This is a genomic window from Carnobacterium sp. 1290_CSPC (assembly GCF_001053265.1).
Lineage (GTDB): Bacteria > Bacillota > Bacilli > Lactobacillales > Aerococcaceae > Aerococcus > Aerococcus urinaeequi.
Window position 1 is genome coordinate 1 of the sequence record NZ_JVVG01000004.1, and the last position, 57,671, is coordinate 57,671.

The 57,671-nt window shown below is 39.0% G+C and carries 46 protein-coding genes, 1 pseudogene and 1 other annotated feature (1 of these 48 running past the window's edge); of the genes and pseudogenes, 29 read left to right on the forward strand and 18 right to left on the reverse strand.

Going from position 1 to position 57,671, the window contains the following annotated elements:
* Positions 1-225: 225 nt before the first annotated feature.
* The 3 genes from liaF to AC973_RS00285 are packed head-to-tail and all read left to right on the forward strand — an operon-like array spanning position 226 to position 2,667.
* Positions 226-984 carry a cell wall-active antibiotics response protein LiaF gene (gene liaF, locus AC973_RS00275; protein ID WP_082148201.1) on the forward strand — a complete coding sequence of 253 codons (759 nt, stop codon included), beginning with the start codon at positions 226-228 and terminating at the stop codon, positions 982-984.
* Complete coding sequence (locus tag AC973_RS00280) at positions 981-2,042, forward strand: sensor histidine kinase (protein WP_048725718.1); 1,062 nt, start codon at positions 981-983, stop codon at positions 2,040-2,042. The genes liaF and AC973_RS00280 overlap by 4 nt, the downstream gene beginning before the upstream one ends.
* Positions 2,035-2,667 (forward strand): response regulator, encoded by a 633-nt coding sequence (locus AC973_RS00285; protein ID WP_048725721.1) that lies wholly within the window; start codon positions 2,035-2,037, stop codon positions 2,665-2,667. Before AC973_RS00280 ends, AC973_RS00285 begins: the two co-directional genes overlap by 8 nt.
* Positions 2,668-2,756: 89 nt before the next feature.
* Here the strand turns inward: AC973_RS00285 and rnjA are convergent, their stop codons facing one another.
* Positions 2,757-4,430: a ribonuclease J1 gene (gene rnjA / locus AC973_RS00290; protein WP_003142521.1), complete on the reverse strand. Its 1,674-nt coding sequence runs from the start codon at positions 4,428-4,430 to the stop codon at positions 2,757-2,759.
* Positions 4,430-4,648, reverse strand: coding sequence for a DNA-directed RNA polymerase subunit epsilon (locus tag AC973_RS00295; RefSeq protein ID WP_003142522.1), 219 nt, complete (start codon positions 4,646-4,648; stop codon positions 4,430-4,432). The genes rnjA and AC973_RS00295 overlap by 1 nt, the downstream gene beginning before the upstream one ends.
* 176 nt (positions 4,649-4,824) lie before the next feature.
* Between AC973_RS00295 and AC973_RS00300 the strand changes: the two genes are divergently transcribed.
* On the forward strand, positions 4,825-5,808 hold the full coding sequence (locus tag AC973_RS00300; protein ID WP_048725728.1) for an aromatic acid exporter family protein: 984 nt from the start codon (positions 4,825-4,827) through the stop codon (positions 5,806-5,808).
* Positions 5,809-5,888: 80 nt separating this feature from the next.
* Here AC973_RS00300 and trhA read toward each other — a convergent pair whose 3' ends face one another.
* A complete protein-coding gene (gene trhA / locus AC973_RS00305; RefSeq protein ID WP_048725731.1) occupies positions 5,889-6,560 on the reverse strand; it encodes a PAQR family membrane homeostasis protein TrhA in 672 nt (223 codons plus the stop codon).
* Positions 6,561-6,709: 149 nt separating this feature from the next.
* Between trhA and AC973_RS00310 the strand changes: the two genes are divergently transcribed.
* The 3 genes from AC973_RS00310 to AC973_RS00320 all read left to right on the forward strand — a co-directional run bounded on the left by AC973_RS00310 (position 6,710) and on the right by AC973_RS00320 (position 9,588).
* Complete coding sequence (locus tag AC973_RS00310; RefSeq protein WP_048725733.1) at positions 6,710-7,996, forward strand: GTPase; 1,287 nt, start codon at positions 6,710-6,712, stop codon at positions 7,994-7,996.
* Positions 7,997-8,113: 117 nt separating this feature from the next.
* Positions 8,114-8,689 carry a DUF1836 domain-containing protein gene (locus tag AC973_RS00315; protein WP_048725735.1) on the forward strand — a complete coding sequence of 192 codons (576 nt, stop codon included), beginning with the start codon at positions 8,114-8,116 and terminating at the stop codon, positions 8,687-8,689.
* A 23-nt stretch (positions 8,690-8,712) separates the two neighbouring features.
* Positions 8,713-9,588: a DegV family protein gene (locus AC973_RS00320; RefSeq protein WP_048725738.1), complete on the forward strand. Its 876-nt coding sequence runs from the start codon at positions 8,713-8,715 to the stop codon at positions 9,586-9,588.
* Positions 9,589-9,717: 129 nt separating this feature from the next.
* On the opposite strand, the gene AC973_RS00325 is transcribed toward AC973_RS00320, so the two are convergent.
* From AC973_RS00325 to AC973_RS00335, 3 genes are all read right to left on the reverse strand, one after another.
* Complete coding sequence (locus AC973_RS00325) at positions 9,718-11,310, reverse strand: ABC1 kinase family protein (RefSeq protein ID WP_048725741.1); 1,593 nt, start codon at positions 11,308-11,310, stop codon at positions 9,718-9,720.
* Between the two features lie 106 nt (positions 11,311-11,416).
* Complete coding sequence (locus tag AC973_RS00330; protein ID WP_048725746.1) at positions 11,417-11,740, reverse strand: hypothetical protein; 324 nt, start codon at positions 11,738-11,740, stop codon at positions 11,417-11,419.
* A 98-nt stretch (positions 11,741-11,838) separates the two neighbouring features.
* Entirely contained in the window at positions 11,839-12,135 is a 297-nt protein-coding gene (locus AC973_RS00335; RefSeq protein ID WP_048725749.1) for a HesB/YadR/YfhF family protein, read from the reverse strand.
* A 194-nt stretch (positions 12,136-12,329) separates the two neighbouring features.
* Here AC973_RS00335 and AC973_RS00340 point away from each other — a divergent pair, with 194 nt between their 5' ends.
* The 5 genes from AC973_RS00340 to AC973_RS00360 all read left to right on the forward strand — a co-directional run bounded on the left by AC973_RS00340 (position 12,330) and on the right by AC973_RS00360 (position 16,781).
* Positions 12,330-12,995, forward strand: a complete 666-nt coding sequence (locus tag AC973_RS00340; RefSeq protein ID WP_065419834.1) for an ABC transporter ATP-binding protein — start codon at positions 12,330-12,332, stop codon at positions 12,993-12,995.
* On the forward strand, positions 12,988-13,758 hold the full coding sequence (locus tag AC973_RS00345; RefSeq protein ID WP_048725756.1) for an ABC transporter permease: 771 nt from the start codon (positions 12,988-12,990) through the stop codon (positions 13,756-13,758). Before AC973_RS00340 ends, AC973_RS00345 begins: the two co-directional genes overlap by 8 nt.
* A gap of 136 nt (positions 13,759-13,894) precedes the next feature.
* On the forward strand, positions 13,895-14,656 hold the full coding sequence (locus AC973_RS00350) for an acyl-[acyl-carrier-protein] thioesterase (protein WP_225968891.1): 762 nt from the start codon (positions 13,895-13,897) through the stop codon (positions 14,654-14,656).
* A 20-nt stretch (positions 14,657-14,676) separates the two neighbouring features.
* Positions 14,677-15,612: a type I pantothenate kinase gene (gene coaA, locus AC973_RS00355; protein ID WP_016897526.1), complete on the forward strand. Its 936-nt coding sequence runs from the start codon at positions 14,677-14,679 to the stop codon at positions 15,610-15,612.
* Between the two features lie 14 nt (positions 15,613-15,626).
* The gene (locus AC973_RS00360; protein ID WP_048725768.1) at positions 15,627-16,781 is read left to right on the forward strand and encodes an AI-2E family transporter; all 1,155 of its coding nucleotides are present in this window, start codon (positions 15,627-15,629) and stop codon (positions 16,779-16,781) included.
* Positions 16,782-16,991: 210 nt separating this feature from the next.
* Here the strand turns inward: AC973_RS00360 and AC973_RS00365 are convergent, their stop codons facing one another.
* The 6 genes and pseudogenes from AC973_RS00365 to AC973_RS00390 form a co-directional block, all read right to left on the reverse strand.
* Positions 16,992-18,821 carry an ABC transporter ATP-binding protein gene (locus tag AC973_RS00365; RefSeq protein WP_082148202.1) on the reverse strand — a complete coding sequence of 610 codons (1,830 nt, stop codon included), beginning with the start codon at positions 18,819-18,821 and terminating at the stop codon, positions 16,992-16,994.
* Positions 18,814-20,553, reverse strand: coding sequence for an ABC transporter ATP-binding protein (locus tag AC973_RS00370; protein ID WP_048725772.1), 1,740 nt, complete (start codon positions 20,551-20,553; stop codon positions 18,814-18,816). The genes AC973_RS00365 and AC973_RS00370 overlap by 8 nt, the downstream gene beginning before the upstream one ends.
* A 131-nt stretch (positions 20,554-20,684) precedes the next feature.
* Entirely contained in the window at positions 20,685-22,316 is a 1,632-nt protein-coding gene (locus AC973_RS00375; protein WP_016897522.1) for an ABC-F family ATP-binding cassette domain-containing protein, read from the reverse strand.
* A 137-nt stretch (positions 22,317-22,453) separates the two neighbouring features.
* Positions 22,454-24,610: pseudogene (locus AC973_RS00380) on the reverse strand (RNA degradosome polyphosphate kinase); the annotation flags it as partial.
* Between the two features lie 42 nt (positions 24,611-24,652).
* Positions 24,653-26,206 (reverse strand): Ppx/GppA family phosphatase, encoded by a 1,554-nt coding sequence (locus AC973_RS00385; RefSeq protein WP_048725780.1) that lies wholly within the window; start codon positions 26,204-26,206, stop codon positions 24,653-24,655.
* Positions 26,207-26,597: 391 nt separating this feature from the next.
* The gene (locus AC973_RS00390) at positions 26,598-27,476 is read right to left on the reverse strand and encodes a Cof-type HAD-IIB family hydrolase (RefSeq protein WP_048725783.1); all 879 of its coding nucleotides are present in this window, start codon (positions 27,474-27,476) and stop codon (positions 26,598-26,600) included.
* A gap of 190 nt (positions 27,477-27,666) precedes the next feature.
* Here AC973_RS00390 and AC973_RS00395 point away from each other — a divergent pair, with 190 nt between their 5' ends.
* Positions 27,667-28,347 carry a uracil-DNA glycosylase gene (locus tag AC973_RS00395; protein WP_048725789.1) on the forward strand — a complete coding sequence of 227 codons (681 nt, stop codon included), beginning with the start codon at positions 27,667-27,669 and terminating at the stop codon, positions 28,345-28,347.
* A 4-nt stretch (positions 28,348-28,351) separates the two neighbouring features.
* Here the strand turns inward: AC973_RS00395 and AC973_RS00400 are convergent, their stop codons facing one another.
* Entirely contained in the window at positions 28,352-28,813 is a 462-nt protein-coding gene (locus AC973_RS00400; RefSeq protein ID WP_048725792.1) for a CopY/TcrY family copper transport repressor, read from the reverse strand.
* 433 nt (positions 28,814-29,246) lie between these two features.
* On the opposite strand from AC973_RS00400, the gene nrdI reads away from it, so the two are divergent.
* From nrdI to nrdF, 3 genes are read left to right on the forward strand one after another with little or no spacing between them, the layout of a single operon-like run.
* Positions 29,247-29,618, forward strand: coding sequence for a class Ib ribonucleoside-diphosphate reductase assembly flavoprotein NrdI (gene nrdI, locus AC973_RS00405; protein WP_048725797.1), 372 nt, complete (start codon positions 29,247-29,249; stop codon positions 29,616-29,618).
* The gene (nrdE, locus tag AC973_RS00410) at positions 29,599-31,782 is read left to right on the forward strand and encodes a class 1b ribonucleoside-diphosphate reductase subunit alpha (RefSeq protein WP_048725801.1); all 2,184 of its coding nucleotides are present in this window, start codon (positions 29,599-29,601) and stop codon (positions 31,780-31,782) included. The genes nrdI and nrdE overlap by 20 nt, the downstream gene beginning before the upstream one ends.
* A 32-nt stretch (positions 31,783-31,814) precedes the next feature.
* On the forward strand, positions 31,815-32,786 hold the full coding sequence (gene nrdF, locus AC973_RS00415) for a class 1b ribonucleoside-diphosphate reductase subunit beta (RefSeq protein ID WP_048725804.1): 972 nt from the start codon (positions 31,815-31,817) through the stop codon (positions 32,784-32,786).
* Positions 32,787-32,864: 78 nt separating this feature from the next.
* Here nrdF and AC973_RS00420 read toward each other — a convergent pair whose 3' ends face one another.
* The 3 genes from AC973_RS00420 to recU form a co-directional block, all read right to left on the reverse strand.
* Complete coding sequence (locus AC973_RS00420; protein ID WP_048725807.1) at positions 32,865-33,812, reverse strand: alpha/beta fold hydrolase; 948 nt, start codon at positions 33,810-33,812, stop codon at positions 32,865-32,867.
* Between the two features lie 161 nt (positions 33,813-33,973).
* The gene (locus AC973_RS00425) at positions 33,974-36,442 is read right to left on the reverse strand and encodes a transglycosylase domain-containing protein (protein ID WP_048725810.1); all 2,469 of its coding nucleotides are present in this window, start codon (positions 36,440-36,442) and stop codon (positions 33,974-33,976) included.
* Between the two features lie 24 nt (positions 36,443-36,466).
* Entirely contained in the window at positions 36,467-37,081 is a 615-nt protein-coding gene (gene recU, locus AC973_RS00430) for a Holliday junction resolvase RecU (protein ID WP_026465913.1), read from the reverse strand.
* Between the two features lie 259 nt (positions 37,082-37,340).
* On the opposite strand from recU, the gene tig reads away from it, so the two are divergent.
* A complete protein-coding gene (gene tig / locus AC973_RS00435; protein WP_048725813.1) occupies positions 37,341-38,621 on the forward strand; it encodes a trigger factor in 1,281 nt (426 codons plus the stop codon).
* A gap of 125 nt (positions 38,622-38,746) precedes the next feature.
* Here the strand turns inward: tig and AC973_RS00440 are convergent, their stop codons facing one another.
* Together AC973_RS00440 and AC973_RS00445 are read right to left on the reverse strand one after the other, a co-directional pair.
* A complete protein-coding gene (locus AC973_RS00440) occupies positions 38,747-39,685 on the reverse strand; it encodes a nucleoside hydrolase (RefSeq protein ID WP_048725816.1) in 939 nt (312 codons plus the stop codon).
* A gap of 139 nt (positions 39,686-39,824) precedes the next feature.
* Complete coding sequence (locus AC973_RS00445; RefSeq protein ID WP_048725819.1) at positions 39,825-41,024, reverse strand: NupC/NupG family nucleoside CNT transporter; 1,200 nt, start codon at positions 41,022-41,024, stop codon at positions 39,825-39,827.
* Between the two features lie 239 nt (positions 41,025-41,263).
* Between AC973_RS00445 and clpX the strand changes: the two genes are divergently transcribed.
* From clpX to AC973_RS00505, 12 genes are all read left to right on the forward strand, one after another.
* On the forward strand, positions 41,264-42,520 hold the full coding sequence (gene clpX / locus AC973_RS00450) for an ATP-dependent Clp protease ATP-binding subunit ClpX (protein WP_048725822.1): 1,257 nt from the start codon (positions 41,264-41,266) through the stop codon (positions 42,518-42,520).
* 85 nt (positions 42,521-42,605) lie between these two features.
* On the forward strand, positions 42,606-43,211 hold the full coding sequence (yihA, locus tag AC973_RS00455) for a ribosome biogenesis GTP-binding protein YihA/YsxC (protein ID WP_048725826.1): 606 nt from the start codon (positions 42,606-42,608) through the stop codon (positions 43,209-43,211).
* A gap of 100 nt (positions 43,212-43,311) precedes the next feature.
* On the forward strand, positions 43,312-45,207 hold the full coding sequence (gene dnaG / locus AC973_RS00460; protein WP_225968892.1) for a DNA primase: 1,896 nt from the start codon (positions 43,312-43,314) through the stop codon (positions 45,205-45,207).
* Positions 45,208-45,244: 37 nt separating this feature from the next.
* Complete coding sequence (gene rpoD, locus AC973_RS00465; RefSeq protein WP_048725833.1) at positions 45,245-46,369, forward strand: RNA polymerase sigma factor RpoD; 1,125 nt, start codon at positions 45,245-45,247, stop codon at positions 46,367-46,369.
* Between the two features lie 718 nt (positions 46,370-47,087).
* Positions 47,088-47,333 (forward strand): hypothetical protein, encoded by a 246-nt coding sequence (locus AC973_RS09920; protein WP_182045091.1) that lies wholly within the window; start codon positions 47,088-47,090, stop codon positions 47,331-47,333.
* Between the two features lie 75 nt (positions 47,334-47,408).
* Complete coding sequence (gene carB / locus AC973_RS00475; RefSeq protein WP_048725839.1) at positions 47,409-50,588, forward strand: carbamoyl-phosphate synthase large subunit; 3,180 nt, start codon at positions 47,409-47,411, stop codon at positions 50,586-50,588.
* Positions 50,589-50,694: 106 nt separating this feature from the next.
* Positions 50,695-50,916: a binding site (T-box leader), on the forward strand.
* 317 nt (positions 50,917-51,233) lie between these two features.
* Positions 51,234-52,097, forward strand: coding sequence for an acetylglutamate kinase (gene argB, locus AC973_RS00480; protein ID WP_016897500.1), 864 nt, complete (start codon positions 51,234-51,236; stop codon positions 52,095-52,097).
* A 15-nt stretch (positions 52,098-52,112) separates the two neighbouring features.
* Entirely contained in the window at positions 52,113-53,138 is a 1,026-nt protein-coding gene (argF, locus tag AC973_RS00485) for an ornithine carbamoyltransferase (protein ID WP_048725842.1), read from the forward strand.
* A complete protein-coding gene (gene argC, locus AC973_RS00490; RefSeq protein WP_048725845.1) occupies positions 53,139-54,179 on the forward strand; it encodes an N-acetyl-gamma-glutamyl-phosphate reductase in 1,041 nt (346 codons plus the stop codon).
* A 25-nt stretch (positions 54,180-54,204) separates the two neighbouring features.
* The gene (argJ, locus tag AC973_RS00495; RefSeq protein ID WP_048725847.1) at positions 54,205-55,476 is read left to right on the forward strand and encodes a bifunctional glutamate N-acetyltransferase/amino-acid acetyltransferase ArgJ; all 1,272 of its coding nucleotides are present in this window, start codon (positions 54,205-54,207) and stop codon (positions 55,474-55,476) included.
* Positions 55,477-55,485: 9 nt separating this feature from the next.
* Positions 55,486-56,685, forward strand: a complete 1,200-nt coding sequence (locus AC973_RS00500; RefSeq protein ID WP_048725851.1) for an acetylornithine transaminase — start codon at positions 55,486-55,488, stop codon at positions 56,683-56,685.
* Between the two features lie 438 nt (positions 56,686-57,123).
* A protein-coding gene (locus AC973_RS00505; RefSeq protein WP_048725854.1) for an ATP-binding cassette domain-containing protein crosses the window boundary here: on the forward strand, positions 57,124-57,671 show its 5' end (the start). The gene runs 994 nt beyond the window's last position; 548 of the gene's 1,542 nt are visible here — the first part of the coding sequence; its start codon is at positions 57,124-57,126; its stop codon lies beyond the right edge, outside the window.

The window sequence follows — 57,671 nt, forward strand, 5'->3', positions numbered from 1 at the left end:
CAAAAATAGTGCCGATGAGACTCAATTGAATCTCACCAACACTATTTATTATAGAACCGACATATTCCTACCATTCGCGTGGTTGGGGTATGTCTTTTTTGCTATAAATGAAAATCTTTAAGGCTTAGGACCAATGTAAAAGTGATTCAGTTCTCATAAAATGGTCATATATAGTAAAATGTAGAAGTGGTATGATTAGAGTATAAAAATAGGATGGAGGGCAATATGAGAAATCTATGGATGATTTTAACTTGTTTTGCCGGATTGATTGTTTTTACAGGTTTATTGGTTAGACCAGAAAATTTGATTTCCATTGTTGTCGGTTGCGGACTTTTAGCCGTATCTAACCGGGTAAAAATAAAAATGAATACAAAGAAACAGCAACAAAGTTGGCTGAACTTGATACTAGTTGCCATTGGTTGTTTTCTAATTTTTATTGGGATTGTGACCTTGCCTTATGTTTCAAGTATTTTATTGGCGCTAATGATTGTTGGTTTGGTTTATTATGCGATTGTGAAAGATAAATCTGATAACGTAAAACATGACCTAACCTTGCGACAAACAAAAATTGTGGATGCAGAAGATGGTATTTTTAAGGATCAAGAAAAGGAAGCCTTCTTAGAATTTGACCATTTATTTAATATTGGTCCTTACAAGGAAGAAGTATATGCCTGGGAAGATGTTGAGATGTACCATCTCTATGCCAATACCTTTATTGATTTCGGGTCAACGATTGTGCCAATAGGGACCAATGTGGTCGTGATTAATCAATTGGTTGGGCAAACCAAACTTGTGGTGCCTGAAGGGGTGGGTCTTGAACTACACGCCAATGGTTTTCGGACCGAAGTAAATTGGAACGGGGAAAAAGTGGCCCTAAACAATGAGCGTAAAACCTTTGAAAGTGCGTCTTATCAGCAAAGTAACCGGAAAATTTACCTACAAATTTCTCAAGGTTGGGGAACAGTTGAGGTGGTCTTCTTATGAGAGGACGTCGGTTTTTAACAATATTTATCGTTTTATGGTTGTCACTTTTGACGGTATCTCTTGGAACTTATATCTTTTTGATTTTGGCACCTAATACCATGGATGTCGACGGGTCATATCTTGAATTTGCCCGTTTAATCCTACCATTTATGTATTTATTGGTCATTGATATAGTCATCTCATTGATTGCAACATTTATCTTGTATTTCTTTTTATACAAGGACGAAAATAAATTAACGGCTAAGCTAACTGCCTTGGCTGCCAGAAAATATGATTCACCCATTTTTCAAGAGACAGAAATGGGCGTTTATGCTGGCCAGCAAATAGGTGAGAAAATTGAACGGTTGCGGGCCATGTTACAGAACATGGAAATGACCTTGCAGGCAAAAACGGTGGCGGATGAAGCGAACTCAGAGATGAACAGAAACGAACTAGTCAAAGAGGAACGACAACGGATTGCGCGTGAATTGCATGATTCAGTCAGCCAGCAATTGTTTGCCATGACCATGATTTTGTCAGCTATCCAAGAGCAGGCGGACAATATGGACCCTGTCAACCGGCAATTGATCGGTAAGGTGGCGGCTATGGTGGACCAGGCGCAAGCTGAAATGCGTTCCTTACTACTCCATCTACGGCCAATTTCCTTGACCAATCAAAGTTTGGCAGAGGGAATTGAACAGCTCTTTAGGGAGTTAGAAACGAAGGTTAAGATTAATTTTGAAGCCACTGTGACGGACGTTCAATTGCTGCCCGAAGTGGAGAACCACCTATTCCGAATTGTGCAGGAATTATTATCCAATTCCCTGCGACATGCTAATGCACAAATTATCGAATGCCATCTGTATGAGAAAGACCGAAATATTTATCTGCGATTTTCAGATGATGGCGTGGGCTTTGATACCGACAAAGAATTACTGCAGAACGGTGGGTACGGCTTGAAAAATATCCAAGAGCGCGTGGCCCAGCTAGGTGGTTCAGTCAACATTATTTCATTTGAAAACCAGGGCACATTGATCCAAATCGTAATACCAAGAAAAATGGAGGGCATATATGATTAAAGTATTGTTAGTAGATGACCATGAAATGGTCAGATTAGGCGTTTCTACCTACCTATCTACCCAATCAGACCTAGAGATAGTAGGGGAAGCTAAGGACGGATTAGAGGGTAAGAAAATGGCCTTATCACTGCAACCAGATATCATTTTAATGGATTTAGTCATGGATAATATGGACGGGATCCAAGCAACACAAGAAATATTAGCTGACTGGCCAAAAGCCAATATTTTAATTGTCACTTCTTTTATCGATGATGAAAAGGTATATCCAGCCATGCAAGCTGGGGCTAAGGGCTACATTTTAAAAACATCTTCTGCAAACGAAATTGCGTCAGCAATTCGCCGGACCTATGCAGGGGAATCAGTCATTGCACCAACAGTCAATGAAAAGCTGATTGCCCATCAAGTAGAAGCTAACCGCCATCACCTACATGATGATTTAACTACTCGTGAACGGGAAGTCTTGCAGTTGATTGCTGCTGGTAAATCCAACCAGGAAATTGCCGATGACTTATTTATCACCTTAAAAACGGTAAAAACCCATGTATCGAATATATTATCTAAATTAGGGGTCGAAGACCGGACACAAGCAACGATTTATGCCTTCCAAAATCAATTAGTTAAATAGTCGTTTTATTGCAAAAGGAAAAACCTGCGATGCAAGCTAGTTCAGCTTTACATCGCAGGTTTATTTTTGTTTATTAGTAATCGTTGTGATTAGACAGGCATTACGACTGCCATAATCATTGGATTACGTTTTGTACGTTTATACAAGAATGGTTGTAAGGCATTTTGCATAGCGTCACGTAAGATTTTTTCATTTACTTTCTTACCTGAATTTAGATGACCGATAACAGTAGTACGGATTACTTTTTGTGCATCTTGGATTAAACCAACAGATTCACGCATGTAAATGAAACCACGAGAAACGATATCAGGACCAGCGAGTAATTCATTCTTAGTAAAGTCAACAGATACAACTGCTAGGACTAAACCATCTTCAGAAAGGTTATGACGGTCACGTAAGACAATATTGCCGATATCCCCGATACCCTTACCATCTACGTAGACCGCTTCACCTGGGAAGCTACCTGCGCGACGCGCTGAGTCTTGCGTTAAGGCTAAGACTTCACCGTTTTGCATGATAAAGATGTTTTCGTGTGGAATACCAACTAATTCAGCTTGTTCAGCCTGAATAGATAGCATACGGTATTCACCGTGGACTGGCATAAAGTACTTCGGTTTCATTAATGACAGCATTAGTTTTTGCTCTTGCTGACCACCGTGCCCTGAAGTATGGACATTGTTGACCTTACCGTGGATAACTTCTGCACCTGCAGCAAGTAATTGGTTAATTACATGGTTTACAGATAGGGTGTTACCTGGAATTGGACTAGATGAGAAGATCACAGTATCATCAGGTTGGATTGATATTTGACGGTGGGTACCGTTTGCAATCCGAGATAGGGCAGCCATTGGCTCACCTTGAGAACCTGTACACATGATTAAGATTTCGTTTGCTGGGTATTGGTTGATTTCGTTACTTTGGATGAAGGCATCTTCACCCACGTTGAAATAGCCGAGTTCGATAGCGTTTCGAATGGCAGCTTCCATAGATCGACCAAAGACAGCTATTTTTCTACCTTGGGCTACAGCCACATCGATGGCTTGGGATAGACGGGAAATATTTGAAGCGAAAGATGCGAAGATAATTCGACCTTCAATATTTGACATGATATCCGCTAATGATTCACCAACGACACGTTCTGATTGGGTAAAACCTGGAATCTCAGCGTTTGTTGAGTCACCAAGTAACAATAGAACGCCTTCTTCACCGATTTTTGCCATTTTATGGATATCAGCAGGTTTACCTACTGGGGTAAAGTCGAACTTGTAGTCACCGGTAAATACCACGTTTCCTGGTGGAGTCTTTACAACAATCCCCATTGCGTCAGGAATAGAGTGGGTAGTACGGTAGAAAGAAACGGATGTCTTTCTAAACTTGATGACAGAATCTTCATCAATAATATGTAATTCTGCATCACGTAATAATCCGTGTTCTTCTAATTTATTCTTGATTAGAGCCATGGCCAATTTGCCAGCATAAATCGGAATGTTAATTTGTTTCAGTAAGAAAGGAATCCCCCCAATATGGTCTTCGTGACCGTGGGTGATGAATAAACCTTTCACTTTTTGTTCGTTTTGAATTAGGTATTGGTAGTTAGCGATAACGTAATCAATACCTAACAAATCGTCTTCTGGGAATTTAACCCCAGCGTCTAATAATAAAATTTCGTCTTGAAATTGGACTCCATAAGAGTTTTTACCGATTTCGTCTAATCCCCCGAAAGCGAAAACGCCAACTTCATTATTTTTTATATCAACTTTCATTAATTAGAAAGCTCCACAACTTTAAAGTCTGGATTTTGTTGTTCGTATTCTAAATGCGCACCTTCAAGTGGTTGGATAAACTCGACTAGATAGGGGGTTTCATTCTCTAGGTGGGCACGAACCTCACGTTTAGTTTCAGCTTGGACATACATAGTGTGTGTTGATTCACGACGTGGTACTTCAGTCAATGAATCTTGATAAGTTACTTTAAAAATCATTTTTTGCTCCTTTTATAAATTTATTAAAAATGTGATCTTACTCGCTAACACTATTCTACCATATTTCATTATCTTTGCGCACATTTTTAGAAATTTGTTGATTTGGTATGTTTTCATAAATTGACTTTCAGATAATATGCTAAAATATCTTTGAATGAAGTTAAAGGAGCGATCAAATGCGAGTAGCGATTAAGAGTGCAAAATATGCAGTGGCCACATTTATTGCCATATTTTTGGCTCAGTGGTTAGGTCTAGATTATGCGGTATCAGCAGGGGTTATTGCCATCCTATCCCTAGCAGAAACCAGTAAGAAAACTGTGCAATACATCGGCAACTTGACCCTTACCATGATTTTGAGTTTGTTAATTGCCACCATATTATTCAATCTTTATGGTTATGAAATTTGGGTATTTTCACTTTATCTATTAATTACCTATCCTGTTTCTGTCTACCTAAAGAGCGATAACGCCATTGCGCCCTGTGCGGTATTTATTTCCCATTTGTTGCTTGAACAAGCGTCAGATTTTAATTGGTGGGTCAACGAAATGCTTCTACTTGTGATTGGTGTTGGGATTGCAGTAATTGTCAATTTGTATCAGACATCAGCCAGTGGCGAGATGGACAAGTTGAAAGGGGAAATTGAAGGGGAAATGCAGATCATTTTAAACCATTTAGCTGACAAAATGGATACCCCTGACCACCCGGGTCACCTCTTATATGAACATATCGACCAGGCTTACGAGTTGGCGAAACATGGAGAATTCCTGGCATTGAAGGAGGCTGAAAATAATATCACGGGTGATGTGCAAAATTACTATCTAAATTATTTTTCAATGCGGTCTTCCCAATTGATTATTCTCTATGATATCAACAATTCTTTGGATAATATTTATGAATCAACCGATCAGACTTATGACTTGAGTGGCTTTTTCCGTCACGTTAGTCAACAATTATCGGAATCAAATACAGCAGCTAAACTTCGTAATGAATTAAATCAATTAAAAACACGGTTTAGACAGCAACCCTTACCGCAAACTCGAAATGAATTTGAAACCCGGTCTATGCTCTTTGATATTTTATTAGACTGCGAGAAATTCTTGAATCTGAAATACGAGTTTTATAAATCTGGGCAGCGTTTAAAATATCTCCAAAGCAAATAAAAGATACCAAGCAAAGGCGAGTAGCAGGACTACTAAACTATGCTTGGTATCTTATTTTTCATATTAAAAGCATTTCATTCCTATACATATAATAAGACGGCGAAGTACATCGCGATTGAACCACCGAGTACAAATAAGTGCCAAATGACATGCCAGAATTTCAAGTTATCATGGGCGTAGAAGATAGTGCCGACTGTATAAGTTACCCCGCCGGCGATTAGCCAAGCGATACCACCAGAACCGATGGCTGTGGCCATCTGCGGGATAGCGATAACCCCGAACCAGCCCATCAAAATATATAAAAGGGTAGAAAATTTCTTCATCTTATTTAGGAAGAGGATTTTACCGATAATTCCAAATAGGGCGATGGCCCATTGTGCAATGAAGATAAACCAGCCAAAGACACCACCGATAGCGACTAGGGCAAAGGGTGTGTATGATCCAGCAATTAAAATAAAAATCGATGAATGGTCGATAATTTTTAGGATACCCGCAGCTTTGGTAAATGAAAAGCTGTGGTATAAGGTTGAAGCCAAGTAAAGGGCACACATAGAGATGCCGTACACCACGTATGAAAAAATTTCGATACTATTTTGGTTTTCAACACCTTTAAGGATTAGGAAAACGGTGGCAACAATTGAAAGGACAAACCCAATGCCATGTGTCACTGAATTCAGGATCTCATTCGTGATATAATAAGCTTTCGTATAAGGTAATTTGATTTTTTCTTGACTACGTGAATTAGCAGACATTATTTTCCTCCTTTAGTAGGATGCGTTTTTTACACATGTAGTATAGCATATTCTATTAGGTAATTATGGAAATTCGATGCAATTAATACTAATTTAAAATTTATCTGATAAAATATATATAAGCAGAAAAACAGTTGAGGTGAGCGGAAATGGCGAGAAAAATGGATTGGTCTCTTGCTGAAGAATTAACCAAGAAAACGCAAGAAGAAATTGAAAAAATCGAAAAAGTACATATTCTAGTAGTAGGTAAAACGGGTGTTGGGAAATCGACTTTAATCAACAATATTTTCCGGGAGAGATTAGCGGAAACAGGGATTGGGCAACCCATCACCAAACATTTGCATAAAATCGAAAAAGAAGGTGTGCCAATGGTCCTTTATGATACAAGAGGGTTGGAGCTGGATGCAGAAACCCAAAACCAAGTGACGAGTGAAATCGACCAAACGCTAGAAGGCATGGCCAAAATGCAACAACATATGCACGTGGCATATTATTGTATCAATGCATCTTCATCGCGGATTGAAGATATGGAGATTCGTTTGATTGAATATTTAGCTAATAAGATGCCGGTTATCTTAGTGCTGACTCAATCTATCGGGGATCAAGCCTTGAAATTTGAACAATACCTAGTCAATCAAAATCTATCCGTCCAAGCAATTATTCGGTTAATGGCCCAGGATTATAAGATTACTGACGAATTTACCATTCCTGCCTTCGGTCTAAAAGAGCTTGTTGAAAGAACAATTGGCTTATTGCCACATCAGGTCCACACAGCTTTTAACAATGCCCAACAGATTGATATTGAACGGAAGAGCCGAGCAGCGCGACGTTGGGCGCGTAGATATACTGTCACTACCTTTGGTGTTGGATTCACCCCCATCCCTTTTTCCGATGCAACCGTCCTAGTGCCCATGCAAATAGGTATGATGGCCCATATTACAGCTATATTTGGCATTTCCATGGACCGAGCGACTGCCTTAGGCATCTTAGGGGCTATTGGTGGAACAGGATCAGCAACCTATTTAGGACGACTAATCGTTTCGAACGTGGTGAAATTTATCCCAGGTATCGGGTCTGTGGCAGGTGGGATGATTTCAGGAACAACTGCCTCAATCATTACCACAGCCCTAGCCATGTCCTACATCGAAGTCCTGACTTTCATCGCCACAGCAGAAGCTAAAGGTGAAGAGGTCAGTCCACGAACAGTCCGTAAATTGATGAAAGATTTATACGGACAAAGGCTGCAACGCGGGCAAAATGACCCCGATTTCCAAGCTGCTATGGCGGAAATCGAAGCGAAAAAGGGTCAAGATGCTGAGGGGACCAAAGGAAAGGACACTAGCCAAGGCGTTTCTCTAGATGATGAAGTAGAAGAAGGTGGTCAAAAGACGCGTATTAACTGGCCAAAATGGTCATTTAGAAACCGAAAGCGCTAGTGGTTTTCCTTTATTTTTCGAATACGAAATAAAATAGCTCGTTTTAAAAACTATTGTTCATAGTGATGATAACTTTGTGGTATAATATAATCATAATGAAATAGTGGGTGAGTATAAGTGGAAAAACAATTAGAATTTGAAAACTGGGTCAAAAGTTTAGACGACGTCAACATGCCAAGATGGGAAGAAATTACAGATATTCCTTTATACATGGACCAACTCATTGCAGTTGTAACCCAGTATTTAGAACCATTCCAAATTTTTTCTTCAGATAAGAAACCTGTGACATCTTCAATGGTCAATAACTATGTTAAACTAGGATTAATTCCAAAGCCCATCAAGAGGCATTACAATAAACGTCATATCGCGTATTTAATCGTCATTACCTTATTTAAAGAAGTCATTTCAATTCAAGACATCCGTCGTGTATTGATCTTTCTAGCGCAGTCACAAGGCAATTCAAACGCCTACAATCAATTCTGTGCCTTATTAGAAATTACCATCAAACGAAAAGGGCATGTATATTTAAATGTAGCCGTGGATGACGAAATTGAAACAGACTATTCAGATCCAGAGGATTTTGATAAGTATATTATCTATTTGGCTTGCGAAACAATCACTAATTTATTGTTTGCGAAAAAATTTATTTCCTTTGTAGATCAAGATACCACAGAGATAGAAACAGAAGCATAACCCTTATAGTCGGAGGTAGTCAATTGGAAAAAATAGGTTTTATTGTGGACTCTGGTTCAGATGTTCCAAAAGAGTTTGTCGACAAATTTGAAATCGAAGTATTACCTTTAAATGTAGCCTTTAAAGATGGCGATTACTTGGATGGGGTAACCATTCAACCACAAGAAGTATTTGAGCGTATGGCATCGGAAATCCCGAAAACATCCCTACCAAGTGGTGAATTGATTTCTCAAGCCTTTGAAAACTTAATAGAAAAAGGCTGTACGCATATTATCGCCATTACCATTTCATCAAATCTTTCTGGTACTAACAACTCAGTTCGTTTAATTGCGGAAGATTTTCCTCAAGTGGAGTTTTTCCTTTTAGATACGAAAAACATTGGTATCGGTTCAGGTCTATTCATGATCGCTGCAACAAAATACTTCGAAATGAAGAATGACTTTAAAATGATTACCAAGAAATTACAGGATTCAGTTGAAAAAGGTCATGTATTTTTCCATATCCCTAACTTAAAATATCTAATTGCTGGTGGTCGAATTGGCCGGGTGACTGGTGCAGTAGGTACCTTGTTAAATATTCAACCAATTATCACTTGTGATGAAGAGGGAATTTATACAACAATCGCTAAAATCCGCGCTTCAAAAACCATTAATGAAGCCAAAACCATTAAAAAGATGGTTGATTTAGTGAAGGGCGTTGTTCCTGAAAGCCAAGAATTTTTATTGGCTACTTGTGGCGGTAATCCGGCTGCTAGAGTGACATCAGCCAAGCTTTTGGAAGGACTTAAAGACGCTTTACCGGAATTTGAGGAAGCCTACGATGTCCAACTGGGATCAGCTTTAGCGGTACATACGGGACCTGAATTAACAGGTTGTGCGATCTTACCTTTGTATAAATAAAATATGAGGAGTGCCTATTTTATAGAATAAGCCAAGCTAAATAAAGAAACAGGCGGTGTTCCGGACGAAATCTCATCTGGCATACCGCCTATTTTTGTGGCTATTTCAATCGTGGCAAATTCAGGGTCGCTATTTCCTTCGGGCCCGCAGCATGGATATTAGTAGGATTAACCCGATAAGCGCTGTGATGACGAAAAAGAAAATACCCAGCAATTCTGCATAATAGGTTTGTGCTGAGGTAATGATCAAAGTGGAAGCCAAGATAAGGGCGGATAGAATTACTCCAAAAATAATGCGGTTAATCATTGAGTTAATGTCCCGTATCCGGTCATCCACATTTTCAAAGGTTAGTCGTACATTCAAACGACCGTTATTGATGTTGTCCACTAAATTTTCTATCTTAGTTGGCATTCTTCTAGTGGTATTCAAGGTCCTAAAGGCTTCTCGTGCAACAGCATTCGGGTCCAAGAATTTCTCCCAGGGAATGGTGCCGCTAGACAAGAAGAAAGATTGAAAGATCGCCATAAAATCTAGATGTGGGTCTAAACTTTGGGCAACGCCTTGAACCATGGCAATGGTTTTCTCCAGTAAAATATATTCAGATGGGAAAATCAGCCCGTGTTTATGACCAAATTTTAGTAGGTCCTGGAAGATATCGTCAATTTCCAAGGCTTCCATCCCGGTGGTTAGATAGCGGTTAAACAAGGTTTCAATGTCCCGGTATAAAACGACCTTGTCGACAGTTTTATTCTGTTTACAGATTTGCAGCAAGACATTGACTAAACCATCGATATCTTTACTGACTAAGGAAGTCAATATTTGAACCAGTAGCTGTTTTTGGCCGGGGGAAATTTTCCCCATCGCCCCAAAGTCAATAAAGACAATTTTCCCATCTTTAATCAGGATATTGCCGGCATGGGGGTCAGCGTGATAAAAGCCATCGTCAAATACCTGGTATAAATAGGACAAGACGAATTTGCTTGCTAAATCATTGAGGTCATAACCTTCTTCTTTTAAGGCAAAATGGCGTCCGATTGAAATACCATCAATATATTCTTGAATCAACACTTGTCTGGTCGACAGACTTAAATAAGGGATCGGGTTCAAAATGGTTGTCCGCTGTCTGTGATTTTCTGCAAACAGCAACATATTATGTGCTTCATTGAGGAAATCAATCTCTTCTAAAATCTGAATCTTAATGTCTTTTAAAATTTCTACCGGGTTGATAATGACATCAATAAAAATCGATGGGATGGCTTCAACAACCCGAATAAAAATATTTAAATCGCGAATCAATTGGTCTTCAATTTCAGGTCGCTGGACCTTTACTACTACCTGCTCACCAGATTTCATCTGGGCCCGATGGACTTGGGCAATTGAAGCTGAAGCCATAGGTTTCTTGGTGATGGTGGCAAAATCATCCTCAATATGCCGGCCTACAGACTCAAAATACTCTTGTTGAATAATGTCATAGGGGATGGGCAGGGTATCTTCTTGCAACTTCTCTAATTCCACTAAATATTCTGTCGACAAGAGGTCACTTCTAGTCGATAAAATTTGCCCAATCTTAATAAAACTAGGGCCTAATTCTTCAAAAGCTTGTTTTAGGGCTCTAGGTCGATCGTCTTCTTCATTCTTTTTCAGTCGATATCGTATTTCACCAAATCCGTAACGTCCTAATATGGAGACGATTTCACGGAAACGACTACCATCTCTTTGCATGTTATCACCGTCAATTCAAAGCAATTCCTATTAAAAAACTGTATATGGCAGATGAGGCTGGGACAAAAATGCCTCAGCCTCAACTTATCGTTATATGATCTAAAAATTATTGAATGACGTCTTCTATGGCATCTTCATCCGCAGATTCGGTGTTCATACCTTTTAATGATTGGACTTCTTGAGTTAAATTTTCGACTTGTGTTTGTAGTGCTAAGATGCGTTCAGATAAAGTTTGGTCTAAAGGATCTGAAGCGTTTGAACCTTTTGCATGGCCCTTAGCTACCCGTTGAATATCTTCACTTAATGACTTGCCTTCAGCTACAGAAATTTGTCCTTTTTCAATGAGACTTTTTAACACTTCATCGGCTTTCTCATAAGTTAGTCGTGTACCACCTACTGCTGCTAGAAATAAATTTTTAATCGGATTCATGTAGAAACACTCCTTTTTCTGCTTTAGGGTCATGTGCTTAGATATGATAGGTGTATGAATATTTGTCATTTACCACTTATATAGTATAAGAAAATCGTTTATTGTTCAATAAAACGGTAAATGAAATTTTCTTCTTCGGGAGAAAAGTCGACTTCAAAGTCGTAGCCATTGAAGAACCAATCATCATTTTCCGTAATATAGTATTGGATACCGTCAATTGTTTCATCAATTAAGAGGGCACCATCTGGCGATTCTACGGATAAGCCAACTGAAAATCCTTCATGGACAGCTGTTTTACCGTAAACGCGGCTATGAAATCCGACTTGGCTTCCCGAGGACAATCCCATGTCATTTTTGAAGTATGCTTGTGCTGCTGGTGTTATCGTTAGTTTCATCTAAAGTCGCCTCCATTAATCTTGAAACCTAATACTGTCATTATAACGCATTGTTTCTTGAAAGCAATTTTTGTTGCTTTGAAGGAGATATCAGCATTTTTTTAGATGATTAAAAGATTAACCGTGGAATCGTAGCACACTACTTATGAAACTATGATAGAATGTTCATGCAAGCCAAAGGGAGGATTATCAACATGCAAGCTATCGTAAAATTTAATCAAGTGACCTTTCAACCAGGCGACACAGCCCTCTTAAAAGACATTTCTTTTTCTATATATGCAAATGAAATGATCCGTGTCGAAGGACCGTCTGGAAGCGGAAAAAGTACCTTGCTGCGTTTAATTGCAGCCCTTATTCCGAGAAATTCAGGTGAAATTAACTACTTAGACCAACCACTAGAAGAAGTAGCTTATCAAACATACCGGCAAAATATTTCATATGTGGCCCAAAATCCACTATTATTCGGCGAAACCATCCGTGATAATTTTGAATTGGTTTATGAAGCCCACGATAAAGACTTTGATGAAAATCTTGTATTGTCTTATATGAAGGCTTTCGGTTTAAGCCATATTGCACTCGACAAATCGATTCGTAAAATTTCTGGCGGGGAAAAACAGCGGATTGGTTTAATCAGACACCTGCTTTTTCCACCTAAAGTCCTCTTATTAGATGAAATTACTTCATCATTAGATGAGGACAATCGCGAATTGGTATGGCAGATTTTACTGGACTATAAAGAAAAACACGGAGTCACCATCCTATGGATTAGCCATATTCAAGATGGGTCTCTCCAACCAAACCGGGTCTTCCATATTGCCAACCAAGAAATGATAATTGAGGAGCGTGGTCTAAATGACTAATGCATTAACAACAACCCCAACAACGTTAGCTTTTTCATTTATTCTAGTGATTATCGCGGTCTTGATTTCTTATAAAGAGAAATTGGGGCTTGAAAAGGATATTTTATGGGCAATGCTTCGAATGGTCGTTCAATTGGTCATCATCGGTTACGTGCTAACATACATTTTCCAGATCGATTCAATTATCGTAACGGCCATCATTATGATTTTTATGATTGTAAACGCGGCTTATAATGCAGCAAAACGAGCCAATAAGATTCCCAATGCCTTCAAAATTTCTTTAATTTCTATTATTGGGGGGGTAGTGACGTCAATCCTCGTTTTAGTGGCTTCAGGCTCTATTCAATTCGTACCAGCTCAAATCATCCCAATCACAGGGATGTTAGTGGGAAATGCCATGTCAGTTATCGGATTGGCTTTCAGAAATTTGAATAACGAATTCGCCAAATCACAACAAGAAGTCAATGAACAGTTGGCCCTAGGTGCCTCTATTAAATTAGCTTCTACAGGTATTGTCAGAGAAGCGATTAGAGGGGCACTGCAACCTACTATTGATACAGCGAGAACTGTCGGTTTGGTCTTGTTGCCAGGTATGATGACCGGGATGATGCTAGCAGGTGCGGTACCCTTGAGTGCAATTATGTATCAGATTTTGATTTATTTTATGATGATTGCGACTTCTGCAATCACATCCATGATCGCCGTATACTTAGCTTATAAGCATTTCTACAGTAGTTATGGGCAATTACAAATCCCTTCATAAGCGTGTGGGTCAAGGAAGCCTGGTGAAGGCTTTTTTGCTATCTAAAAGTATCAAATATCCGTATAATGAGTAATATATTATTAAGACGATAGTCCATTGAATGATCAACATTCGACACTATCAAGGAGGTAAAAGAATGGGTTTATTATATCAAGAATCAGTCAAAGTGCGTCACTACCATTGTAATGCATTAGGGGAGATGACACTTCCTGCTATCTTGGATATCATGTTGATTGCATCCAATAATCAAGAAGCGACGATTCCAGAAGCGAAAGAAGGTTTCCGCCAAGAGGGTTGGGCTTGGATCATCACACAAAATCAAATAGACATCAATCGTTTACCACGTTACAACGAGGATATCATTGCAGAAACCGAGGCAACAACTTACAACAAGTTTTTCAGCAAGCGTCATTACGCCTTGAAAACAAGTGACGGTCTAGTTTTGGCCCAAGCAGAGACAACATTCGCCTTAATCGACTTGAATCAACGGTCAATCGTCCGAATTCCAGAAATCGTTGCTGAATGGTATCAAGTTGAAAAAGAAGAAAGACCAAGTCGCCGTAAACGATTAAGTAAAGAAGTAGCACATGAATCAAAAGTTGACCGCTTTGAAGTAAAGTTCTTAGATATCGATCTCAATAACCACGTAAACAACACTATCTACTTAAGGTGGATTACCAATTCACTAGGCATGGAATGGTTTGAAAAATATACACCAACCACCTTCACCATTGCCTATGAAAAGGAAATGTACTTGCATCAAGAAGGTGCCGTGCATTCTGACTTATCGACATTATCTGAAGGCCTGAAATCGGATGGTACTTTCAACACGCAGCATGTCATCGATAGTGAAGATAACGCCCACTGTTTAGCAGAAATCACATGGCAGGTAAAATAACCGGCTAGTTTGGAGTAAGTATGCAAGTAAATAGAGACTATTATATTATTGAACGAATGGAATGGAATCAATACTTAAAAGACTTAAAGGAAGAATTTGAGATCAAGCTGACCAATGAACAATTGGACCGGCTAACATCTTTAAATGATTCCCTATCTTTGAAAGATGCAAACGAAGTATACAAACCTTTAACCCAGTTGATTGCCATTTACCGTGAAAACTATAAGAACCTTGAAAGAAAGCGGGCCAATTTCTTCGGCATCACTGGAGAAATACCGCCCTTTATTATTGGCATTGCCGGTGGGGTAGCAGTTGGTAAAAGTACAACAGCTCGATTGCTGAAACTCTTTTTAGCGCAAGCCTATCCTGATTTAAACGTCGAATTAGTGACTACAGACGGGTTCTTATACCCAAATGCAGTACTTGAAGAAAAAGGGTTAATGGACCGGAAAGGGTTCCCAGAATCTTATAATATGGAGGCCTTGGAAACTTTCTTAACAGATGTGAAAAGCAATAAAAGTGAAATCTATTATCCAAAGTATTCCCACTCCGTTTATGATATTGTAGAGGACGAGGAGAATGTATTGCGTAACCCTCAAATTCTAATAGTTGAAGGGATTAATGTCCTACAAACATCAGAGAATAATACGGTTTATATGAGTGACTTCTGGGATCTGTCCGTCTACGTCGATGCAGATGAAAAGCAGATCGAGGAATGGTTCTACCAACGATTCAACCTCTTAGTTGACCATGCCGTTGACCACCCGGATGACTTCTACTATCAATTTACCCAAGTGCCCCATGAAAAGGCCATGGAGAGAGCAGAGCATACTTGGAATAATATCAACCTGATTAACTTGCAGGAGTATATCTTACCAACACGCAATAGAGCCAATATTGTCATACATAAAGAAAAAGACCACTATATCAATGAGTTGTGGATCAAGAAATATTAGAAAGAAGGCGGATAGTGAAGAAGAAGTTTACTTGGCGAAGAATCGTCAGTTTGTTATTTGTAGTGATTGTCGGTTATTGGGCAATCAATAATTTCGGGTCAATCAAAGGGATATTTGATTCAATTATTGCTGTCACATTACCATTCATACTAGGTGCAGCTTTGGCCTTTATCCTGAATTTACCTTTGAAATTTTTTGAAAGGCATATGACTAAGCTAGTTGGGAAATATTACACTTGGTACAGGATCGTGGGGATTTTATTTGGTTACCTGATCATCGCTGGGGTGATTGCCTTTATTATCTTCCTAGTAGTACCGGATTTACAGGAAACATTAGGATCATTTATTAGCCAAGTACCATCGGAAATCAATTTGCTCTATAACAAAATTAATCAGTATATTGTAGATAATCCGCAAATACTAGAAACTGTTAACCAATTGGATGTGGACACCAATCAATTGAGAGACCAATTATTCTCAATCGTCCAATCCTTTACATCAGGTATTTTGGATACTACATTTAGTCTTGTTGGTAACCTTGTGAACGGCATCTTTAATGCATTTGTAGCCATTATCTTTGGTACGTCAATCCTATTTAAAAAGGAAACCTTAACCAGACAATTTAAAAAGATTATTTACGGTACTATGCCTAAGCACTGGGCCAACTTTACCGTCAACTTAGGCGCTGAAGCCAATCAAACCTTTGGCCAATATGTGTCTGGACAGGTAACTGAAGCCGTTATTTTACTGGTACTCGTCTTTATCGGAATGACCATTTTCAACTTCCCGTTCACCTTATCGATCTCGGTCCTAACTGGTGCAATGGCTTTGGTCCCTATCTACGGGGCCATCATGGGTGGGGTTGTCGGCTTCTTCCTAATCGCTGTTGTTGATGTTGTCCAAGCTATTTGGTTTATCATTTTCATTATTGTAGTCCAGCAAGTGGAAGGGAATATCATATACCCACGAGTTGTCGGTGGGTCAGTCGGTCTACCAGGCATTTGGGTTTTATTCTCAGTAACCGTTTCAGGTGCCTTCTTCGGCCTAGCCGGAATGTTACTATCAGTGCCGATTTTTGCCCTATGCTACAAACTGGCATCCGCAACCATCAATTACAATTTAGACCAAGACAATATCAAAGTAACCACAGAAACCAATAATCTTAAATAGGATCAAGTGAATAGTGATTTTGGCAAAAGGGCGATAACCAATTTGTTATCGCCCTTTTTTGGTGGCTGCTGGTAATTCTTTTCCCAAATTCGTCTTAGAAAGGTCATATCAAAATGGTTTTCTTGTACACAAAAAATAGTGTTGGTGGAAATGATTGTGCATTTTCCACCAACACTATTTTCTTTTGCACGATTGTATGCGTATCGTTTATTAAGAATATCCCATTGAAACGTCCATTGGTGTTTCTTCTGAGAATTGACTATTGTATAAATCAGCGTAGAAGCCGTCTGCTGCCATTAATTCATCATGGGTACCATGTTCAGTGATATTCCCTTGTTGCATAACTAGAATCAAGTCAGCGTCACGAATCGTTGATAAACGGTGGGCAATTACGAAGCTCGTTCTGCCTTCCATAATTTTATTCATAGCCTCTTGAATCAATTTTTCAAGACGTGTATCTACTGATGAGGTAGCTTCATCCAAGATTAAGATATCTGGATCCGCAATCACGGCACGAGCGATGGTCATCAATTGTTTTTGTCCTAATGAAATATTGTTGGCTTCTTCATTGATTTCCATTTCATAACCGCCAGGTAGGGTGTTGATGAAATGGTCAACGTTGGCAACTTCTGCTGCTTCTTGGACTTCATAGTCATTAGCATCTAACTTACCGAAACGAATATTTTCTAAGACAGTATCAGTGTATAACCAAGCATCTTGTAATACCATACCAAAGTGCTTGCGTAATTCTCCGCGTGTCATTGATTTAGTAGGTACACCATCAATTTTAATCGCACCATCATCCACGTCATAGAAACGCATCAACAAGTTGATTAAAGTCGTTTTACCTGCACCAGTTGGTCCTACAATGGCCACTGTTTGACCAGGCTCAACTTTGAATGAGATATCTTGCATCAAGGGTTTCTCTGGGTCATAACCGAAACGTACGTGGTCGAATTCAACAGCACCAGTAACTTTCGCTGGTAGGTGTCCGGTAACTTCTTCTTGGATTTCATTTTCCTCGTCTAAGAAATCAAAGACACGGTGGGCGGCAGCTAGGGCTGATTGTAAGACACCAGATAGTTGGGTCAACATTTGAATCGGTTGGGTAATTTGCATCACATATTGGACCAAGGCTTGTAGATTACCAACTGTCAACTTCCCAGCAAGGGTATATAAACCACCAGCAATCGCAGTGGCCACGTAACCCAAGTTACTTACCGTATTCAGTAACGGCATCATTAGGGACGATAGGAAGCTGGCTCTAAAACCGTAATCCCGCAATTGTTGGTTTCGGCGTTCGAATTCTGCCACCGATTCCTCTTGACGACTATAAACCTTGATTTCAGTGAAACCTGACAATTGTTCTTGCGTATAACCAAATAAGTTCCCCAAGGCATTCGCTTGATTTTGGAAGGCTGATTGCGATTGGTTAATAATCAGCTTAGCAAAAAGGAATGACAATGGAATTGTGGTCACAATAATTAAGGCGAGGTGCCATTGAATAATGAACATGGAAATAACCGCAAAGGAAATCCCAAGAATCGCATTCACGAACTGGATAAAGGACTGTTGCAAAGCATTGGTAATTGAATCAATATCATTGGTCATTCGGGATAAGACATCACCCGTTGGATGGCTGTCAAAATAAGAAACAGGCATGTTGTTGGCTTTCTTAGCCACATCGTTACGAAGGTCGTAAATAGCATTTTGTACCACGTTTGTTAGCCAATACTGACCTAAGTATTGACCCGACCAGAAGAAGCAACCACGGATAAAGTAAAGTAGGGCAATGTAACCAACGTAATCATAGTTGATACCTGCACCAGGTACTTGGTTCATCAAATCCACTACATTACTGGTTAATTCAGTGATAGCTAAACCAAGTACGATAGGTTCTAAAACACCGGCAATATTCATCCAAACAGTGGCAAACATGGCCAAGAAGAATTGGCCTTTATAGGGTTTGATATACCGCCATAGGTTGCCTAAGATTTCCTTAGTTGGAATTTCTCGTTTTTCAATTTCTGTATTAGCCACGATTTAATTCCTCCTCACTTAATTGAGATGATGCAATTTCATAGTAAAGTTCAGACGTTTTAAGCAATTCTTTATGAGTACCGCGCGCTGCCACTTCACCCTCATCTAGGACGATGATTTGATCAGCATGGATAATGGAACTTACACGTTGGGCAACGATGATAGTTGTTGCATTCTGTGTTTCGTCTTTTAAGGCTTGGCGAACAGCAGCATCAGTCTTGTAGTCTAGTGCTGAAAACGAGTCATCAAAGATGTAAATTTCTCGGTCCGCGATAATGGAACGGGCAATAGACAAACGTTGTTTTTGTCCACCAGATAGGTTGGCCCCACCTTCATCTAAATGAGTCGCATATTTGGTCTCCAAACGGTTAATAAATTCAGAAGCCTGCGCCACGTTAGTCGCTCGGTCCAGGTCCATATCATCCGCATTGAATTTACCATAACGTAAGTTTTCCGCGATATCCCCAGTAAATAGTAGGGCTTTTTGCGGTGTATACCCAATTTTTGATCGTAAAGCATTCAATTCATAGTTTCGAACGTCAATCCCGTCAATTAAAATCTGACCCTTACTCACGTCGTAGAAACGTGGGATTAACTTAACAATCGTTGATTTACCAGATCCAGTTGACCCAATAAAAGCCACCGTTTCACCAGGATTTGTTTTAAAGGAAATGTTCCGTAGAACGGGCTTAGAGGCATCTGGATAAGCAAAGTCAACGTCACGGAATTCTAGGGTACCAAATTCATCAGATTCAGTAATAGCCACTTGTGGATCAGGTGAAGCAACTGTAATTGGCATATCCATCACTTCTTGTAATCGACCAGCTGAAACCGCCGCACGTGGGTACATCATAAAAATGTTGGCAAACATTAATAATGAGAATAATGCGTGGAAAACGTACTCGATAAAGGCAACCATGATACCGACTTGCATAGAACCAGTCTCAATCAAGCCAGCCCCAAACCAAAGGATCGCAATAATCACGGTATTCAATAATAGAGAGAATAGGGCCGGTGTAACCGCGATGGTTTTGAATAATTTACCAGATTGTTTCTTGTAAGATTGGTTAACGTCTTTAAACCGGCCTTCTTGGAAGTTCTCATTATTGAAGGCACGGATTACACGTAAACCAGTAATGTTTTCCCGTAGAATCCGGTTGATATTATCTAAACTTGCCTGTTGTTTTTCGGAAATCGGCAAAGTGTATTTGGCAATAAAAATCACAGATAAGATGATAATAATAGAAACGGGAATCACGTAGATTCCTAATGCTGGTGAAATGGAGAAGATCATAATGATCGAGAAAATTAGCATCATAGGCGATACTAGGCCTTGTTTTAAAGTCATCTCCATAAATTGTAAAATCACAAATGCATCGGTTGAAATACGGGTCGTTAAAGATGCCACACCCAACTCTTGAAACTCATGGTGAGATAGGTTTTGCATTTTTTTGTAGGCGTCATTTCGGATGTTCATGACCATGTCATTGACGATATTAGAAACCGTATAAGCGGTAATCGTCCGTGAAACGAGGGATAGTACCACTAATCCCATCATTATCCATGTATAGCGCCATAATAAAGGGATATTCTGGGTAATAATGGCATTATCAATCATTTGCGCTAATAGGGTAGGTAAGCCAATCATTACTGCTGCGGTCCCAAAGGTGGCAATGAATGTGATCAGCAATTTACCAGGGTATTTTTTAACGTATTTCCAGATAAAATTCAAATGTTTTCCTCCTTAAACTTATTTTGCCTAGTAGTCATTGAAAAATATAAAACATAAATTATCGCCAAAGTGAATAAAAGGCAGACCGAAATCGGTCTGCTTTTATCAGTTTGTGTTTTAACAACACTATTTTATTCAGCGTATAATTTTTGGATGCGGTCTTGCACATCTTTATTGTCTAAAAATTCTTCGTAAGTAGTATCCATACGGTCAACCACACCATTTGGTGTTACATGGATGATACGGTTAGCGATTGTTTGGATAAACTCACGGTCATGAGAAGTAAATAATTCGACTTCTTTAAATTTGATTAAGCCCTCATTCAGACTAGAAATAGATTCCAAGTCCAAGTGATTTGTAGGATCATCCATAACCAATACATTGGCTTTAGATAACATCATCTTAGATAACATACAACGAACACGTTCCCCACCTGATAATACATCTAGGTTTTTATTTACTTCGTCACCAGAGAATAACATACGACCTAAGAATGAACGTAAGAATGTGTTATCTTCTTCCTCTGGACCATTGGCGAATTGACGTAACCAATCAAGGATACTTTGTTGGCTATTTTCAAATTCATCTGAGTTATCTCGTGCCAGGTAAGTTTGACTTGTAGTGACACCCCATTTGTATGAACCTGAGTCTGGTTCCATATTCCCTGTGATGATTTCCATTAAAGCAGTAGTTGAGATATCGTTACGAGATACAAAAGCTACTTTATCTTTTGGACGGATAATGAATGATACATTATCTAATACTTTCACGCCATCAATTGTTTTAGAAAGGTTTTCTACTGTTAGTACATCATTACCAATTTCACGTTCTGGCTCGAATCCAACAAATGGGTATTTACGGCTTGAAGGACGGATGTCATCCAATTCAATTTTCTCCAATGTTTTCTTACGAGAAGTCGCTTGTTTTGATTTAGATGCGTTGGCAGAGAAGCGGGCGATAAAGTCTTGTAACTCTTTCACTTTCTCTTCTTTTTTCGCATTTGCATCAGCTTGTAATTTAGCAGCTAATTCTGAAGATTGTTTCCAGAAGTCGTAGTTACCAACGTAAAGTTGAATTTTACCGTAGTCTACGTCACAGATGTGGGTACATACCTTGTTTAGGAAGTAACGGTCATGGGAAACAACTAATACAGTGTTCGGGAAGTTGATGATATATTCAGCTAACCATTCGATGGTGTCTGAATCCAAACCGTTTGTCGGCTCATCTAGTAGTAAGACGTCAGGTTCACCGAATAGAGCTTGTGCAAGTAAGACTTTTACTTTTTCTTGCTCAGCTAATTCGCTCATTGTTTGGTAGTGCATGCCTTCGCCAATACCTAAACCACGTAATAATTGTGATGCTTCATTTTCAGCATCCCAACCATTCATTTCAGCAAATTCAGCTTCTAATTCACCAGCGCGAATACCGTCTTCTTCAGAGAAGTCAGCTTTAGCATATAGGGCATCTTTTTCTTCACGAACTGTGTAAAGACGTTTGTTACCCATGATAACAGTGTCTAAAACTGTGTATTCTTCAAAACCAAAGTGATTTTGGCTTAAAACTGATAGGCGTTCGTCGTCACCCATTGATACGTTACCAGTTGTTGGGCTTAATTCGCCAGATAATACTTTTAAGAAGGTAGATTTACCCGCTCCGTTGGCACCGATAATGCCGTAGCAGTTCTCAGGTGTGAATTTTAAGTTTACTTCATCATACAATTTACGACTTGCAAATTGTACACTTACATTATTTACAGTTAACATCTTGATCCTCTTTCTTCCATAAGATTCGTGGCGTAAAACGCCTGACCATACTCATGGTACATGATTAGCACCCTTGAATCAAATACATTTAATCCAAAGGTGCTATTTTTATTGCGACCGATTATTAAAATCCGTCACTATTTTTTATTTAGTCTATTTTGCAAACGTTCAAACCAAGTCATTTTACTGCGCGGGGCAGATGTTCTGGCTTGTTCGCCTTCGTTTAAAGCCTTTTGCATGAAGATTTGTTGTGAGTCTACTGGCGCTAAATCATTTTGTACATATTGGTAGGTACAGTCAGGTAATTTGTAACGCGCTTTGGTATTATCTTCTAAGTATACTTTCAAGATTTCCATGATTTCTTCATGAATATGTTCATCTAAAATAGGGAACTCGATTTCTACACGGCGGATCATGTTACGGGTCATCATATCAGCAGATGATAAGAATAATTTCTCATCACCGTTGTTGTTGAACCAGTAGATACGGCTATGTTCTAAGAAACGGCCAACAACTGAAATGACATTGATATTTTCTGATACGCCAGGAATACCCGGTACTAGACAGCAAATACCACGGATAATCAGATCTACTTTTACCCCAGCTTGACTCGCTTCGTATAATTTTCTGATGACATCTTTTGACGTTAGTGAATTCATTTTGGCAATAATATGACCATTACCATTTGCTTTGTGGGCTTGAATTTCGTCTTCGATATCTTCAATGTAGTTATCTCGAATCGCAAAAGGTGATACGTGCAGGTAGTGGTAGTCTGGTTGGTTAGAGTAACCACTTAGGTAGTTGAAGAAGTCTGTTGCATCTTCCGCGATCCCTTCGTTAGTTGTGATGATCCCCATATCAGTATAGAAACGGGCAGTCTTATCATTGTAGTTACCAGTTCCAAGATGGACGTAACGGTGAACGCGACCATTCTTTTGTTTCACAACCATGGCAATTTTAGAGTGGGTTTTAAGGTGGGTTTTACCATAGATTACATGACAACCAGCTTCTTCTAAGATTTTTGCCCATTGGACATTATTTTCTTCATCGAAACGTGCTTTCAATTCCACTAAAACTGTTACTTGTTTACCACGTTCAGCAGCTGTTTTTAAGGCTGAAATAATTGGTGAATTCGCCGATACTCGGTATAAAGTTTGCTTGATTGCAAGGGTATGCGGGTCATTGGCTGCATCTTGGATAAATTCGACCACTGGTTTGAATGAATCATAAGGGTGGTGTAGGAAGATATCACGTTTTTCAGCTAATTTGAATAAATTAGTGGTTTGTAATTCGCTAGGGTAAACCGGTTTAAATGGTTCATAGCGTAAGTTAGGGAAGTAGTTTTCCAAAACATCGATGGCATCCCCAAGGCCGGTTAAGTCTAGTGGACCGTTAACAAAGTATAGGTCCCGTTCTAATAGACCCAATTCTTCCAGCAGGTATTCAAGGTCAGCATGGATATATTCTTGATCATAATTTTCTTCTTGTTGAATTTCGATACGAACGGCCATACCGTTACGTCGTTCTACTAAGTAGTCTTCAATGACTGTTAATAAATCGTCCGCGCCATCTTCTTGAATGTCTAGATCGGCATTACGGGTCACACGGAACAAGAAGCTGGATTCGATAGTGTAGCCAGTAAATAAGGTTTCAATAAAGTTTGTCACAATATCTTCTAGATTAATGAAGTAGTAGTGACCATTTTCTTCGTAATGGAAGTAACGGTTCACCAATTGTGGAATGGGGACAATTGCTACCTGCTGCTCGCCTTCACGGCTTAAATTCACAAAAATATGAATTAATTTGTTATTTAAGCTTGGAAAAGGACGATAAGCATCAATACCAAGTGGCGTAAGCGTTGGGTAAATTTCATTGAAGAAGAATGTTTTCATTTTCTCTTGGCGACGAGTAGGCGCTTCGTTGAAACGGATAAAGTGGATATTATGTTTTGCCACTTCTTTCTTCAATTCTTGGTATAGGGCATATTGATATTCGTTATTTTCATGGTTCTTATCCGCAATGGCGATTAATTGCTGTTCAGGTGTCCATTGCTTTTTACTATCCAGTTCATTCACATTTAAGTGGAATTGATCTTGTAAACCAGCAACCCGGACCATCATAAATTCATCTAGGTTAGACGTCCCAATACTTAGAAAGCTTAATCGTTCTAATAAAGGGTTTCTGTCATCAGCAGCTTCTTGCAATACACGGTAGTTAAAATTTAACCAAGAGACTTCTCGGTTTTCATAGTAATCAGGATTATCAAGATCGTATTTGATTTGTTCAGTCATTTTTGTATTCTCCTTTTCATTAAGCTACGGAGAGATTAGTAACTGTTATAAAATGGCCCGATATGAATTTGCATTTATAAACTCTAGGGTAATGTCTTTGCCGATTGCACGTTCTACATGTTTCTTTTGGTCCTCAGAACGGTAGACTTCGGATAATAATTCTCCTTGGTAGAAGATACGTAGAATCAGGTTATTACCTTTCATCACGGTATCCATACTTTTCACAATATTGTTATGAGAATCATTTAGACATTCAGCAAACTTGATCAGTCCTCCAATGTGTTGAAGGGTTTCCACTTGTTTATCGTCTAGCATTTCTCCATAGGTTGTTAAATATTGGTCAAATAAAGTTTTATTTTTATATGAAGCTAAAATAGAAAGGGCTAATCTTTCAGGATGCGAGAATCCATTTAAGTTAGAGTTAGAAAGTAAATAGAAGGTATGTTGTGATGCGTTTCCTGGTTCAATCATTTCCCCAAGATTGTACAAATATGCCCCATAATTCATTAACTCTAATTCACGATCATTCAATTTCAAATAGCCATCTTCACTTAAGGCCGCGTGTAACTGGCGAGCAATCACCATCCGTTGCGCTGAATCAGGCATTGAAAATTGGTAAATACTAGATAATCGCTCAACTGTTTCTTGAGCCACTCGATGGATGTCGAAGGCAGACCGGTATTTTTCCTCTAAATATTCATACACAATACCCTCACGCAATCCTTCTTGTGAGAATTTAAATACTGGTGAATCAACGGTTTGAATTAATTCTTGGAAAACGATTGTCGCTGGCACAATAATATCTGCTCGGTTAGAAGACAAACCTTCTAATTTGAGCATCTCTTTCATTGACAAGTCGACAAAAGTATCAAAGACTTGGTCAATTTGCTTTGGCTTCATTGTATATCCATGTAAACCAGCCATACCGTAATTTGACTGCATTTGGTGGACACGGGCAACGTTACGCGCAGAACCACCAATAGCAAAAATCGGTAAGTTTAAGTTTTCAAAGAAGGGTTGTTCAGAAAAGGCTTGGCGGACAAATTTACGTGTTTCCTTGATGCTTTTAGCATCATTGAAGTCTTTCCCGTTAAAGAATTTTTCTTGTAATGATACGGCCCCAAATGGGAAAGAGAAGGCTTCAACCAATTCCTTGTCCTTAAATACTGTGATTTCTGTTGAGCCACCACCGATATCAATGGATACACCGTCAGAATCACTCATAGAGTGAACGACTGCAGAGAATCCGTAGTAAGCTTCCATTTCTTCTGGCACTAGTTCAATGGTTACACCAGTTTTTTTCTTCACTTGATTGATAATGTCATCTTTATTTTTTGATTGTCGGATGGCTGCAGTTGCTTTTGGCAAGATGCGGTCAGCTTTCAATATAGCCGCTTCTTTTGCAAAGGCGCCAATTATCCGGGCTAGGGTATCAATACCTTCTTGTGACATTTCGTGATTATCATTTATATATTGAAAAATCCGTGCGGGAATTTTAATGTTTTGAATTTCTCGCATGGCTAAATTATCTTCGACTTGAAAGACAACAAGGCGAATAGAGTTTGAACCTATATCAATCAAACCAATTCGTTCTTTCATAACTATTGTGTCCTTTCGTTTTTCATGTGCTTCAGTAACAACTAAAATAAAATTTATCTTAAGCTTAGTATAACGCAATTTCAGCAAATCCGAAATAATATTTCCCGATAAGTAAAAGACTATTTCTACAAGTAAATTAGATAGGGGATTCTAGAAAAAGAGGGCTGTGACATCAAAGCCACTAGCCCCCCCTAATTGTTATTTAACGATAGCCGTAATATCGGGCTACGAAAGTCAAACTCTTCCGACTTTTCCCAAAATACTCCAATTACATGACAGTAATTGTTCGGCTCTTGGGTCGTTTAAATAGTTCTTGTTCATAAGCCAACTCCTATAAAGTCTAGTGTCTGAGTGAATGGTGACTATATAGTGATTTTACAGTCACTATATTTCAGTCGTTTTCAGCCATTTTCAGTGACTGGTAAATGGCATTCGCCACGCCACCGTCGTAATTACTAGTTGTTTCATATTTAGCGTATGATTTCACTTCCGGTTCTGCATTGGCCATTGCGAACGAATAACCAGCTGCTTTTAGCATAGACACGTCATTGAAATTATCCCCAACTGCCACGACATTATTGATGTTGTACCCATGGTCTTGACAGTATTTTTCAACAGCTTTACCCTTAGTACCATCAACATGGTTGATTTCAATATTGTACTTAAATGATGAGGTGATATGGGTATCAGGATATTTATCGCCCAGTTCTGCCGCTAATGGTTTAATCGTATTTTCAGGGTCTGCATCGACAAATGTAATCTTTATAATGGCTTGACCTTCTTCAGTGATCAAAGTTCTTAAATCATCACGATAATCGATAGTTGTTACCTCATTCGATTGTGTTGCGCGCGTTCTCGCTTCTTCTAATGACATTTCCGGATTCATCTGGTGAATCAGTTCCGTAATTGCAAGAATACGTTGCTCTAATGAAGATGAGTAGACATTTTTACTGGTCATGGCCTCCATATAAAAGCCCGCTTCATAGCCTTTATCCAGGATATCAAGGGCAGTTTGGTCATCGATATCCACTTCGTATTCTACTTTCCCATTTCTGTCAAAAAGGATTGAGCCATTTAAACCGATAATCGGACAACGAATACCCGCTTCATCCAATTTGACTTTAGCTTCTGTAAAATTACGGCCAGTACACACAACAAATGGAATCCCTTTATTATATGTATGCATTATCGCATCAATATTTGCTTGTGGAATATCCATATTTTCGTCCAACAAGGTGCCATCCATATCTGAAACAATCAATTCAATCATTTGTAAGCTCCTATCTCAATTAAGTTAAATTCAGTTTACCACGGTCAATTTAAATTCACTAATCAAACGGTGCATGGAAAAACAGATACCAACCTAATCTAACCAGTAGTATGACTAAGCAGTAAATCACAAAAGACGTAATTCATGTTATAATGAAAGTTGGACTATTAAGAAGAGGGGAGCGTAAAGCATGACAAGACTAGGGAAGATGCCAAGTGACTGGGCCAAAGAATTAGCGCCAGTATTAGGGTCTGAGAATTTTAAAAGACTTGAAGATTTTATCATACAAGCATATGAAAAAGGCCCGGTTTACCCAGACCAAAATCATATCTATGCAGCTTTTGAGCATACGCCATTTGACCAAGTGAAAGTAGTCATCTTAGGACAAGATCCCTACCATCAACCAGGTCAAGCGCAAGGTTTGAGTTTTTCAGTTAACAAAGGTGTGAAGATTCCACCTTCTTTACGAAATATCTATAAAGAACTTCAGGCAGATCTAGATATCGAACCTGCTAGTCATGGGGATTTAAGAGAGTGGGCTGACCAGGGTGTTTTATTATTGAATGCAGTTTTGACTGTGCCAGATTCTAGCGCTAATGCCCACAAAGGTAAAGGATGGGAAGTTTTAACCGATGCGGCTATCAGTGCCTTAAATCAAGCGCCTGAGCCCATTGTCTTTATTTTATGGGGCAATTCAGCAAAGGCCAAGGCTACCTTAATTGATGAAAATAAACATTACATTCTAAGTTCAGTGCACCCGAGTCCCTTATCCGCCTCACGTGGCTTTTTCGGGACTAAGCCATTTTCCAAGGCAAATGAATTGCTGGAAAAATCAGGGCGGACACCAATTGATTGGCGAGTGTCAGAATAGGTGATTAATGGGTTTCTGGATGGTGGATACATTGACCGGGCGCACAATGGCAAGTAACATGGTCAACGTAAGTGGCTTGGTCTAGGGCATTGAGGATATTACCCTTCATCTTATCGTCTAATACAGAGGCTTGAATAAGTGCAGAAATCACCTTGTCAGCATCGGTATTACACCAACCGTTTAAAAGGGTCTGTGCTTGGTTTTCTAAAGCAGTGTCTTCATCGATTGCCGGGCGGTAAATAAATGATTTACCGTTTTTAGTCGTTTCTAGCCAGTTCTTTTTAGTTAGGCGGCCTATTAAGGTCTTAATCGTTGCGGCTTTCCAATCTTTTTTGTCCTCTAACGAGGCGATAATGGTGCGGGAATTCGTTTCTTTTTGCGCCCATACGACCCGCATGACTTCCCACTCAGCAGCGGAAACATCTTGGAAATCTTGTCTTTTTTCTTGGATAATATTACTTGTCATCGCTGACTCCTTTCAGTAGTCGATATCAGATGATTGAATCAATTTTAGTTTACATTTGTAGATGGTTAAAAGCAAGTCAAATGGATTTTCTGTAGTTAATTTGTAATAATAGATTTGCAAAAAATAGACTTAAAACATTTTTTGTATAAATCATCTCATAATTTAAAATATAATTTTCAAGCAAAAGATTTATTTGTGGGCAAAAAGGGCTCGAATGATTATTTAAACTTCAAATGAATTGCCTTAATTGTTGGCTTAGACTGATGATTGTATTTTATAATAACGTCTGGCCAACTGGATGCGTTTGTTTTTACAGAAACAATACTCGTCTTAAATAGTTGAAATTACAGAATGAACCATATATAGTTATATGTAACAGAAATACACCACTACATGTAGTGGTGTCGTTTTTTTTGAATGGGAGGAATGTGATGTGAAAATTGTGTACATGTCTCTAACCGGACAGACACACAAGTTTGTAAATAAACTTGAAATGGATAGCCTGAGAATTACAATGGATAATGCTTTTCAAGAAATTAACGAACCCTATATCGTGATTGCTCCAACTTATGATATTGAAGTAACCGAAATACTAAATGATTTTATTGAAACTGGCCAAAATCTAACGTATTTAAAAGGCGTTTGTGGTTCAGGGAATTTAAATTTTAATGAACTCTATTGTTTTACTGCAAAAGATCTAGCAGAAGCGTATAATGTACCTTTGCTGTTAACTTTTGAATTCCAGGGAAATATGAACGATGTAACAATTATGAAAGAAAAGGTGAATGAAATTGGACCAACCTAAAGCAGTAGTACAAGAAAAAGAAATTACATATTTCAAGCTGAATAACGAGGTTAACCGTCCACTAGACGGAAAAATTCAAATCGAGAAAGATAAAGAAGCGGTACGGGCTTACTTTTTAGAGCACGTTAACCCAAATACCGTATTCTTCTATACTCTAGATGAAAAAATCGACTACTTAGTTGAGCATGACTACTTAGAAGAAGGCTTTTTAAATCTATACAACCGTGACTTTGTGAAACGTTTAATGCAAGAAACGTATGACTTCAAATTCCGTTTCAAATCATTTATGAGTGCCTACAAGTTCTATACGCAATACGCACTTAAAACAAACGACGGTAAACGTTATTTAGAGCGTTATGAAGACCGTATTGTATTTACAGCTTTATATCTAGCAAATGGTGACGAGCAAGTAGCGAGCGATTTACGGGATGAAATGATCAACCAACGATACCAACCAGCGACGCCTACCTTCCTAAATGCAGGTCGTAAACGTCGTGGTGAATTGGTTTCATGTTTCTTAATCCAAGCAACTGATGACATGAACTCGATTGGTCGTACAATCAACTCAGCACTACAACTATCTCGTTTAGGTGGTGGGGTTGGTGTGAACTTGACCAATATTCGTGCAGCCGGAGATCCAATTAAGAAAATTGAAAATGCTTCTTCAGGTATCATTCCAGTCATGAAATTATTAGAAGATTCTTTCTCTTACTCTAATCAATTAGGGCAACGTAACGGTGCAGGTGCAGTTTACCTTAGTGTCTTCCATCCAGATGTTGTTTCATTCTTATCTGCGAAAAAAGAAAACGCTGATGAAAAAATCCGTGTGAAGACTTTATCACTAGGTCTAGTTGTACCTGATAAATTCTACGAATTAGCAGAAAAAGACGAAATGATGTACTTATTCAGCCCTTACGATGTTGAGCGTATTTATGGTAAACCTTACGCCTATGTCAACATTACAGAAGAGTATGATAACTTGGTAAACAACCCAGAAATCAAGAAGTCTAAGATTCGCGCGCGTGATTTAGAAGACGATATCTCTAAATTACAACAAGAATCTGGTTATCCTTACATCATCAACATCGATACTGTAAATGACCAAAACCCAATTGACGGGACAATTGTTATGAGTAACTTGTGTTCAGAAATTTTACAAGTACAACGTCCTTCAATTATCAATAACGACCAAACATTTGAAGAATTAGGTACAGATATTTCATGTAACTTAGGTTCGACAAATATCAACAACTTAATGCATTCGCCAGACTTTGGTAAATCTATTGATACAATGGTTCGCGGTTTAACCTATGTAACAGATGCATCAGCTATTGACGTAGTACCTTCAATTAAAAAAGGTAACGACTTAGCACATACTATCGGCTTAGGTGCAATGGGACTACATACTTATTTTGCCTTAAATGAAATGCACTATGGTTCACCAGAATCGATTGAATTTACAGACAAATACTTCTTACTATTAAACTACTATACTTTAGTAGCATCTAATAGAATCGCTAAAGAACGTGGTGTCACTTTCGAAAACTTCGAAAACTCAACATATGCGACGGGTGAATATTTTGACAAATACATCAATGAAGAAACAACGTTTGAATTTGAAAGAGTTGCAGCACAATTTGAAGGTATTCACATCCCAACTCAAGAAGACTGGAAAGCCTTACGCGCTGCCGTTCAAGAGCATGGTTTATACCACCAAAACCGTTTAGCAGTTGCGCCTACTGGTTCAATTTCTTACGTTAATGAAACAAGCTCAAGTTTACACCCAATCATCCAATTGATTGAAGAGCGTCAAGAAAAGAAAACTGGTAAGACTTATTATCCAGCACCATTCTTAAGCAATAAGACTCTACCTTATTACCAATCTGCTTACGACATCGACAACCGTCGTATTATCGATATCTATGCAGCTGCTCAACAACATATTGATCAAGGTATGAGTTTAACCTTATTCATGCGTTCAGATATTCCTGCAGGTTTATACCCTTGGAAAGAAGGGCGTACAAGCAAAATGACGACACGTGATTTAAACATCTTGCGTCGTTACGCATGGAAACGTGGCATCAAATCTATTTACTACGTACGTACATTCACAGATAACAACGAAGAAGTTGGCGCAAATTACTGTGAAAGCTGTACTGTTTAATCGATTGCACTTGGAATAAGGAAGGAACACACATGACGAATTTTAATGAAAATCCTTATATTGCTATTAACTGGAATGATATTGAGGATATGATTGACAAGTTGACTTGGGAAAAGTTAACAGAACAATTCTGGTTAGATACACGTATTCCATTATCAAATGATTTAGATACATGGCGTACATTATCATCTAGAGAACAAGACATGATTGGAAAAGTATTCGGTGGTTTAACACTACTAGATACTTTGCAATCTGAAGATGGTATGGAATCACTTAAAGCATCTATCCGTACCCAACATGAAGAAGCGGTTTACAATAACATCCAATTCATGGAAAGTGTACATGCTAAATCGTATTCATCTATTTTCTCAACTTTAAACACACCTAAAGAAATTGATAAAATCTTTTCCTGGACACGGGAAAATGAATTTATCCAATACAAAGCGAACCGTATTAACGGCATTTACCAAAACGGTACTGACTTACAAAGAAAAGTGGCTTCAGTATTCCTAGAATCATTTTTATTCTACTCAGGATTCTATGCACCGCTATGGTACTTAGGAAACGGTAAATTGCCAAACGTCGCTGAAATTATTAAATTGATTTTACGTGACGAAAGTGTCCACGGTACTTACATTGGTTATAAATTCCAAATTGCTTTCAATCAATTATCAAAAGAAGAGCAAGAAGACATGCAAAACTGGGCCTTCAGCTTATTGTTTGAATTATATGAAAACGAAGCGAAATACAGCGAGTACATCTATGATGACTTAGGTTGGACTGAAGATGTGAAAATCTTTCTACGTTACAATGCCAATAAAGCATTACAAAACTTAGGATTTGATCCATTGTTCCCAGATACAGCGGATGATGTAGACCCTATCGTTATGAACGGTATTTCTACCGGTACTTCAAACCATGACTTCTTCTCACAAGTAGGTAATGGTTACTTACTAGGGCAAGTTGAAGCCATGTCAGACGAAGACTACGAAAAGTGGACTTAAAGTTAAAATATTGCTACATAAAAAATCGCGCCTGTCGAAAATGACAGGCGCGATTTTTGCATGTTTTTTTGTATATACTTAATCATGAATGGTTTTTAGTTGTTTCTTAAACCAATTATTGATTATTTGGTAAACGGGTCTAGTATTGCCGTACATTAAACATTCATGACCGCGATTTTCAAACATCATAATTGTGACATCATCAAAACCAGAACGGGTGAATTCTTTAGCCAGTTTGTGGGTTTCTTTACCACCATTAATCAGTGGATCGTTACGACCAGCAATAATGGCAATTGGTAAGTCCTTCCGGATGTTTCGGGTCCAGGAAGCTTTTGTTGCTTTATGGGCAATTTTGACTAATTCTGCAAAGCCATTATTAGTGAAAACAAAACCGACTAAAGGCCAATCGGGTTCTTCACCATTTTTAGGTGGATACCAATATTCTGGAAAAGCATTGGCAACAGCAGGGTCATCAGTTATACCCGTACCGAATAGTTTTTGATGGATATAGTAATTGTAGGCATCTGGATGCAAGGTATTTAAAATAGGTGCTAAGGCTGCACCTGTCGCGAAAATAGGGCTATGGGTGTTCGTCCCACTCAATAATACGCCGTCTACTTCCTCACTATATTGACCAAGATATAAACGGGTTATATATGCCCCCATTGAATGACCTAACACATAATAGGGTAAATCGGGATAATGTTTCTTAGTTGCTTGAACAACTCGATGTAAATCTTCAACCATGACTTTAGCAGCATCCGTCGTGCCAAAATAGCCTAAACGGTTGTGTTCTTTAGCTAGTCCTCCATGGCCAATATGGTCATGGGCGATGACTAAAAAGTTTTGGTCCACAAATGACTCAGCCACTTTTTTATAGCGACCACCAAATTCTGACATCCCATGGACAATATGGATAATGGCTTTTGGATGATCAGCGTTTTGCCAAGCGTAAACAGGGATATAAGGGCGGTCAGGTGAAGCTGATGGAATAGTTACAGTGTTATAGTAGTCTAATGCAAACATAATTTCCCCTCTTTTTTTCAGTTAAGTCTATTATAGTGTCTTCAATTCTAAAGCACAATAAATAGGGATATATAATTTATGGAATAGAAAAGGCCTGTGACAAAACGTCACAGGCCTTTTAAAATATCGTTATATCATTGATTCGATTGGTAATTCAGGTCCTAAGCAGCTTCGTCTGCTTCCTCGTCCTCAACATCCTCGTCGTCGCCAGTGTCTGCTGGTCTAGATGATGATGAGGCGCTTGGTTGCGTAGTGGATGATGAAACACTTGAAGATTCCACTTCACTCGAAGGCGTTTCAGCTTCAGAACTTTCACTCACACTAGACTCAGAAGACTCGCTCTCAGACGAGCTAGATTCTTCACTCGATTCTGCAGCTGATGAAGAACTTGAGCTTGACGATGAAGAAATTGAACTAGAAATAGAACTAGAAATAGAACTTGAGCTACTTGATGATGCACGGCTAGAAGATGATGACGATGATTGTACAATCGCATTTCCAGATGCTAACCAAGCTTGGTAATCTGAATACAAGTCATCGTTAGCCAAACCAGTTAAGATTTGTGATGATGGTGTCGCGTTTGTAGGGAATTCATCTGGTATTGCATCTTTGACTAATTTCACTTCATGTACTGAATCAGGCTGTACCCAATCTGCATTTTCTGAAGTTGTGGATAGGTACCCCATAATTGCTTGGTATAGGTAACTTACAATATATCTATCTGACCCATCAATATAGCCAACTTCATCGGTAGAGAATGGGTTATCATAACCAGTCCAAATGGATAGAGCGTAATCAGTCGTGTAACCTGACATCCAAGTATCAGGTACCGCACTTGAATCAACACCGAGTTCAGCAGCCTCTTCTTTGGTATAGTTTGTCGTACCTGATTTACCAGCTTCCGCTAGACCAGCTGTATGATAGTTAGTAGACAATCCGTATGCGGTATCTGTGAAGTTATCTTTAAGCATATCGGTTACCATATATGCAGTTGAATCTTCCATGGCTTGGGTGCTTGTTGAATCAATCGTGACTTCTTCGCCATCGAAAGTTGTAAAGTAATCAACCGCACGTGGTTGGTTGTATTCACCGTAATTACCTAGAGTAGCATAGGAGGCACTCAATTGTAATGGCGTAATCTCACCAGTGATAGAGTTAGCTTCATAGACTCCATTCCCATCATTTAACACAATCCCCATACCTTGTAAGAATTCATCTACTTGGTCGGTACCAACCTCTTGTAATAGTTTTAAGGCTGGAATGTTACGAGAACCGATTAAAGCTTGACGCAAGGTGATAGTGCCTTGGTATAGGTTATCGTAGTTATTAATCTCTGTCCCATCTGAATAAGTATGTTCTTCATCTTTAATAGAAGATTCGGTAGAGTAGTTTAGATATTCTATAGCAGTCGCATAGTCCGCAAATGGTTTAATAGAAGAACCAACACTTCGTTCTAACTGAGTTGCCCGGTTATAAGACAATTGTCCTTCTTGGTTACGTCCACCGTATAGGGCTAGGATATTACCCGTTTCTGTATCCACTAATGACGCTGCAGCTTGCATGTTGTCATTTGTGAAGTAATAACCATCTTCATCCTCGATTGTATTGTAGATTTCAGTCATGGCATCCATATCTAAATGCGTATAGATTTGTAAACCGTCTGAATACATGTCATAACCTGCTTCCTCAACTTCAGTGGCAACCTCTTGAATATAAGAGTCTAACATAATTGCAGTTTCAGATTGTTCAGTTGACTCAGTGTCAATATCTTGTAAACCATCTTCAATTGGTGTGGCTACTGCCTCATCGTATTCCTCTTGAGTAATTTTTTCATTATCCAACATCTCTGCAAGTACTAAGTTTCTTCTTTCTTCAGCAGCTTCAGGATCTGAATATGGATCGTAAGCGTTAGGTGCTTGTGGCATACCAGCTAATAGGGCAGTTTGAGCTATTGACAGCTCACTTAAAGATTTACCATAGTAAACTTCAGCAGCAGTCCCCATACCGTAGACACCGTTGGCCATGTAGACTTTATTAATATAAAACTCAAAGATTTCTTGTTTTGAGTAGTCTTGTTCTAATTGAATCGCTAGCCAGATTTCTTGGACTTTACGTTTATAAGTTTGGTCTTCCTCATTAGTTGAAAAAGAGGTTAGCTTCACTAATTGCTGGGTTAGGGTTGAACCACCTTGTGCAATCCCGCCCGCCTTTAAGTTGGCCAAAAATGAACCTGCAATACGAATCGGGTCAAAACCGTTATGCTCCATAAAGCGTTGGTCCTCAATCGAAGTAACGGCATCAAATGTTGTTTGCGAAATATCACTTTCGTCAACGATTATTCGATCGTTTTGACTAGTTTCGTACACAACGTTTCCTTCATTGTCATATACACTAGATGCGATGGTACCGTACAAATCTTCTTCGGTGATTGCAGGGCTATCAGAAATCCAGGAATAGGCAATGATTGAAAGGGCTACCCCAACTACTACACCGGCGCCAACAACACCAAGTAGGATCTTTTTCCAAAGGGCCATACCAGAGCGGTTAGACTTACCTCGCTTACCTTGATTTCTTTTAGACGACTTGTGATTATTTTGGCTTCGTCGTCTTGAGTTTTGATCTTGACTCATACTTATCACTCCTAATACAATTATTTAAATATGATGATGGGATGCAATCATTTCATCCACAGCTGCTAAATAGTCAATTCGGGGTTGATACCCCATGTTTGCTTGGACACCTTCAGATTGAATTCTCTTTAATGGAATTGCAGTGATGTCATTGGCCACAAAAGCAGTCCAGTCTTCCAACAAGGCAGATATAGGGTAAACATAGGCTTCATTTCTTTCTTTAAATAGAAACAGGACAAAACAAATCCCACCATGATTGGCACAATTTGTCATGTGATCTATTTGATGTTGATGAATATTATGAAGGGGGAACTTGGTTTTAAGGTTTGTTTGTTTAGCCTCAAAATCTAGATAGTGCCCTTTATAGATACCATTATAATCTGTTGTGGAAGCTGTACGATAGTAGGCTTCAGTTATCACAGCGCGACTTCTTTTTGGATAGTCGACTGAAACAACTTGGATTGGTGTTGGCTTTTTGTGAATAATAGCTTTGTCACGCAATAAATACCACTGGTTGGCTTGATTAATCATTTCCTCCAGCTTCATACCACGCTTGGCAAAGTTTGCTTTCCCTTTAGAAGAAGCGGATAGTGAACGATTCGTCTTAGATTGGTAGACTTTACCGTTGGGATACCTCATGATGACCTCCTTCAGAATATGGCACCAAAAAATTGACACCATATTTACTCTATTTTATCCTAATTAGGACATATACCATAGTTTTAACACGGATTTTAATATAAAAACAAGAAATATCCACCCTTATAGTATAACATTAATGGCATTTTGGCTCATTAACTAGACAATTCGCCAGTTTTAGTGTAGTATTTTATGATGTTAAGATTATGCATAAATGCGTAATCGATTAGTAAATATAACTAGAGTTAGGGGAATTTAAATGTCAGTAAATTATGAACAAACATCAACAAACGAAGGTATTTTACACTTTACCGTAGCAAAAGAGGATGCAGCACAAGCTAAGAAACAAGCTTTTAACCGAATCAAAAAGGATGTATCTATCCCAGGTTTCCGTAAAGGGAAAGTAAACTATCAAATGTTTGTAAAAATGTTTGGTGAGCAATCTTTAATTGAAGATGCTGTAAACATCGTTTTACCAGAAGCTTATACAAAAGCTGTTGAAGAATCAGGTTTAGAAGTTGTTACACAACCTCGCTTCGATATTAAATCTGCTGAGCCAAATGCTGACTGGGAATTAATTGCATATGTTGCGACTAAACCTGAAGTTAAATTGGGTCAATACAAAAACCTAACTGTTGCTAAACAAGAAGTTGAAGTAACTGAAGAAGAAATCAACGACCGTTTATCTGCAGCACAAGCTAACTTAAGCGAATTGGCTTTAAAAGAAGGCGCTGCTGAAACTGGTGACACTGTTGTTATTGACTACGAAGGCTTCCAAGATGGTGAAGCATTCGCAGGTGGTAAAGGTGAAAATCATTCATTAGAATTAGGTTCTGATTCATTCATCCCTGGTTTTGAAGACCAATTAGTTGGTGTTAAAGAAGGCGACGAAGTAGAAGTTAACCTTACTTTCCCTGAAGATTACCATGCAGATGAATTAGCTGGTAAAGATGCTACATTCAAAGTTAAAGTGCACGAAGTGAAAACTAAAGAAGTACCAGAATTAGATGACGAATTTGCTAAAGACGTTGACGAAGAAGTTGAAACTTTAGACGAATTAAAAGAAAAATACCGTAAAGAATTAACGGATCAAAAAGAAGCTGCAGCTAAAGAAGCTCGTGAAGAAGAAGCTTTACGTTTAGCAGTAGAAAATGCTGAAATTAATGATTTACCACACGAAATGGTACATGAAGAAGTTCACCGTCAAATGGACCACTACTTAAACGAAATGCAACGTTCAGGTATTTCTAAAGAAATGTACTTCCAATTAACAGGTACAACTGAGGCAGACTTACACACTCAATTCGAACAAGATGCTGACACTCGCGTGAAAACTAACTTGATTCTTGAGCAAATCGTTAAAGATGAAAACATCACTGCTGAAGTTGAAGATGTAGAAAAAGAAATCGCTACATTAGCTGAAAGTTACGGCATGACTGTTGATGAAGTTAAAAACGTTGTAACAGAAGATATGTTGAAAAATGATATTGCATTGAAAAAAGCAATGGCATTAATCACGGATACTGTTGAAGAAGCATAAGCTTTATTATAGTATTCAAACGTAAAGCCAAGGGGATGACTCCTTGGCTTTTTCTTAAGCAAAAGAATTGGATAATGACCAAAAAAACCGAGCCTAAGCTCGGTTTTTTCGTATTGGAATAGCTATTAGAATGCTTTTACGATTGTGTCTAAGAAGTGTTTGTTATAGCCTTCAGCGTCAACGCCCAAAGCCACAAATACATTAGGTTCTTCATTGCGGTTTAAGGCAGCTTGATCTTGGACTAAACGACCTTCTTGTTCGCCGTATAAACTCTTGATGCGGAATGTTTCACCAGTCACCCAGTCACTCTTAAGGGCAACAGAGACGGCTAATGGATCGTGTAGGGCACAACCTGTTAGGTCTTCGTATGAATTTGCGTAAGCCTTAAAGTAATAAGTCACAATCTCATGGAATACTTCGGCAGCTTCAGACATTTCTAACCAAGGGGCGATATCAGTATCTGTGATTAGGGTACGTAAAGTCACATCTAAACCGATGACTTTAATTGGTAAACCGGAATCAAAGACAATGTTATTCGCTTCTGAGTCCTTCCAGAAGTTAGCTTCAGCAAATGGGCTTACGTTACCTGGAACTGTTAAAGCACCACCCATAGAAACAATCCCTTTAACTTTTTGCATAGCAGGTAAGTCTTTTTGAATGGCTAAGGCAACATTCGTTAAAGGACCTGTTGTCACTAAGACTAATTCTTCACCGTATTTGTTGGCAGACTCAATAATGAAGTCAATAGCGTCTTGGTCAGAAATATTGTTACCAGCAGGCAATTCGATATTTCCTAAACCATTTAAACCATGGAAGATACCAGATGCTGTTTCTTGGATATAATCTTCACTTGCCCCAAGTTTGTGGGAAGCGCCACGGAAAACTGGGATGTCTTCGCGGTCTAATAATTTTAATACTGCTGAGGCATTATGCACGCATTTGTCTACTTCAGCGTTTCCAAATACAGATGTAATGCCGATTACTTCTGCGTCCTCTTCGCCCAAAGCAAGTGCAATAGCCATTGCATCATCAATACCAGTATCAAAGTCTAAGATTAGTTTCATATTTAAACCCCCTATAAAGTTGGATATTTTTCAATATCTTATCCTATGTAAAGTATAAGACATTGTCTTTCAAATTGATAGAAGAAAGACAATGCCTTAGATAAGTTTATTTAAATTTACTATTGAGTTAGGTTATAAATTAGAAGAAGAAACCAACAACTGTTGATGAAATCATAGATACTAAGACAGAAGCAATGATTAAACGCCATGTATTATTTGCGACAACTTTTGCTTGTTTAGCTGACATAATTTTTATTGAAGCAATAATCATGCCGACAGTTGCGATATTTGAAAATGAGATAACGTAAGTTGACATCATTGCCATAGTTTTCTCTGTTACTTGTCCAGATACTGCTTGGACTTCACCTAAGGCTACAAATTCATTGGTTAATAATTTAGAAGCCATGATTGAACCAGCACTTACAATATCAGCACTTGGCACTCCCATGACATATGCAAGTGGAGAAAAAACATAGCCTAAAATGGTAAAGAAATCAATACCAAATATCAATGTAGCTAATGAATTAAGGAATGTAATTAAAGCTGTAAAACCAATCAGAGAACCAGCAATTGCTAAGGCAATTTGGAAACCACTAGAAATATAGTCACTTAACACTGAGAAGAAGTTCTCATCATCAATACCTTCATTTTCTTTAGCCTCTTCAATAGGATTAAAATCTACTTGATACGTTTGAGGGTTATAGGGTGCCATCAGTGAGACAATAATAAACGCAGCGAAAACATTCAATAGAATTGCAACAACTACAAATTTACCGTCAACCATTTGCATATAAGAAGCAATCGTTGTAGCAGATACACAAGAAAGACCCATTAACACAAACGTAAAGATTTGTTCAGGTGAAAATTTATCAATATAACGTTTAAGCGTAATCAAACCATTGGATTGGCCGAGCATAGCCATTATGATAGCAATATATGATTCATTTTCTCCCATACCAGTAATTTTATTAAGAATTTTACCGATATATTTAGCAATGAAAGGTAAAACGTTAATGTATTGAAGGATACCAATCAATCCAGAGATAAAAACAATTGGCATTAAAACATTTAGGAAGAAGATCCCGTAGTTTGTAGCTCCTTCCCCAAAGACAAATTCGGTACCGCCGTTTGCTTGTAAAATTAACCAGTTAAATAAACCTGATACACCTTCCAAAATCGCAATCCCAAAGCTTGTTCTTAAACCAACAAAGGCTAAAACAAACATAATAACTAATAAAATGCCTACTTGCTTAATGCGGGCGTTCTTACGGTCTTTACTAAGAAGTAAAGCAATAAATCCGATAACAATTAATCCGATAATTCCGCGAATAATACTCATAGTTATCTCCTTTTCTTATTTGTATTCAAATTTTGCACTGTTAATCATTATAAAATATCGGTCAATAAAATACTAGTAATATTCTGATGATTTCCGAATGATAAACCAAATGTAATTCTTAAATCCAAATACAATATAATAAGGCTGAATAAACCAATAAAATGAAGACTTTTAAATTGACTTGAGGTCAAGAATTTGGCACAATAAGGTGATGTAAAAGAGAAAGGAGAACGGATAGCATGTATAATGATGATGAACAAACAACGATTCACTGTTCTTTTTGTGGAAAATCACAAGATGAGGTAGACAAAATCATCGCTGGACCTGGCGTCTATATCTGTAATGAATGTGTAGCACTATGTCAAGAAATCATTGATGAAGAAGTTAGCCAAGAACGACAAGAATCTTATACAATGGTTGAACCACCAAAACCAACTGAAATTCGTTCCATCTTAGATGATTATGTTATTGGTCAAGATCAAGCTAAAAAAACTTTATCAGTAGCAGTATATAACCACTACAAACGTATTTCTTCTAATAACGAAACAAATGATGATGGGGTATCTCTACAAAAGAGTAACATCCTACTAATGGGCCCAACTGGTTCAGGTAAAACATACTTAGCTCAAACTTTAGCACGTATTCTTGATGTGCCATTTGCGATTGCAGATGCAACGACACTGACAGAAGCGGGTTATGTTGGGGAAGATGTTGAAAATATCCTAGTGAAATTAATGCAATCAGCTGATTTCGATGTTGAGCGCGCACAAAAAGGGATTATCTATGTCGATGAAATCGATAAGATTGCTCGTAAGTCAGAAAACGTCTCAATCACCCGTGACGTATCTGGTGAAGGTGTACAACAAGCCTTACTGAAGATTTTAGAGGGTACTGAAGCGAATATTCCGCCACAAGGTGGTCGTAAACATCCACACCAAGAATTGATTCAAGTGGATACAACAGATATTCTCTTTATTGTAGGTGGTGCCTTTGATGGTATCGAGCCAATTATTAAAGAACGTCTAGGTGAAAAGGTCATTGGTTTTGGCAATTCTTCAAACAACCATATTTTGAATGACAACGATGCAATTATGCAACAAGCCATTCCACAAGACTTACAAACTTTCGGGCTAATTCCTGAATTTATTGGACGTTTACCGATTATGGCGAACTTGAATAAATTAACAAAAGAAGATTTGGTCCACATTCTAACGCAACCTAAAAATGCCTTAGTGAAACAGTATCAACAATTATTGAAGATGGATAATGTGGAATTAACCTTTACAGATGAAGCTTTAGATGCCATCGCACAAAAAGCTTTAGACCGTAAGACAGGCGCGCGCGGGTTACGCTCAATTATTGAAGAAGCTATGTTAGAAATCATGTTTGAAATTCCTTCACGAGAAGACGTTTCAAAAGTAATGATTACTGAATCAGTGATTAATGACGACATCGAACCAGATTTATTTGACTTAGAAGGCGAAAAAATCGCTTAATTATTGTTAATAGTAGCAGTGTATTAAATACAATGGGAAAGACTAGAATGAGTCTTTCCTTTTTGCGTCAGAAAGGGGATTTTTCATGGACGTACATAACGTTGAGTTTCTGATATCTGCCGTGAGGCCAGAACAGTATCCAGCACCCATTATTCCGGAAATCGCGTTAGCAGGTCGGTCTAATGTTGGGAAAAGTTCTTTCATCAACACAATGATCAACCGTAAAAAACTGGCTAGAACCTCTAGTAAACCAGGTAAAACACAACAATTAAACTATTATCAAATTGAAGATTTATTCTACTTTGTGGATGTGCCAGGTTACGGTTATGCCAGAGTAAGCAAGACAGAAAAAGCTAAATGGGGCGAGATGTTAGAAACGTATTTTGCTACCCGTGAAAATCTAGCATTGGCCCTATTGGTTGTTGACTTCCGTCATCAGCCAACAAAAGATGATATCCAAATGAAAGAGTTTATGGATTACCATGGTGTACCATATTTTGTCATAGCAACAAAAACAGACAAAATTAAGAAGAGTCAATGGAATAAACACTTAAGTGATATTTATAAAACATTAGAATTAGAATCAATCGATCAGATCTTACCATTCTCTGCTGAAACAAAGGATGGCCGCGATGAAGCGTGGGAAATTATTCAAGCTGTTTTAGATGGCGAATTTGAGGCTGAAGTATAGGCTGCAAATATTCGTAAAGAATATAGCCATATCGATTGCATTTTGATTTGGTTTCCGCTATATTTATTGTGAGTTTTTGCCGGCAAAAGTAGGTGATCAATTGGCGAATTTTATTCCAGAGGAAATCATTAATGAAGTTAAGAATAATGTAAATATCCTTGATGTTACCAGTCAATTTGTTGACTTACAAAAAAGGGGACGTAACTATTTTGGTTATTGTCCATTTCATGAAGAACGTACGCCTTCGTTCACAGTAAATGAAGAAAAGCAGATTTTTCACTGCTTCTCATGTGGTCGGGGGGGTAATGTTTTTCGTTTTATGGAAGAAATTGAAGGCTATTCCTTCCCCCAAGCTGTCCAAAAGGTAGCTGAAGCTGGGAATGTTTCGGTATCTTTCGATTGGTCAGCCTTAGATGATGGCAAACAAACAGCCAATTATTCAAGTGCGCAAAATCGACTCATCCAAATTCATGAAGAATTAAGGCAATTTTACCATTATTTATTGATGAATACGGAAAACGGTCACCAAGGACTAACCTATCTATATGATCGAGGTTTAAGTAAAGAAACGCTTGATGCCTACCAAATTGGTATCGCACCTGAAGATGGGGGCTTAGCTGCACAACATCTGTTAAACAAAGAATTTACCATTGAAGAGTTGCAACTTTCTGGTATATTTGTAGGCGACCAAGACCGGTTAAAAGATAGATTTGCTGGTCGTGTGATGTTCCCACTACGAAATCTCCAAGGGAAGACTGTTGGTTTTTCAGGGAGGATCTTGCCTGGCTCTAGCCATTATGAAAGTCATCCTGATGCAGCCAAGTACTTGAATAGTCCTGAGACAGAAATATTCGAGAAAAATACTTTCCTGTTTAACTTGGATTTAGCTCAAAATGAAGCCCGAAGAGCCAAAGAGCTCGTTTTATTTGAAGGTTTTATGGACGTCATAGCCTCACACAATGAAGGTGTAGGCAATGGGGTTGCATCGATGGGAACTAGTTTAACCAACAACCAAATTAAGGCTATTGAACGAACAAGTAAACAGGTCTTAATTGCTTATGATGGAGATAAACCCGGTCAAAAGGCGACCCTTCGAGCAATTAACTTGATACAAGATCAAAGTAGTCGTTTGAAGCTAAATGTGCTAGCCTTTGAGCAAAATTTAGACCCTGATGAATTTATTCAAAAGTATGGTGGCGAACGGTATGTCAATTTTGTCTTGAACAAAAGGTTGAGTCCGATTCATTTCATGAGGAATTATTACCGGCAGGAATTTTCTCTTGAGACTGATAATGGCAAGATCCAATTCATTAATGTGATGTTGGAAGCCATTGCTAAAATTCAACAAGCCATCGATCGGGATATCTATGTTGGAGAAATTGCTGAAGATACAGGTGTATCTAAAGAAACCTTATTACACCAGTTAGAGAGTCGTAGTCCTAAAAACCAGTCACACCAACCCTACCAAACTGATGATAACGGCAAACAGAAGTCTTTTCCAACAAATACCAATTTTCAACCAAGTATTCCTGCTACAACAAGCAAGAAAAAGTCCCAGCTTGAAAAAAGTGAATTGCTATTACTATACCGTTTACTCTATAATAGTGAAACATGGTTACTAATAGCGAATAGGGATTTTCATTTCCAGTCTAGTGAAGTTGAAACGGTCTTTATGTTATTGTCTGACTATCGAGAAAATAATCAAAATATTGACGGTGAGATTGACCCTGGAGATTTCTTACAAGCCTTGTCAGGTGCTGAAGAACAGCGTCTTGTAGCTGAAGTGATGAATATGGAAGTGGCACCAGATATAGGTGAGGGCGAAGTTGAAGATCTAATTTATAATATTCAAATTAAAGGTAATATCGAACAAAAAATGCAAACTTTAGACGACGAAATTGCTTATGCAAGATCGGTAGACGACTTTGCACAAATTAGCATTTTGATCAAACAAAAAATAGATTTGTTAAAGCAAATAAAAAGTCGCGGTAAATAAACTATTACAATTATTATTTATGTAAGGAGCGAATTGAATGGTAAAGAAAAAAGTGGACGGCGTAACACTTAACCAAGCTACAAAACAATTAATTGCTGAGAAAAAAATTATTGGTACAATTCAATATACTGATTTAAGCGATAAAATTGCACAACCTTTTGCCTTAGACGATAAAGGTATGGATAGCTTGATCGAAAAATTTGAAGATCAAGGTATTGCCGTTGTTGATGAAAATGGCGAACCAACATTGCGTCAAATGGATAAAGAAGCCGACAAAGAAGCAGAAAAAGTTAAGAAAGAGGAAGTAGATCCTACTTCTGTAGCTTCTGACGTTAAAATTAACGACCCAGTTAGAATGTACTTGAAAGAGATTGGCCGCGTAGAATTATTAACTGCGGACGAAGAGGTTTCTTTAGCACAACGTATTGAACAAGGTGACCCAGTAGCTAAGCAAGAATTAGCTGAAGCCAACTTACGTTTGGTTGTATCTATTGCTAAACGTTATGTAGGACGTGGTATGTCATTCTTAGATTTAATTCAAGAAGGTAACATGGGGCTAATGAAGGCTGTTGAGAAATTTGACTACCATAAAGGGTTCAAATTCTCTACCTACGCTACTTGGTGGATTCGTCAAGCCATTACCCGTGCCATTGCTGACCAGGCGCGTACTATCCGTATTCCGGTACATATGGTTGAAACTATTAATAAATTAGTACGTATCCAACGTCAATTATTGCAAGATTTAGGACGCGAACCAACCCCAGAAGAAATTGGGGCTGAAATGGATTTACCAACTGAAAAAGTACGTGATATTCTAAAAATTGCTCAAGAGCCAGTATCATTGGAAACACCTATTGGAGAGGAAGATGACTCTCACTTAGGTGATTTCATTGAAGACCACGATGCAACTAGTCCTGCTGACTACACTTCTGCAGAATTATTAAAAGAACAATTAAACGAGGTCTTAGACACTCTAACAGACCGTGAAGAAAATGTTTTGCGTTTACGTTTCGGTCTAGAAGATGGTCAATCGAAAACATTGGAACAAGTTGGTCAACAATTTGGCGTTACCCGGGAGCGTATCCGTCAAATCGAGGCAAAAGCATTGAGAAAATTACGCCACCCATCTCGTTCAAAACAATTAAAAGACTTTTTAGAATAAGATTCTCAACCAAAAAAGCAGCCGAAGGGCTGCTTTTTTATTGCGAGTTTTTAAATTGTATTGACCATTAAGCCCCGTAATTCAAATGCCATTTAACACTTTACTTATCTCTCAGCATGCCATAACTAAGGAACCAATCTATTGCTTGAAATAAGACGATGACCTCCGTAGATTCCTTAACTAAGTTATAAAAACAGCCTTGTAACTGGTCAAAATCACTAGACATAATAGACACAGAGACATCATTGTAGTCGGGTTAACCTTCACTAGGAAATTCGTCTGAGAATAATAAACTCTTGCCGTCAATGTCTAGGGCACCGCGCAGCAAATGATGGTGCTATGTTTTTGGTAATTGACCGGAATTTTCAGTATCTACCATAGCGCCATATTCAACTGCGACTAATATTTTACCACCTAGTGTTTCTTTATAGTAGGGCATTGCATCTGTGGCTTATCCATAGAAAAATAAGTAAGTGATTATAGTCATGATTCCACGCCTTTATCGTGACTCCTTGTTTAATTCAGTTTAGCAAATTTTAGCAAAGCCCTAAAATTTCACCGATAAATCAGAGGTTAAAAAAACACAAATTTGAAATATTGATAGTAAATCAAGGGGGACAAAGACAAAGATTGTATCTATTTGTTTTTTTATATATTCATATCAAGTTCATATTTTTCAACGGCTTATATAGAAAGAAGTGGGTTTTCAATAAAAAATATGGCTAAAAAGTTAGAAAAAGATGATGCTGTTTTCATTTTTTGTTTGACCTTCATATCAACATGCCGTAAAGTACGACAAAGGAAAAAATACTTCGCAATCAAAAAGCAGATGACAAGTTGGCTTCAAAAATCATTAAGGGTCATATCTGAGTCTGTGAAAAATGAAAGGGAAAGTATTTTAATTTTAATAAAGCCAATCGGCACCGATGTTTTTAATAAAATCCCACAGATTGCAGGTATGTAGCTTGAATTTGGGGTGTTTAAAGAAATTGGTGGATTTGGTGTGCAATCGATAGGTCATTAGAAAAGGGGAAAAATTATGCCAAAGAGAACAGATATTCACAAAATTCTAGTTATCGGATCTGGTCCCATTGTAATCGGACAAGCAGCCGAATTTGACTATGCTGGTACTCAAGCTTGTTTCGCATTAAAAGAAGAAGGATACGAAGTTGTCCTAATTAATTCGAATCCAGCGACAATAATGACTGATCGCAAGATGGCCGATAAGATTTATATCGAGCCAATTACTGAAGAAATGGTTTCTAAAATTTTATACGAAGAAAAACCAGATGCAATTTTACCATCGCTTGGTGGTCAAACAGGCTTAAACATGGCTTTGACCTTAGATGCTTCAGGTATTTTAGAAGAACTAGATATTGAGTTAATTGGTACCAACCTTAAAGCCATTGACCAAGCAGAAGACCGTGAGTTATTTAAAAACTTGATGACTTCAATCGGCCAACCTGTTCCAGATTCGACAATTGTTCACACTGTTGATGAAGCGGTTGATTTTGCCAATGAAATTGGTTACCCGATTATTGTAAGACCAGCCTTTACCATGGGTGGTTCTGGTGGTGGTATCTGTGAAGACCAAGCATCACTTGAAAAAATCGTTAAAAACGGTTTGATTTTATCGCCAGTAACCCAATGTTTAATTGAGAAATCAATTGCTGGTTACCAAGAAATCGAATACGAAGTCATGAGAGATGGCGCGGGTGTTGCAAAAGTCATCACTTCGATGGAAAACTTCGACCCAGTTGGTGTACATACAGGTGATTCAATTGTGTTTGCCCCTAATCAATCGCTTGATCAAGCACAAAATGACATGCTAGCAGATGTAGCCATTAAAATTATTCAAGCCTTAGAAATTGAAGGTGGCTGTAATGTACAACTTGCCTTAAAACCCGATACACAAGAATACTACATCATTGAGGTAAACCCTCGTGTGTCTCGTTCATCAGCCCTAGCTTCAAAAGCGACAGGTTTCCCCATTGCCAGAGTGGCAGCTAAAATCGCAGTAGGGTATCGCTTTGACGAATTATACAACCCTTACACTGAAACGACTTTTTCCGAATATGATCCAAAAAATATTACTTATACTGTTGCAAAAGTGCCACGGTGGTCAAGCGACAAGTTCAAAAATGCAGATAGAAGCTTAACGACGCAAATGAAGGCAACTGGTGAGGTAATGTCACTAGGTCAATCGATTGAAGAAGCCTTGTTGAAATCAATCCAATCGCTTGATAACGGCCACCCACACTTATTCGATGTGGATGCTGCTAAAGCGTCAGACGAGAAAATTTTAAAAGAAATTGTCGAAGTGAAAGATGACCGTATCTTCTACTTGGCAGAAGCGATTCGTCGTGGAATGACTGTAGAAGAAGCTGAAGACCATACGAAAATCCGCCCATTATTCCTAAAAGCTATCAAACATATCGTGGACATTGAAGCAGCGCTTAAAGATAAACCGCTAGATAAAGGTGTTGTGGCAGAAGCGAAATTAAACGGCTTTGATGACCAAACAATTGCGCAACTTGCCAAAGTAACCGTGAATGAAGTGAAATCCTTTAGAGATGAACATGCCCTTGCACCTAATTTTGTCCCTGTAACCATCTGGGGTATGGGTGACTACGGTGAGGCAAGCTACTTTTTCACCTCTTATGCTGGTGAAAACAAAGTTAATACAGCTACTGATAAAGAATCCGTTTTAGTATTAGGTTCTGGTCCAATCAGAATCGGACAAGGAATTGAGTTTGACTACGCAACTGTTCACTGTGTAAAAGCCTTACAAAAAGCAGGGTATGAAGCCTTGATTATCAACTCTAACCCTGAAACAGTATCTACTGATTTCTCGATCTCTGACAAATTATTCTTTGAACCAGTTACTTTTGAAAATGTGATGGCTATTATTGAACGGGAGCAACCAATCGGTGTCATGATTCAATTCGGTGGACAAACTGCCATCAACTTGGCCAATGACTTGAAAGAAGCTGGTATCCAAATTCTTGGGACATCGGTTGAAGACATGAACCGAGCTGAAGATAGAAAATTATTCGAACAAGCATTAACCCAATTAAATATTGCCCAACCAGAAGGTGCTACAGCCTTAACCTTAGAAGAAGCGCTAGCTATCCCAGAAAAAATTGGTGGCTACCCAGTACTTGTTAGACCATCATTTGTCCTAGGTGGTAGAGGGATGGAAGTGGTTTATGACGAAGAAAACTTAACCACTTACATGAATGACGCCTTGGTTGAAAGTCATAAATTAAAACAAGAAGCGCCAATCTTGATTGACCACTACGTTCAAGGGATTGAAGTTGAAGTGGACGCCATTTGCGACGGCACGGATGTCTTTATCCCAGGTATCATGGAACATATCGAAGCAGCGGGTGTCCACTCAGGTGACTCCATGGCTGTTTTCCCTACACAAAGATTATCACAAGCTGTCATCGACCAAATTATCGATGAAACCATCAAAATTGGAAATGGCTTAGGCACAATTGGGATGGTGAATATCCAGTTCATCGTGGAAAATGATAAAGTCTTTATTATCGAAGTGAACCCTAGAGCCAGCCGAACAGTGCCATTCTTATCAAAAGTAACAGATATTGAAATCGCACAAATTGCTACAAACGTGATCATGGGGACTAGCTTACAAGCGCAAGGCTATACTAGCGGGGTATTCGACTATACTGATGACCAAGTCCATGTGAAAGCACCGGTCTTCTCATTCACTAAATTAAATGGTGTTGATCCAGCGGTTAGTCCAGAAATGAAATCAACTGGTGAAGTGATGGGGTCAGGTAAGACATACGCCATTGCCCTACAAAGGGCCTTTGAAGGAGCCAACATTCAAGCGACTGAAGATGGTGCGATTGTCTTCAACTTGTTTAAAGCAGATTTAGGAGAAATCGAAGCGGACTTGACCAAGTTGCATAAGGCAGGTTACCCATTAGCAATCTACATCAATGACGCAGACGAAAAGCTTGAATCAGATAACTTTACAGTCTTCTCAAATACAGATGAGTTAAACCAATACATCACTGAAAATGATGTGCAATTAGTGGTGGATACAACGGGTAATGTGCCAGGGTATGAAAAAGGGTTGGCGACTAGATTAACTGCCATCAGCCAATTAGCGTCATTGTTTACCCACCTAGATACCTTTAAAGCCTATACGAAAGTTTTAGACGAAAAAGCGGTTGGCGCTAAGGTTTAATGAATTCTATGCAAGACAGTGATGCAAAAAACATATCACTAACTTAAAAAATCTCTGATAAAACATTTGACTTTATCATTATTTCCTAATAAAATAATGGAAATATTAAAGATCAAGTATGAAGAGAGTAAATGATGATTGGATTCACAGCGAGTTAGGATAGAGTGGAAGCCTAATATGACGACATCACTGAACCGCACTTCATAGATAAATTGGTGAAAGCAAGTAGCTAATTTCGCTGATGCAGCGTTAACAAAATCGAGTGAATTCAATTGTTTGTCAATTTGAGTTAACTAGAGTGGTACCACGGCTAAGCCCCGTCTCTATGTTCTATTTGAACATGGAACGGGGCTTTTTTATATATAAATGAATCGTAGATAAAGAAAGTAAATTGGGGCGTATGCCAAGCGAAGTAGTGATGGTGTGAGACTACTGATATCAACCAATTGAACCGCGCTTTAAAGATTTCTTGTTAGGTTAAAAAACTGAACAAGGACGTAGTGTCCACGTTAGGATGAGAGATAGCCATTTTCCGGTGATTAAAATCAATGGAAAATGCCTAAGTAGAGTGGTACCGCGGTTTAACGCCTCTATATTTGCGAGATGCAGATGTAGGGGTGTTTTTTGATGAAATGGAGGAGAAAAGTGATAGAGATTAGTAAGCAAGATATTGAGAAGGCAGATATTTTAATAAATTCCTTGGCATATATTAAGGATTTTCACCAAAAAATTGTGGTGATTAAATATGGCGGTCATGCCATGATTTCTGAGGAAATGCGTCAGCGAGTGATTTCAGATATCGCTTGGCTGTCGTACGTTGGAATGAAGCCAATTATCGTACATGGTGGTGGACCGGAAATTAACCGGATGCTTGAGATGCAAGGGGTTGAACCTCATTTTATTAATGGTTTGCGAGTGACTTCAAGTGACGTCATGCGGACAGTGGAGATGGTATTAACTGGTTTAATCTCACCCAATTTAACGACCATGTTGAATGAGGAGGGCGTTTCGTCAGTTTCAGTTTCTGGTAAGGACAATAAAGTCATGGAAGCTGTGAAGAAAGATGAATCGCTTGGTTTAGTTGGCCAGGTAACCAATGTCAACACGGACTATCTCAACCAAATGTTAGATGATAATATGCTTCCAGTGATTTCACCCATCGCTTATGGACCCAAAGGTGAGAGCTTGAACATCAATTCTGATGAAGCGGCCGCTGCGATTGCCTCAGCTTTAAAGGCTGAAAAAATGATTTACCTGACTGATATTAACGGCATCTATGAAGATCCGGCTGACCCATCAACTTTATATTCCGTTATGTCCGCTGACCAAATCCAAGAAGCCATTGAAAACAAGATCATTACTGGCGGCATGATTCCTAAAGTGGAAAATTGCCTAGGTGCCATTCAATCGGGTGTCCATTCTTGCCAGATTATCGACGGCACCATTCCCCATGCTATTATCTTAGAATTATTTACCAAAAATGGCATTGGCACCATGATTACAGCTTAAAAAGGTGGTATACACATGAACTTACAAAATAAAAACTTTTTAAAATTACTGGATTATACCAGTGAAGAAATTGAATTCCTAATAGACTTCGCCTTGCATCTAAAAAAATTAAAAAAAGCCAACATTCCACACGAATATTTAAAAGGTCAAAATATTGCCTTATTATTTGAAAAATCTTCCACTCGGACCCGGGCCGCCTTTACCGTAGCGGTCAACGATCTAGGCGGTCACCCTGAATACCTTGGGGCCAACGACATCCAACTCGGTAAGAAAGAATCTGTTATCGACACCGCAAAAGTTCTTGGCGCCATGTTTGATGGCATCGAGTATCGTGGTTTTGACCAAAACGCAGTCGAATTATTAGGCGCCCACGCTGGTGTACCAGTTTGGAACGGCTTGACCGATACCTGGCATCCAACCCAAATGATTGCGGACTTTATGACCATTAAAGAGATTTTTGGTTGTTTAAAAGGGCACCACTTAGTCTATCTAGGTGACGGTCGTAACAATATGGCCAACTCTTTAATGATTGCTGGTGCCAAGTTGGGCGTTGACATTACCATTGCGACTAGCTCACAATTACAACCTGAACAAGATATTCTTGAAACCGCTCAAGACATCGCCAAAGCAACAAATGCCAAAATCACCGTAACAAATAACCCAGTTCAAGCCGTGAAAACGGCCAACATTATATACACAGATGTCTGGGTGTCAATGGGCGAGGAAGCGACCTTTGAAGACCGGATCAAGCAATTAATGCCATTCCAAGTCAACAAACAATTGATAGACCAAGTTGAGACAGCGAATTTCATTTTCCTACATTGCCTACCTGCCTTCCATGACGCAAAAACCACTTACGGCCAGCAAGTCTTAGACCAATACGGCTACCAAGAAATGGAAGTGACAGATGAAGTCTTCCAGGCCGATTACGCCAAACAATTCTTACAAGCAGAAAATCGCTTGCACTCAATTAAAGCCATCATGGCAGCTACAAACGGCAACTTATTCTGGCCAAACAATAATGACAAAGGAGGCGATTAGGTGATTAATGTAGGGATTATCGGGGCAACTGGCTATACAGGTGAAGAATTAATCCGCTTGTTGGTGACCCGACCAGATATTGAATTAACCACTTTAACTTCGAGAAATGAAGTGGGAACTAAGGTTCAGGACTATTATCCTCATTTCAAGGGCTTAATCGACCAATCCTTCGTGGCTTATGATCCAAACCAAATTTTCGACCAAGTGGATGTCTTATTCTTGTGCTTGCCGCACGGGGTATCCATGGAAATCGCGAAAGCAGCCCAAGCGCATGACGTCAAGGTGATTGATTTGGGGGCGGATTTTAGACTTAAGGATAGCCAAGTCTACCAAGAATATTATGGCATTCCACAAACAGAACCTGATTTACTTGAACAAGCGGTTTACGGTTTGCCTGAACTTTACGCAGCCGACATTCAAAAGGCAGATTTAATCGCCAATCCTGGCTGTTTTGTGACCTGCAGTTTGCTCGCCTTATTGCCAGTAATCGACCAAGATTTCATTCGAACCGATTCAATAATTATTGACGCCAAAACAGGTGTCTCTGGGGCAGGCCGGTCTGCCAAGGTAGCCAACTTACTGACTGAGTTAGCTAACAACTTTTACGCTTACAACCCTATGGCCCACCGCCATATTCCTGAAATTGAGCAGACTTTAAATAATGTCGCCAACAATCAAGTCACTGTTCAATTCACCCCGCATTTGTTACCAACCGAACGGGGCATTCATGCCACAATCTATGTGGACTTAATTAAAGACATTAATGAAGGCCAAGTCCGTCAAATCTATCAAGATTATTACCAAGACAAATACTTTATTCACATCCTAGGCCAAGACCAATTGCCACAAATTAAAGCGGTTCGGGCCAGCAATTTTGCCCAAATCCAAGTCAAAGTCGATCAAAGAACCAACCGGTTAGTGATTTTTGCCGTCATAGACAACCTAGTAAAAGGTGCAGCTGGGCAAGCCATCCAAAATATGAATCTAATGTTTGGCCTAGACCAAACGACTGGGCTTACCCAAGCCCCAATCTTCCCATAACCACTGATGAAAGGAGTTTGAATACATGTCACAAAGTCAATTACCGACCTCAATAAGTAGTGAAAATGCTGAAATACATTCCTTAACTAGTCAGGCTATTTCTGGAGGCCTTTGCGCCATTGAAAATGTCTGGGTGTCTGGTATCCATTCTGGTTTCAAATACCGCAACAAAGATTTAGCCCTGATTTATTTTCCAAAGGGGGCCACTATGGCAGGGGTATTTACTAAAAATGCCATCCAATCCCATCATATCAAATATGATAAAAAACGCCTGAATGAACAGGCTACCTTTAAAGCCATTATGATTAATTCCGGAAATGCCAACACCTTTAACGGACCAAAAGGAGATACCGATGTTCAAATTATGGCCAACACACTTGCTAGCAAGCTAACAATTCAACCAGATGAAATCCTGATTTGTTCTACAGGTGTTATTGGTGTACCAATGGACCTGAGTAATTTCGACGACCAAGTGGACACATTAACCCATAATCTGACAGACGGTGATTCGATTCGAGCGGCTGAAGCCATTATGACTACGGACACCAAAATTAAGCAAGCAGCTATTGCCTTTGAAATCGAAGGGCAACCCGTTCACCTAGCGGCCATTGCCAAGGGGTCAGGTATGATTCACCCGAATATGGGAACCATGTTGTCTTATATTGTGACTGATTTAGACCTTGGCCAAGAAACCTTACAGCAATTACTGAAAGAGTCTGTTAACCAATCTTTTAATAAGATTTCAGTTGACGGGGATACTAGTCCCAACGACACCGTCCTTCTGGCATCTACCAACAAAGTCTCTGTTAAACCAACTAAGCAAAATATATTGATTTTCCAAGAGAAATTGACGGAAATCTGTCAAATGATGGCTCAAGAAATTGTGGCCGACGGGGAGGGGGCTACGAAATTTGTTACCGTTGCTGTGAAAGGCGCTGCGAGTCAAGCAGACGCTGAAGCGATTGCCAAGCAAGTAGCGACATCCTCCCTTGTGAAAACAGCTGTTTACGGGCAAGACGCTAACTGGGGCCGGGTATTATCAGCCGTTGGCCAATCCCAGCCAGACTACCTCGACCCAGCCAAAATTCAGATCAGTTTCATTTCTGAAAAGGGAGAGATTATAACCTGCAAGAATGGTCAGGGGCTAGTATTTGATGAAGATTTAGCCTATGAAATCCTATCTGAAACAGAAATCACCATCCATATCGATTTAGGCCTCGGCAATGGTAAGACCGCCGTTTGGACCTGCGATATGACTGAAGATTACATCAAAATTAACGCCGACTACCGGAGTTAGGAGGAGCATATGACAACACAAAATCTCAATACGCAAGAATTGATTGCATTAGGACAAGAAGTCACCATGCACACCTTTAACCGCCAAGAAACAGTTTTGGTCAGAGGCCAAGGTCCCTATGTTGAAGACCTTGATGGGAAAAAGTACATCGATTTCATTTCTGGCATCGCCTGTAACGTATTAGGGCACGCCGACCAAGGATTCGTCGATTTTATTACCAAGCAAGCGGGCAATCTGATCCATGTGTCCAACCTTTTCTGGAATGAAAATGGGGTAAAACTAGCCGAAAAATTAAGCCAAGTTTCAAATCTGGACAAGACTTTCTTCGCCAATTCGGGGACTGAAGCCAATGAAGCAGCTATTAAACTGGCCCGTAAATGGGGGACTGAGAACAAGGGGCCGGATGCCTTTGAAATTATTTCCATGACCCAATCTTTCCACGGTCGGACCTTGGCCAGCTTAACAGCAACCGGCCAAGAAGACATGCACACCGCCTTTAAACCCTTACCAGTCGGTTTTAAATATGTGGATTTTAATGACGTTTACGCTTTAAAAAAGGCAGTTAACAAGAATACTTGTGCCATTTTGCTTGAGGTCATCCAAGGAGAGGGTGGGGTCAATGCCATTACGCCTGAATTCGTGTCTGCTATCAACACACTGCAAAAACAAGAGGATGTCCTAGTGATTGTAGATGAGATTCAAACAGGAATTGGCCGGACAGGAACCATGTTCGCCTTCCAACAAACGACTTTAAATCCAGATATCATCACCCTAGCAAAAGGGTTAGGTGGGGGCTTACCAATTGGGGCTGTAGTGGCAAAGGACCAAGTGGCCGACCACTTTAAACCAGGTGACCACGGCACTACATTTGGTGGCAATCCATTAGCTACAGCAGCGGGCAACTACGTCTTGTCAGCCATTGAAGACCAACAACTTTTGAAAAATGTGAAAGTTATATCTGCGTATATCAAGGATCAATTACAATCTTGGCAATCCCCACTAGTAGAAGAAATTCGTGGTCAAGGGTTTTTGATTGGGTTGAAAGTTACTAAGCCAGTAGCCCAAGTGATTGCGGCGGCAGCAGACCAAGGTTTGTTAGTGACTTCAGCTAAGGATAACGTCATCCGTTTACTACCCCCATTAAATGTCACAAAAGATGTGGTGGACCAAGCTTTAGCTAAGTTGAAAACAGCTCTTGAGCGTGAATAAGGCTAGCAGATACGTATAAGAATGCCCTTCTAAATGATATTTAATAGGTTGACTTACCCTCAAAATCCTGGTAAATTGCTTTTATAACATAACAATTTCAAAGAAAGGTCAGGTATCAAGTCCAATGAAGTTATAATCCTACTTTATTTAAAATAGTGAGCGAGAAAAAACACTGACGTTAGTGTTTGTTTAACCTGGGCTATTTTGGTAGGATAAAAAAACTTTGGACGGATACTAGGACCTTTCTTTTTTGTATGCATTTTTAACATTGGAGAAAGTTTATCGGAATATGCAAGCGGGCCTATATCTAGGGTATACAATAGACCTAGATTGGGTTGGCATCGTCATTCTTCAAGTATTCATGTTCAATATTTGTCCTACTATAGAACAATCTAGTAGGGCATTTTTTGTGCCCAAAATAATAAAGGAGGTACATACATGTTACTAATTACACACTTAACCATGACGCAAGCTAGCACTCTATTCACCGTGATTGACGACTTATCATTTGTGGTAAACCCTGGTGATAAGGTCGCAATCATTGGCGAAGAGGGTAACGGAAAATCATCGATTCTAAAATATATTGTCGGGGATGAAAGCATTCAATCTTATCTTGAAATTACCGGGCAAATGGCCAATCATTTTACCAAGTTGGCTTATTTACCTCAAGCTATGGCAAATGAGGACCTAGCAAAGTCATTGGAAAATTATTTTTTCAGGGGTCGGGATTACGCAGATGTGGATTATCAATTGCTCTATCAACTGGGTAACCAGCTAGATTTTGATGTGGACCGGATTTATGACCAGCAGTTAGTGGGGGACCTGTCTGGGGGTGAGCGGATCAAGTTACAATTGATTGACTTGTTGATGGATGAGCCGGATTTGTTGTTGATGGATGAACCGTCTAATGACCTAGATGTCGAAACCAGTCTCTGGCTTGAAAAATTTATTCAGCAGAGCGACTTGGCTATGATTTATATTTCCCA

Bases quoted from the DNA above. Each gene is read 5' to 3' on its own strand.
- argF (WP_048725842.1), top strand. From the start codon at position 52,113: ATGAACTTACAAAATAAAAACTTTTTAAAATTACTGGATTATACCAGT.
- AC973_RS00280 (WP_048725718.1), top strand. From the start codon at position 981: ATGAGAGGACGTCGGTTTTTAACAATATTTATCGTTTTATGGTTGTCA.
- AC973_RS00300 (WP_048725728.1), top strand. From the start codon at position 4,825: ATGCGAGTAGCGATTAAGAGTGCAAAATATGCAGTGGCCACATTTATT.
- nrdF (WP_048725804.1), top strand. From the start codon at position 31,815: ATGACGAATTTTAATGAAAATCCTTATATTGCTATTAACTGGAATGAT.
- AC973_RS00325 (WP_048725741.1), bottom strand. From the start codon at position 11,310: ATGCAAAGAGATGGTAGTCGTTTCCGTGAAATCGTCTCCATATTAGGA.
- rpoD (WP_048725833.1), top strand. From the start codon at position 45,245: ATGGTAAAGAAAAAAGTGGACGGCGTAACACTTAACCAAGCTACAAAA.
- clpX (WP_048725822.1), top strand. From the start codon at position 41,264: ATGTATAATGATGATGAACAAACAACGATTCACTGTTCTTTTTGTGGA.
- nrdE (WP_048725801.1), top strand. From the start codon at position 29,599: ATGAAATTGGACCAACCTAAAGCAGTAGTACAAGAAAAAGAAATTACA.
- AC973_RS00420 (WP_048725807.1), bottom strand. From the start codon at position 33,812: ATGTTTGCATTAGACTACTATAACACTGTAACTATTCCATCAGCTTCA.
- AC973_RS00330 (WP_048725746.1), bottom strand. From the start codon at position 11,740: ATGAATCCGATTAAAAATTTATTTCTAGCAGCAGTAGGTGGTACACGA.
- AC973_RS00395 (WP_048725789.1), top strand. From the start codon at position 27,667: ATGACAAGACTAGGGAAGATGCCAAGTGACTGGGCCAAAGAATTAGCG.
- AC973_RS00345 (WP_048725756.1), top strand. From the start codon at position 12,988: ATGACTAATGCATTAACAACAACCCCAACAACGTTAGCTTTTTCATTT.
- AC973_RS00390 (WP_048725783.1), bottom strand. From the start codon at position 27,476: ATGATTGAATTGATTGTTTCAGATATGGATGGCACCTTGTTGGACGAA.
- AC973_RS00400 (WP_048725792.1), bottom strand. From the start codon at position 28,813: ATGACAAGTAATATTATCCAAGAAAAAAGACAAGATTTCCAAGATGTT.
- AC973_RS09920 (WP_182045091.1), top strand. From the start codon at position 47,088: ATGGCTAAAAAGTTAGAAAAAGATGATGCTGTTTTCATTTTTTGTTTG.
- AC973_RS00295 (WP_003142522.1), bottom strand. From the start codon at position 4,648: ATGATTTTTAAAGTAACTTATCAAGATTCATTGACTGAAGTACCACGT.
- tig (WP_048725813.1), top strand. From the start codon at position 37,341: ATGTCAGTAAATTATGAACAAACATCAACAAACGAAGGTATTTTACAC.
- AC973_RS00375 (WP_016897522.1), bottom strand. From the start codon at position 22,316: ATGTTAACTGTAAATAATGTAAGTGTACAATTTGCAAGTCGTAAATTG.
- AC973_RS00335 (WP_048725749.1), bottom strand. From the start codon at position 12,135: ATGAAACTAACGATAACACCAGCAGCACAAGCATACTTCAAAAATGAC.
- AC973_RS00310 (WP_048725733.1), top strand. From the start codon at position 6,710: ATGGCGAGAAAAATGGATTGGTCTCTTGCTGAAGAATTAACCAAGAAA.
- AC973_RS00500 (WP_048725851.1), top strand. From the start codon at position 55,486: ATGACAACACAAAATCTCAATACGCAAGAATTGATTGCATTAGGACAA.
- yihA (WP_048725826.1), top strand. From the start codon at position 42,606: ATGGACGTACATAACGTTGAGTTTCTGATATCTGCCGTGAGGCCAGAA.
- liaF (WP_082148201.1), top strand. From the start codon at position 226: ATGAGAAATCTATGGATGATTTTAACTTGTTTTGCCGGATTGATTGTT.
- argJ (WP_048725847.1), top strand. From the start codon at position 54,205: ATGTCACAAAGTCAATTACCGACCTCAATAAGTAGTGAAAATGCTGAA.
- recU (WP_026465913.1), bottom strand. From the start codon at position 37,081: ATGAGGTATCCCAACGGTAAAGTCTACCAATCTAAGACGAATCGTTCA.
- carB (WP_048725839.1), top strand. From the start codon at position 47,409: ATGCCAAAGAGAACAGATATTCACAAAATTCTAGTTATCGGATCTGGT.
- coaA (WP_016897526.1), top strand. From the start codon at position 14,677: ATGCAAGTAAATAGAGACTATTATATTATTGAACGAATGGAATGGAAT.
- AC973_RS00425 (WP_048725810.1), bottom strand. From the start codon at position 36,442: ATGAGTCAAGATCAAAACTCAAGACGACGAAGCCAAAATAATCACAAG.
- trhA (WP_048725731.1), bottom strand. From the start codon at position 6,560: ATGTCTGCTAATTCACGTAGTCAAGAAAAAATCAAATTACCTTATACG.
- AC973_RS00385 (WP_048725780.1), bottom strand. From the start codon at position 26,206: ATGAAAGAACGAATTGGTTTGATTGATATAGGTTCAAACTCTATTCGC.
- AC973_RS00285 (WP_048725721.1), top strand. From the start codon at position 2,035: ATGATTAAAGTATTGTTAGTAGATGACCATGAAATGGTCAGATTAGGC.
- AC973_RS00340 (WP_065419834.1), top strand. From the start codon at position 12,330: ATGCAAGCTATCGTAAAATTTAATCAAGTGACCTTTCAACCAGGCGAC.
- AC973_RS00440 (WP_048725816.1), bottom strand. From the start codon at position 39,685: ATGAAACTAATCTTAGACTTTGATACTGGTATTGATGATGCAATGGCT.
- AC973_RS00445 (WP_048725819.1), bottom strand. From the start codon at position 41,024: ATGAGTATTATTCGCGGAATTATCGGATTAATTGTTATCGGATTTATT.
- rnjA (WP_003142521.1), bottom strand. From the start codon at position 4,430: ATGAAAGTTGATATAAAAAATAATGAAGTTGGCGTTTTCGCTTTCGGG.
- AC973_RS00350 (WP_225968891.1), top strand. From the start codon at position 13,895: ATGGGTTTATTATATCAAGAATCAGTCAAAGTGCGTCACTACCATTGT.